59 protein-coding genes, 1 riboswitch and 1 other annotated feature (2 of these 61 running past the window's edge) are annotated in these 57,671 nt (G+C 36.1%); of the genes, 7 read left to right on the top strand and 52 right to left on the bottom strand.

The genetic code is table 11. The annotated features are described in order from the left end of the window. The 3 genes from raiA to UMR38_01590 all read right to left on the bottom strand — a co-directional run. Positions 1 to 531 carry the 5' portion of a ribosome-associated translation inhibitor RaiA gene (gene raiA, locus UMR38_01580; GenBank protein ID MEC9484550.1) on the bottom strand. 9 nt of this gene lie to the left of the window's left edge, so 531 of the gene's 540 nt are visible here — the first part of the coding sequence; the start codon lies at positions 529 to 531; its stop codon lies off the left edge, out of view. A gap of 82 nt (positions 532 to 613) precedes the next feature. After that, positions 614 to 988, bottom strand: coding sequence for a hypothetical protein (locus UMR38_01585; GenBank protein MEC9484551.1), 375 nt, complete (start codon positions 986 to 988; stop codon positions 614 to 616). 37 nt (positions 989 to 1,025) lie between these two features. Beyond that, positions 1,026 to 1,535: a 3'-5' exonuclease gene (locus UMR38_01590; GenBank protein MEC9484552.1), complete on the bottom strand. Its 510-nt coding sequence runs from the start codon at positions 1,533 to 1,535 to the stop codon at positions 1,026 to 1,028. Positions 1,536 to 1,606: 71 nt separating this feature from the next. On the opposite strand from UMR38_01590, the gene UMR38_01595 reads away from it, so the two are divergent. Beyond that, positions 1,607 to 2,500, top strand: a complete 894-nt coding sequence (locus tag UMR38_01595; GenBank protein ID MEC9484553.1) for a tocopherol cyclase family protein — start codon at positions 1,607 to 1,609, stop codon at positions 2,498 to 2,500. A 23-nt stretch (positions 2,501 to 2,523) separates the two neighbouring features. Here the strand turns inward: UMR38_01595 and buk are convergent, their stop codons facing one another. From buk to UMR38_01645, 10 genes are all read right to left on the bottom strand, one after another. Next, on the bottom strand, positions 2,524 to 3,591 hold the full coding sequence (buk, locus tag UMR38_01600) for a butyrate kinase (protein ID MEC9484554.1): 1,068 nt from the start codon (positions 3,589 to 3,591) through the stop codon (positions 2,524 to 2,526). 25 nt (positions 3,592 to 3,616) lie between these two features. Next, complete coding sequence (locus UMR38_01605; protein ID MEC9484555.1) at positions 3,617 to 4,156, bottom strand: 2-oxoacid:acceptor oxidoreductase family protein; 540 nt, start codon at positions 4,154 to 4,156, stop codon at positions 3,617 to 3,619. Then, positions 4,153 to 4,914 (bottom strand): thiamine pyrophosphate-dependent enzyme, encoded by a 762-nt coding sequence (locus UMR38_01610; protein MEC9484556.1) that lies wholly within the window; start codon positions 4,912 to 4,914, stop codon positions 4,153 to 4,155. Before UMR38_01610 ends, UMR38_01605 begins: the two co-directional genes overlap by 4 nt. Then, the gene (vorB, locus tag UMR38_01615; protein MEC9484557.1) at positions 4,914 to 5,975 is read right to left on the bottom strand and encodes a 3-methyl-2-oxobutanoate dehydrogenase subunit VorB; all 1,062 of its coding nucleotides are present in this window, start codon (positions 5,973 to 5,975) and stop codon (positions 4,914 to 4,916) included. The genes UMR38_01610 and vorB overlap by 1 nt, the downstream gene beginning before the upstream one ends. Beyond that, a complete protein-coding gene (locus UMR38_01620; protein ID MEC9484558.1) occupies positions 5,968 to 6,204 on the bottom strand; it encodes a 4Fe-4S dicluster domain-containing protein in 237 nt (78 codons plus the stop codon). The genes vorB and UMR38_01620 overlap by 8 nt, the downstream gene beginning before the upstream one ends. Before the next feature lie 11 nt (positions 6,205 to 6,215). Next, the gene (locus UMR38_01625) at positions 6,216 to 6,866 is read right to left on the bottom strand and encodes a hypothetical protein (GenBank protein ID MEC9484559.1); all 651 of its coding nucleotides are present in this window, start codon (positions 6,864 to 6,866) and stop codon (positions 6,216 to 6,218) included. Positions 6,867 to 7,061: 195 nt separating this feature from the next. After that, a complete protein-coding gene (locus UMR38_01630) occupies positions 7,062 to 7,637 on the bottom strand; it encodes a Pr6Pr family membrane protein (GenBank protein MEC9484560.1) in 576 nt (191 codons plus the stop codon). A gap of 59 nt (positions 7,638 to 7,696) precedes the next feature. Beyond that, positions 7,697 to 10,096 (bottom strand): leucine--tRNA ligase, encoded by a 2,400-nt coding sequence (gene leuS / locus UMR38_01635; GenBank protein ID MEC9484561.1) that lies wholly within the window; start codon positions 10,094 to 10,096, stop codon positions 7,697 to 7,699. A 38-nt stretch (positions 10,097 to 10,134) separates the two neighbouring features. Further along, positions 10,135 to 10,338 (bottom strand) — a binding site (T-box leader). Between the two features lie 62 nt (positions 10,339 to 10,400). Beyond that, positions 10,401 to 10,715, bottom strand: coding sequence for a hypothetical protein (locus tag UMR38_01640; protein ID MEC9484562.1), 315 nt, complete (start codon positions 10,713 to 10,715; stop codon positions 10,401 to 10,403). 169 nt (positions 10,716 to 10,884) lie between these two features. Further along, complete coding sequence (locus tag UMR38_01645) at positions 10,885 to 11,730, bottom strand: DUF1189 family protein (protein ID MEC9484563.1); 846 nt, start codon at positions 11,728 to 11,730, stop codon at positions 10,885 to 10,887. A 71-nt stretch (positions 11,731 to 11,801) separates the two neighbouring features. Between UMR38_01645 and UMR38_01650 the strand changes: the two genes are divergently transcribed. Next, on the top strand, positions 11,802 to 12,767 hold the full coding sequence (locus UMR38_01650; protein MEC9484564.1) for a TIGR01212 family radical SAM protein: 966 nt from the start codon (positions 11,802 to 11,804) through the stop codon (positions 12,765 to 12,767). Here UMR38_01650 and citX read toward each other — a convergent pair. The 17 genes from citX to UMR38_01735 form a co-directional block, all read right to left on the bottom strand. Next, complete coding sequence (citX, locus tag UMR38_01655; protein MEC9484565.1) at positions 12,764 to 14,002, bottom strand: citrate lyase holo-[acyl-carrier protein] synthase; 1,239 nt, start codon at positions 14,000 to 14,002, stop codon at positions 12,764 to 12,766. The two genes, UMR38_01650 and citX, sit on opposite strands and share 4 nt — an antisense overlap. Continuing rightward, entirely contained in the window at positions 14,002 to 15,021 is a 1,020-nt protein-coding gene (locus UMR38_01660; GenBank protein ID MEC9484566.1) for a GNAT family N-acetyltransferase, read from the bottom strand. Before UMR38_01660 ends, citX begins: the two co-directional genes overlap by 1 nt. Position 15,022: 1 nt before the next feature. Continuing rightward, positions 15,023 to 16,435 carry a citrate lyase subunit alpha gene (locus UMR38_01665; GenBank protein MEC9484567.1) on the bottom strand — a complete coding sequence of 471 codons (1,413 nt, stop codon included), beginning with the start codon at positions 16,433 to 16,435 and terminating at the stop codon, positions 15,023 to 15,025. Continuing rightward, positions 16,428 to 17,258 carry a CoA ester lyase gene (locus UMR38_01670; GenBank protein ID MEC9484568.1) on the bottom strand — a complete coding sequence of 277 codons (831 nt, stop codon included), beginning with the start codon at positions 17,256 to 17,258 and terminating at the stop codon, positions 16,428 to 16,430. Before UMR38_01670 ends, UMR38_01665 begins: the two co-directional genes overlap by 8 nt. Beyond that, the gene (gene citD / locus UMR38_01675; GenBank protein ID MEC9484569.1) at positions 17,251 to 17,505 is read right to left on the bottom strand and encodes a citrate lyase acyl carrier protein; all 255 of its coding nucleotides are present in this window, start codon (positions 17,503 to 17,505) and stop codon (positions 17,251 to 17,253) included. The genes UMR38_01670 and citD overlap by 8 nt, the downstream gene beginning before the upstream one ends. Continuing rightward, positions 17,502 to 18,755: a methylaspartate ammonia-lyase gene (locus UMR38_01680; GenBank protein ID MEC9484570.1), complete on the bottom strand. Its 1,254-nt coding sequence runs from the start codon at positions 18,753 to 18,755 to the stop codon at positions 17,502 to 17,504. The genes citD and UMR38_01680 overlap by 4 nt, the downstream gene beginning before the upstream one ends. Before the next feature lie 2 nt (positions 18,756 to 18,757). Next, positions 18,758 to 20,215, bottom strand: coding sequence for a methylaspartate mutase subunit E (locus UMR38_01685; protein MEC9484571.1), 1,458 nt, complete (start codon positions 20,213 to 20,215; stop codon positions 18,758 to 18,760). Positions 20,216 to 20,225: 10 nt separating this feature from the next. After that, positions 20,226 to 21,614 carry a methylaspartate mutase accessory protein GlmL gene (gene glmL, locus UMR38_01690; protein ID MEC9484572.1) on the bottom strand — a complete coding sequence of 463 codons (1,389 nt, stop codon included), beginning with the start codon at positions 21,612 to 21,614 and terminating at the stop codon, positions 20,226 to 20,228. Continuing rightward, a complete protein-coding gene (glmS, locus tag UMR38_01695) occupies positions 21,614 to 22,018 on the bottom strand; it encodes a methylaspartate mutase subunit S (GenBank protein ID MEC9484573.1) in 405 nt (134 codons plus the stop codon). The genes glmL and glmS overlap by 1 nt, the downstream gene beginning before the upstream one ends. A 313-nt stretch (positions 22,019 to 22,331) precedes the next feature. Beyond that, positions 22,332 to 22,808 carry a hypothetical protein gene (locus UMR38_01700; protein MEC9484574.1) on the bottom strand — a complete coding sequence of 159 codons (477 nt, stop codon included), beginning with the start codon at positions 22,806 to 22,808 and terminating at the stop codon, positions 22,332 to 22,334. Positions 22,809 to 22,827: 19 nt separating this feature from the next. Then, a complete protein-coding gene (metK, locus tag UMR38_01705) occupies positions 22,828 to 23,985 on the bottom strand; it encodes a methionine adenosyltransferase (protein MEC9484575.1) in 1,158 nt (385 codons plus the stop codon). A 5-nt stretch (positions 23,986 to 23,990) separates the two neighbouring features. Then, complete coding sequence (locus UMR38_01710; protein MEC9484576.1) at positions 23,991 to 25,610, bottom strand: hypothetical protein; 1,620 nt, start codon at positions 25,608 to 25,610, stop codon at positions 23,991 to 23,993. 19 nt (positions 25,611 to 25,629) lie between these two features. Beyond that, entirely contained in the window at positions 25,630 to 26,187 is a 558-nt protein-coding gene (locus UMR38_01715) for a phosphatidylglycerophosphatase A (protein ID MEC9484577.1), read from the bottom strand. 47 nt (positions 26,188 to 26,234) lie between these two features. Further along, complete coding sequence (gene fmt, locus UMR38_01720; GenBank protein ID MEC9484578.1) at positions 26,235 to 27,179, bottom strand: methionyl-tRNA formyltransferase; 945 nt, start codon at positions 27,177 to 27,179, stop codon at positions 26,235 to 26,237. 12 nt (positions 27,180 to 27,191) lie between these two features. After that, the gene (gene priA / locus UMR38_01725) at positions 27,192 to 29,531 is read right to left on the bottom strand and encodes a primosomal protein N' (protein ID MEC9484579.1); all 2,340 of its coding nucleotides are present in this window, start codon (positions 29,529 to 29,531) and stop codon (positions 27,192 to 27,194) included. A gap of 8 nt (positions 29,532 to 29,539) precedes the next feature. Continuing rightward, positions 29,540 to 30,319 carry an AAA family ATPase gene (locus UMR38_01730; protein ID MEC9484580.1) on the bottom strand — a complete coding sequence of 260 codons (780 nt, stop codon included), beginning with the start codon at positions 30,317 to 30,319 and terminating at the stop codon, positions 29,540 to 29,542. Further along, the gene (locus UMR38_01735; protein MEC9484581.1) at positions 30,312 to 31,097 is read right to left on the bottom strand and encodes a Cof-type HAD-IIB family hydrolase; all 786 of its coding nucleotides are present in this window, start codon (positions 31,095 to 31,097) and stop codon (positions 30,312 to 30,314) included. The genes UMR38_01730 and UMR38_01735 overlap by 8 nt, the downstream gene beginning before the upstream one ends. A 190-nt stretch (positions 31,098 to 31,287) precedes the next feature. On the opposite strand from UMR38_01735, the gene UMR38_01740 reads away from it, so the two are divergent. After that, positions 31,288 to 32,979 carry a ribonuclease J gene (locus tag UMR38_01740; protein ID MEC9484582.1) on the top strand — a complete coding sequence of 564 codons (1,692 nt, stop codon included), beginning with the start codon at positions 31,288 to 31,290 and terminating at the stop codon, positions 32,977 to 32,979. Positions 32,980 to 32,995: 16 nt separating this feature from the next. On the opposite strand, the gene UMR38_01745 is transcribed toward UMR38_01740, so the two are convergent. From UMR38_01745 to UMR38_01805, 13 genes are all read right to left on the bottom strand, one after another. Beyond that, positions 32,996 to 33,769 carry an OAM dimerization domain-containing protein gene (locus tag UMR38_01745; protein ID MEC9484583.1) on the bottom strand — a complete coding sequence of 258 codons (774 nt, stop codon included), beginning with the start codon at positions 33,767 to 33,769 and terminating at the stop codon, positions 32,996 to 32,998. Continuing rightward, positions 33,759 to 35,330: a lysine 5,6-aminomutase subunit alpha gene (locus UMR38_01750; protein ID MEC9484584.1), complete on the bottom strand. Its 1,572-nt coding sequence runs from the start codon at positions 35,328 to 35,330 to the stop codon at positions 33,759 to 33,761. The genes UMR38_01745 and UMR38_01750 overlap by 11 nt, the downstream gene beginning before the upstream one ends. Continuing rightward, positions 35,323 to 36,333 (bottom strand): hypothetical protein, encoded by a 1,011-nt coding sequence (locus tag UMR38_01755; protein ID MEC9484585.1) that lies wholly within the window; start codon positions 36,331 to 36,333, stop codon positions 35,323 to 35,325. The genes UMR38_01750 and UMR38_01755 overlap by 8 nt, the downstream gene beginning before the upstream one ends. Beyond that, complete coding sequence (gene ablA, locus UMR38_01760; protein ID MEC9484586.1) at positions 36,330 to 37,538, bottom strand: lysine 2,3-aminomutase; 1,209 nt, start codon at positions 37,536 to 37,538, stop codon at positions 36,330 to 36,332. The genes UMR38_01755 and ablA overlap by 4 nt, the downstream gene beginning before the upstream one ends. 11 nt (positions 37,539 to 37,549) lie before the next feature. Further along, the gene (locus tag UMR38_01765; GenBank protein ID MEC9484587.1) at positions 37,550 to 38,575 is read right to left on the bottom strand and encodes an L-erythro-3,5-diaminohexanoate dehydrogenase; all 1,026 of its coding nucleotides are present in this window, start codon (positions 38,573 to 38,575) and stop codon (positions 37,550 to 37,552) included. Beyond that, positions 38,572 to 39,402: a 3-keto-5-aminohexanoate cleavage protein gene (locus tag UMR38_01770; protein MEC9484588.1), complete on the bottom strand. Its 831-nt coding sequence runs from the start codon at positions 39,400 to 39,402 to the stop codon at positions 38,572 to 38,574. Before UMR38_01770 ends, UMR38_01765 begins: the two co-directional genes overlap by 4 nt. 4 nt (positions 39,403 to 39,406) lie before the next feature. Beyond that, positions 39,407 to 39,784 carry a hotdog fold domain-containing protein gene (locus tag UMR38_01775; GenBank protein MEC9484589.1) on the bottom strand — a complete coding sequence of 126 codons (378 nt, stop codon included), beginning with the start codon at positions 39,782 to 39,784 and terminating at the stop codon, positions 39,407 to 39,409. Next, on the bottom strand, positions 39,785 to 40,444 hold the full coding sequence (locus UMR38_01780; protein MEC9484590.1) for a 3-oxoacid CoA-transferase subunit B: 660 nt from the start codon (positions 40,442 to 40,444) through the stop codon (positions 39,785 to 39,787). It lies immediately after the preceding gene. Beyond that, positions 40,437 to 41,090: a 3-oxoacid CoA-transferase subunit A gene (locus tag UMR38_01785; GenBank protein MEC9484591.1), complete on the bottom strand. Its 654-nt coding sequence runs from the start codon at positions 41,088 to 41,090 to the stop codon at positions 40,437 to 40,439. Before UMR38_01785 ends, UMR38_01780 begins: the two co-directional genes overlap by 8 nt. Further along, positions 41,083 to 41,523 carry a MaoC family dehydratase gene (locus UMR38_01790; protein MEC9484592.1) on the bottom strand — a complete coding sequence of 147 codons (441 nt, stop codon included), beginning with the start codon at positions 41,521 to 41,523 and terminating at the stop codon, positions 41,083 to 41,085. The genes UMR38_01785 and UMR38_01790 overlap by 8 nt, the downstream gene beginning before the upstream one ends. Positions 41,524 to 41,564: 41 nt before the next feature. Continuing rightward, positions 41,565 to 41,734: riboswitch (Lysine riboswitch) on the bottom strand. Between the two features lie 301 nt (positions 41,735 to 42,035). Next, entirely contained in the window at positions 42,036 to 42,908 is an 873-nt protein-coding gene (locus tag UMR38_01795; protein ID MEC9484593.1) for an exonuclease domain-containing protein, read from the bottom strand. A 3-nt stretch (positions 42,909 to 42,911) separates the two neighbouring features. Continuing rightward, entirely contained in the window at positions 42,912 to 44,669 is a 1,758-nt protein-coding gene (gene uvrC, locus UMR38_01800) for an excinuclease ABC subunit UvrC (GenBank protein ID MEC9484594.1), read from the bottom strand. A gap of 5 nt (positions 44,670 to 44,674) precedes the next feature. Beyond that, a complete protein-coding gene (locus UMR38_01805) occupies positions 44,675 to 45,268 on the bottom strand; it encodes a TetR/AcrR family transcriptional regulator (GenBank protein ID MEC9484595.1) in 594 nt (197 codons plus the stop codon). 119 nt (positions 45,269 to 45,387) lie between these two features. Here UMR38_01805 and UMR38_01810 point away from each other — a divergent pair, with 119 nt between their 5' ends. Both UMR38_01810 and UMR38_01815 read left to right on the top strand, forming a co-directional pair. Beyond that, positions 45,388 to 48,231 (top strand): efflux RND transporter permease subunit, encoded by a 2,844-nt coding sequence (locus UMR38_01810; protein ID MEC9484596.1) that lies wholly within the window; start codon positions 45,388 to 45,390, stop codon positions 48,229 to 48,231. Positions 48,232 to 48,311: 80 nt separating this feature from the next. Further along, complete coding sequence (locus UMR38_01815; GenBank protein MEC9484597.1) at positions 48,312 to 49,760, top strand: MATE family efflux transporter; 1,449 nt, start codon at positions 48,312 to 48,314, stop codon at positions 49,758 to 49,760. Between the two features lie 58 nt (positions 49,761 to 49,818). Here UMR38_01815 and rbfA read toward each other — a convergent pair whose 3' ends face one another. The 9 genes from rbfA to thiI all read right to left on the bottom strand — a co-directional run bounded on the left by rbfA (position 49,819) and on the right by thiI (position 56,586). Continuing rightward, positions 49,819 to 50,166, bottom strand: a complete 348-nt coding sequence (rbfA, locus tag UMR38_01820; GenBank protein ID MEC9484598.1) for a 30S ribosome-binding factor RbfA — start codon at positions 50,164 to 50,166, stop codon at positions 49,819 to 49,821. Further along, a complete protein-coding gene (infB, locus tag UMR38_01825; GenBank protein MEC9484599.1) occupies positions 50,166 to 51,992 on the bottom strand; it encodes a translation initiation factor IF-2 in 1,827 nt (608 codons plus the stop codon). The genes rbfA and infB overlap by 1 nt, the downstream gene beginning before the upstream one ends. A gap of 22 nt (positions 51,993 to 52,014) precedes the next feature. Further along, positions 52,015 to 52,308, bottom strand: coding sequence for a ribosomal L7Ae/L30e/S12e/Gadd45 family protein (locus UMR38_01830; protein MEC9484600.1), 294 nt, complete (start codon positions 52,306 to 52,308; stop codon positions 52,015 to 52,017). Between the two features lies 1 nt (position 52,309). Further along, positions 52,310 to 52,573 carry a YlxR family protein gene (locus tag UMR38_01835; protein ID MEC9484601.1) on the bottom strand — a complete coding sequence of 88 codons (264 nt, stop codon included), beginning with the start codon at positions 52,571 to 52,573 and terminating at the stop codon, positions 52,310 to 52,312. Then, positions 52,560 to 53,645, bottom strand: a complete 1,086-nt coding sequence (gene nusA / locus UMR38_01840) for a transcription termination factor NusA (GenBank protein ID MEC9484602.1) — start codon at positions 53,643 to 53,645, stop codon at positions 52,560 to 52,562. The genes UMR38_01835 and nusA overlap by 14 nt, the downstream gene beginning before the upstream one ends. A 17-nt stretch (positions 53,646 to 53,662) precedes the next feature. Next, positions 53,663 to 54,088, bottom strand: coding sequence for a hypothetical protein (locus UMR38_01845; protein MEC9484603.1), 426 nt, complete (start codon positions 54,086 to 54,088; stop codon positions 53,663 to 53,665). 89 nt (positions 54,089 to 54,177) lie between these two features. Next, complete coding sequence (locus UMR38_01850) at positions 54,178 to 54,888, bottom strand: RNA methyltransferase (GenBank protein ID MEC9484604.1); 711 nt, start codon at positions 54,886 to 54,888, stop codon at positions 54,178 to 54,180. A 47-nt stretch (positions 54,889 to 54,935) separates the two neighbouring features. Next, positions 54,936 to 55,316, bottom strand: a complete 381-nt coding sequence (locus UMR38_01855) for a rhodanese-like domain-containing protein (protein MEC9484605.1) — start codon at positions 55,314 to 55,316, stop codon at positions 54,936 to 54,938. Positions 55,317 to 55,362: 46 nt separating this feature from the next. Then, positions 55,363 to 56,586, bottom strand: coding sequence for a tRNA uracil 4-sulfurtransferase ThiI (gene thiI / locus UMR38_01860; GenBank protein ID MEC9484606.1), 1,224 nt, complete (start codon positions 56,584 to 56,586; stop codon positions 55,363 to 55,365). Positions 56,587 to 56,672: 86 nt separating this feature from the next. On the opposite strand from thiI, the gene UMR38_01865 reads away from it, so the two are divergent. Then, positions 56,673 to 57,155, top strand: a complete 483-nt coding sequence (locus UMR38_01865; GenBank protein ID MEC9484607.1) for a GAF domain-containing protein — start codon at positions 56,673 to 56,675, stop codon at positions 57,153 to 57,155. A 181-nt stretch (positions 57,156 to 57,336) separates the two neighbouring features. Continuing rightward, positions 57,337 to 57,671: the 5' portion of a 30S ribosomal protein S4 gene (rpsD, locus tag UMR38_01870; protein ID MEC9484608.1), read on the top strand. Its footprint extends 265 nt past the window's final position; only the first 335 of its 600 coding nucleotides appear in the window; it begins with the start codon at positions 57,337 to 57,339; the stop codon falls past the right edge of the window.

The raw sequence follows: 57,671 nt of genomic DNA on the forward strand, positions 1-57,671 counted from the left end.
TTCAATAACTCCAAATGTTCCATCATTTCGTGTATAGGCCACACTGACTTGTTTTGTTTTATCATCACGGAAAATGAAAAAGTCATGATCCAATACTTTTAGTGCAGTAATGGCTTCATCAACTGTCATTTCTTCAAGCATAATTTCTTTCTTGCGGACAGGTTGCTGTACCAATTCCTTTTCAAGTGCTTCAATATCTAAATCATCATGGAAGATATCTTTAACACCATCACGTTGTTGTAAACTGCGTGTAATTTTTGTTTTATGTTTACGAATTTGTGATTCTAATTTATCAATTGATAAATCAATCGCTGCGTACATGTCTTCATCTGCGACCTCAGCACGCATGGTATAATACTTGGTAGGGATGGTCACCTCAACTTTATGATGATCGCTATAAACTTTACAAACCACAAAGGCATCTAACGCCTGTTTGAAATACCGTTCTACTTTTTGTAATTTGTCTTCTGCGTAATCTCTAATGGCATCGGTTACTTCAAACCCATTTTTCCCTCTAACTTCAACTCTCATCTTTTTCAGCTCCCTTTCAATTTAATATAGTTTATTATAACATATAATCAGACTATTGTTTAAGAAATGTGATTTTTTTCTCTTACAACAGTGTATCGCGATATAGAAATGCTAAGTATAAAAAACGGCGTGTTAACCCTAAAACAAGTTTAAACATTGGGCTGTTAAGGAATGTTATTAATGTATCATCATAGTAAAGCATTAGATCACTATCAGAGGTTTTAAAGCCGGTAAACAGGTGATGCCCTAGTTCTGTAAATAAGGCGTGATCATCACCATCTTTGTTTTGATCAAATAAATAATGCAAGATTATTTCTTTATCCAACACGGGAATCATGTCTTCTGTTTTTACATTAACTTTTTTCACACAGTCATCATGGATGACATACGGTGTTTTAAAAAGTGTTTTAAGTGTCATCTGTTTATATAAGTGTTTCTGACAATAAATACAATTCATAAAAAAGACCTCCATCCATATAGTATGGATAAAGGTCTTATTTATCTTTTGCGAGTAATTGTTCATAGACTTCATATGTCGCATAGACATCGCTTAAAGCCCGATGTGCCTGCTTGTTTTCTATTTGGAAAATACGGCACAATGCTTTTAAAGAATAACTTCTAAGTCCTTTTAATCGTTTTCTTGCTGAGAAAATCGTGTCTTTCACTCTAAATTTAGGATATTTAACCATATATCGCGTACATTCATTTTCAATGAACGGATAATCAAATCGTACTGCGTTATGTCCAATTAAAAAATCTACCCCTTCACAAAAGGATATAAATTCTTGTAAAGCAATACCTGGGAAAAGCGCATCTTTAACCATTTCGTTGGTAATGCCATGAATCGCAATCACATTGTCTGGAATGGTTATCCCGGGATTAATTAATTGTTCAAAAGAATCAACGACTTCACCATTCTTAATACGAAGTGCCCCAATTTCGATAATTCGATCTGTTCTTGGATTTAATCCTGTTGTTTCAATATCAAATACAACATAGTCCATAATTATCACCAAAATTAGTATATCACAAAAACAACTTATGGTATACTAAAAACAATCAAGGAGGTTGTCTTATGAGCTTATTTTCATATCAATCGTTAAAAGATTCAAACTATTTTGAAGGATGGTATGTTCGAATAATTGATCCTGTTATCGAACTTAATATGGCTGTTATATTCGGGATTACGAAAGAATCAACCAATCCTCATGCATTTATTCAAATCGCAAAAGCTGGTCAGAAAAAAGGGATTTATAGAGCATTTGATCTGTCATTATTCTATTATCATGAGACCTTAGAAACAGTCACTATCGGCAATAATGAGTTGTCGCTTAAACATCTACTACTTGATATTGATGATATTAAGTGTAATTTATCGTTTGAAGATGTGTCACTTCAAACAAAGTCATCTATGGGTTTCTTTAAAAAAATGCCCCTTGAGTGTTATCAAGAGTTACTTTATCCTAATGGTAAAGGGATTGGTAAAATCGAGATGGCGGATGAGAAACACAGCATTAACGCAAATATTTATCTAGAAAAGACATATGGTCACAAATTTCCTCAAAAGTGGATTTGGTGTCAAAGTTCTCACGCTGAATCATCAAACGCAACTATCTCCTTATCAGTGGGTAAAGTTCCTTTCAAAGGCTTAACTATTAACGGCTTTTTCTTACATCTAGATTTACCGGATAAAGGCTATCATTTTTCATCATACAATCTTTCAAAATTCCTTTATGAAAGTCATAAGGGACAGATTACTCTAACCGTTTTAAAGCCGTTTTATAAAGTTATTATTAAAACATCGTTAGATGCTCCAATTAAACTGGTTGGACCAACGGATGGTGGCAACATGAACCTAGAGGTCTTTGAGAGTTTAACCTCGCATGCAAAAGTTACGCTATATAAACGTAAGAAGATTATCTTTGAAGATACGTTTACGTATGTTGGATTAGAAAATACAATGGATTAAAAAAAGCCAACTAAGTTGGCTTTTTACATATCATATTTTTGTGCGCGTTGTTTGCCTTCAATGACTAACTTCATATTGTAAGCAAGTGCACTGAGTTCGTTTTCACCAGGATAGATAGTGATTTCTCCTAAGTGATCTATGTATTCTAGCAGTGGTTGTAATACATCTTGATTATATGCTAGGCCACCGGTAATAATGATCGCATCAAGTTTCCCTTTTGTAATGGCATATAAACTACCAATTTCTTTAGCAATTTGATACACCATAGCATGAAGGATATCTTTTGCGACGGTACTGCCACTAGCAATCATTTCACTGACTTCTTCAGCATCATTGGTATTTAAATAAGATACAAGTCCACCAAATCCATGATTTAGTTTTTGAACTTGTTCTAACGTGTATTGTCCATTAAATGCAAGTTCATACACAGACGCTACCGGTAATCCCCCAGTACGCTCTGGGCTAAATGGTCCATCTCCGTCTAAAGCGTTGTTAACATCAACGACTTTGCCTTCTTTGTGAAATCCAACACTAATGCCACCACCTAAGTGAGCAACAATTAGATTGAGATCTTCATAATTTAAATTATTTTTCTCTGCGTACTGTTTGGCGACCGCTTTTTGATTTAATGCGTGCCATATCGGCTTACGGGTAATACCGTTCAATCCCGATATTTTAGCGACATCTTCCATTTCATCAACAATGACAGGGTCAGCGATGTACGCTTTTTTACTAACTTTTTTGGCAAGTGTATCCGCTAATATTCCACCCAAGTTACTGGCATGTTCCCCATACTTTCCACTTGCTAAATCTTTTTTCATGGCATCATCAACTTCATAAACGCCACTTGCGAGTGATTTCATTAATCCCCCTCGACCGATAAATCCATCGATTTGGTTTAACCGAATCGCATTCTCTTTTAAGAAGGTTTCAATATCACTGCGTCGTAAAGGGATTTGATCAATTAAATCATCATATTTATTGAGTATATCAGAGGAATAGCGGATCGTTTTTTTGTGCACACAGTCATCGCCTTCAAATAAGGCTACTTTAGTTGATGTGCTTCCTGGGTTGATAGTAAGAATCTTCATGAGATCCATCCTCTCTTTAAAAATATTACTTAACGATATCGCGTCCGCGATCAAGTGCTTCTTTATTAATGTCAATCAGTTTTGCTTTCGCACCTGTAAATTTCTGTTTCATTATATCAATAATATCATCGTTCGTAAAGAGATTTGCCGCCTTTAAATAGGCTCCTAACATGACCATGTTTGCAACTTTTAGGTTACCAATCTCTAGTGCTAAATCATTCGCTTTGACAAGAATAACATTCACATCATCACGAATGTCAACATCTTTTACAAGACTTGCGTTAATTAATAAGTTTCCACCTGTTTTTAATTTTGGTTGGAATTTAGCAAGCGAAGGTTTGTTCATAATAATTAAAGAATCTGGTGTTGAAATAACAGGACTCCTTACCGGATCTTCACTGATTGTAACTGAACAATTTGCTGTACCCCCACGGGTCTCTGGTCCATATGATGGAAACCATAATGTGTTAATGTCTTTTTTTGTTGCAACGTAACTAAGGAGTTGCCCCATTAACATTACACCTTGTCCACCAAATCCGGCAATGATTACTTTTTCATCAATCATGCGTTATCCTCCTTCGTTCTATCTTTGTAGACACCTAAAGGATAGTAAGGAATCATATTGTCAACAGCCCAATCTACAGCGTCTTTTGGTGTCATACCCCAGTTAACTGGACAGGTAGAAATAAATTCTATTAAACTGAATCCTTGATTATTTTTTTGAATTTCAAACGCTTTTTTCAAGGCTTTTTTTGCTTTGTTTACGTGTTTAGGATTATGGACACTTACCCGTTCAACATAGGTTGCCCCTGGGATTGTGGCCATCATTTCGGCGATACGTAATGGGAACCCTGAATGTTTTGGATCACGACCATCTGGTGATGTGGTCGTTTTTTGGCCAACGAGGGTTGTTGGTGCCATTTGACCACCTGTCATACCATAAATCGCATTATTCACGAATACAATGGTGATATTTTCACCACGATGCGCTGCGTGGATTGCTTCTGCAATCCCAATACTTGCGAGGTCTCCATCTCCTTGATATGTAAATACCATAGTATCAGGACGAACCCGTTTTAATCCTGTCGCAACAGCTGGTGCACGTCCATGTGCCGCTTGGAACATATCGAAACTAAAGAAGTCATAGTTTAAGGCACTACAACCAACACTACCGATTCCAACTGAGCGCTCAAGGACGTCTAATTCAGTTAAACATTCAGCAACCAGTTTATGAATAATACCATGGGTACACCCTGGGCAATAACTTAATGGAAAATCTGATAATCCTGGTGATTTTTTATATACCGTTTTCGTTTTTGCCATTATTTCTCACCTACGATTTCTTTCACTTTGTTGACAATTTCCTCTGCCTCAGGAACAATCCCGCCAACACGTCCGTAGAAGTGTATCGGATATCTTCCTTCATTGACAATTTTAACGTCGTCTATCATTTGACCAGTTGACATTTCAACGACTAATAAATCTTGAACACTTGCTGGAATTTCATCAAATGCTTTACTAGGGAATGGATAAATTGTAATTGGTCTAATAATACCACAGTTGATGCCTTCATCTTCTAACATTTCAATCGCACTTCTTGCGATACGAGCTGTCGAACCAAATGCTACAATAGCAATTTCAGCATTCTCCATATTAATGAGTTCGTACCGTTGATGATTGGCTTTCATTTCATTATATTTATCTAATAATTTATAATTGTGATCTTCTAAATCTTGAGGATCGAGGTATAAACTATTAATAACATTTTTATCACGTTTGCCGCGCATACCATCTGCGGCCCATGTTTTTTCTTTCAAATCCCACTTAGGGATTTCTTGATCAAAATCGACCGGTTCCATCATTTGACCAATTAATCCATCAACCGCAATCATAACAGGGTTTCTAAAATAATCAGCAATATCAAATGATTCTTTAATTAAGTTAACCGCCTCTTGTAAACTTTCAGGTGCAAGAGAATAGAGATAGTAATCCCCATTTCCGCCACCACGTGTGATTTGTTTATAATCTGCCTGGCTTGGTTGGATACCTCCAAGACCTGGTCCACCACGCATAACATTAATTATTACCGCAGGTAATTCTGCGCCTGTTAAATAACTAATACCTTCTTGTTTCAAGGCAATCCCTGGTGAACTTGAGGAGGTTAATACACGCGCACCACCACCAGCTGCACCATAAACCATATTAATAGCAGCAACTTCACTTTCACTCTGGACGAATACTCGTCCATTTTCTTTCATATGTTTACTTAAATATTCTGGCAACTCATTTTGGGGTGTGATGGGATAACCATAAAAGGCATCACATCCACCTTTAATTGCTGCGAGTGCCATTGCTTCATTTCCTTTCATCAATACTTTAGCCATTGTTAGCCTCCTTCAGAAATCGCTCGACAGTAATGACAGAGTCTGGACACATGGTCGCACAGAATCCACAACCAATGCATTTTTCCATATCTGTGACCATCAATGGAGTGTACCCTTTTTTATTGGTCCGAGATTCATCTAATTTTAAGATATGAACAGGACAATAAAAGGTACATAAGTTACACCCTTTACAGGTGTCTTCTTCGATAAAAATTCTTCCTTTTGCCACGATCGTTCCTCCTATAATCTTTGTTTTGCTATATATCTATGTAGAATAAGCTTTTCACCTTTGAATGATCTAGATGTGTCAATGGATTCATCAATTGCTGTGTAAACAATCGGGACATGCAACTCTCTTGCGACAGATGCAATAACTTGTTCACCATTTAAAATATCATCTTCCGTTGTTTCTTGCATCAAGTTCGTATTATTGATTAAACCTGTAACTTTAAGCTGACTTTCCGCTTCATACATAGCAATCGTTTTTAATATATCCTCTTTAGTTTGCGTTTCAGGACGAAATGTATTTACCGTTACTAAGAAATCAATCTCATCCGGATCTTTTATCTTATGTAAAAACTGATGCAAGACACGAACCCCATTTTCAGTACCACCAAGATCATATATGGCAGTCACATTTGGATGGGTAAAAGGAATCGCCCCTTCACCACTTACAAAGGGTAAATCTGAATTACGCATGCCTTTAATCGTTGATTCAACTAAGTGGATATCATTCTCTTTTAATAATGTGTCTAATTCTCGAGATCGGAAGTAGACATTGATGATATCTAAATCGACTAAATAATTAATTTTATGTGTCAATGCAAGTTCTACAGATATTTCACTTTTACCACTTCCATAGTGGCCAGCAATAATTGTAATCCGTTTCATTATTTTTTGCTCACTTTCTTAGGTGCTTTTATCATTTTAAATGAAAGCGTTTTTACACCATTATTATTATATCATTTTAAAAATCTACTTTCAACAAATCACGCATTTGAAATGAAAAAAATAATCATTTTACACTCATAGATAAAATGGCTATCTTTAGCCATTTTATTTTTACTGATTAGCATTGATAGTGAATTATTTTTGTGAAAATATTTTCACAATCCCCATTGACAAAATTAAATAGATGATAAATATAGCTATTACAAATAAACTAACTCTGAGTAGTCCAGCATTAATAAAATCAAAAAACGGGTAAATAGGATTATTTGTTAGCGCGCTGTAATTGAGTGCAAACCCCAAATAATAAATAGGAAAAATCATCCATAACGCAATATGCTCAATCATAAAGTTTTTATTCTCATATTGAATAAAATACCCAATCGCAAGTAATGGTGTCACATAATGATTCATAATGTTCGATAAGATGTATAATCCTTCTGGTGTATACGTCCAACTCAAGAGCGTAATATAGACAACCATTGTGATTGTGATGTTGATATAAATACCACCTTTTAATCGATCAATCCAGTGCCAATTTAAAGCCTTACCAAGAAATAATAGTAATACAAAAACATTACTCCAAATTGTGAAGTATTTAAATAAGCTTAAAAAGGATATTATTGGACTCTCACTAAGTAAACTAACAATCATATTTGTAAGGAGTCCAATACTACTGGTCAGCACGATTAAATAAGCCATTTTTGTTTTCATTCATCCACCTCCACTACCTATTATATCACAAAAAAAAGTGCAAGGATAAATTCCTTGCACTAAACGACAAAATTAACGAGCTTATTGGGTACATATATTGTTTTTTTAATCGCTTTATCTTCTAAATACGGTATTATTTTTTCTTGCGTTTTGGCAAGCTCAATTACCGAAGATTTATCTTGATTAAGCTCTATAGCGACATTATCTCGGACTTTACCATTAACCATGATGGCAATCTCAATAGTGGATTCAACCAACTTATTTTCGTCATACTCTGGCCACTCAACAAATGTCATATCGTCTTTGTGTCCTAAGTTAGACCATAATTCTTCACATAAGTGTGGTGCGAATGGATAAATCAGTTTTAAGAATGCTTCATAATCTGCTTGTTGAATATGTGATACTTTGTTTAACTCATTAGCTAATGTCATTAGTTTTGCTATCGCTGTATTAAACTTCACAGCTTCAATATCTTCTGATACCCCTTTGATGGTCTGATTCAGTAAGATTTCATAATCTTTATGTGGCTTATTAGAAACTTTATCTTCTAAGCGAGCTACTTTATCTAAAAAGCGTCGAGCCCCTTTAACCCCACTATCGCTCCATGGCGTTGCTTGTTCATAATCACCAATAAAGAGAATATATAGACGTAATGTATCTGCGCCATACTCTTCAATAATTTCTAACGGATTGACTATATTGCCTTTTGATTTACTCATCTTATCTCCGTCAGTACCCAATATAAGTCCTTGAGCGGTACGTTTTTTATAAGGTTCTTCGGTTGGGACTACACCAATATCATATAAGAATTGATGCCAGAATCGTGAATAAATAACATGGCGTGTAACATGTTCCATACCACCGTTATACCAATCAACTTCTAGCCAATACTTTAGTTTATCAAAATCAGCAAGTTCTTGGTCATTATGTGGGTCAGTATAGCGTAAGAAATACCAACTACTACCAGCCCATTGTGGCATAGTGTCCGTTTCACGTTTCGCGTCATGACCACATTTCGGACAAGTGGTATTGACAAATGATGGAATATTCGCAAGTGGGCTTTCCCCATCTTCACCAGGTTTAAAATCATCTATATCAGGTAATTCAAGTGGTAAGTCTTCTTCTGGGACTGGCACCATACCACAATGTTCACAGTGAACAATTGGAATGGGTTCTCCCCAATAACGTTGACGATTAAATGCCCAGTCCTTCATTTTATAGTTGACAGCACGCTTCCCAATGTCTTGTTCTTCTAAATAGTGAATGATCTTTTGTTTTGCTTCTTTGACATCTAGACCATTCAAGATATCACTGTTTATCAGTATCCCTTCAGCGGTATCCGTGTAGGCTTCTTTCGTAATATCGCCACCCTGGATAACTTCAACAATGTCACAGTCAAATTTTTGTGCAAATTCATAATCTCTAGTATCATGAGCCGGAACGGCCATTATAGCGCCAGTACCATACCCAATCATAACATAGTCGGCAACAAAAATAGGCATCTCTTTTTGGGTTAACGGATTCAGCGCAACAAGTCCATCAAGTTTAACCCCTGTTTTATCTTTCGCCAACTCTACACGTTCAAATTCCGTTTTCAATTTTGCTTGTTCCTGGTATGCTTTAACATCATCCATATTATTAATACGGTTGGCTTGATGTTTTAAAATCGGATGCTCTGGGGCAACAACCATAAACGTAGCGCCATATAATGTATCTGGCCGTGTCGTATACACCTCTAACGACTCACCAACATCTTTTATAGGAAAGGTTACATGAGCCCCTGTCGACTTACCAATCCAGTTCTCTTGTTCAATTCGTATGCGCGGTAAGGTATCTAGGTCTTTTAATCCTTGTAATAATCTTTCAGCATAGTCTGTTATTTTTAAGAACCATACGTCTTTTTCTTTTTGGACAACAGGTGTATCACATCGATCACATTTACCACCTTGTGAATCCTCATTTGATAACACGACTTTACAACTCGGACAATAATTAACATATGTTGTATCACGGAAGGCCAAACCTTTTTTAAATAGCTGAATAAAAATCCATTGGGTCCATTTATAATACGAAGGATCTGTTGTATCAACTTGCCGATCAAAATCAAAGCTGAATCCAGCTTTTTTAAGTTGATTTAAAAAGGTTTTAATATTTTTATCTGTTACCTCGCGAGGGTGCGTATTGGTTTTAATCGCATAGTTTTCTGTCGGTAAGCCAAAAGCATCAAAGCCGATTGGGAATAAGACATTATATCCTTCCATTCGACGTTTACGAGCAACAATCTCTAAACTTGAGTAAGCTCTAATATGACCAACGTGCATTCCAATCCCTGATGGGTATGGAAATTCCACTAACGCATAATATTTTTCTTTATCAGAAAAATCTTCTGCCTTAAACCGTTTGTTGTCATACCAGTGTTTTTGCCATTTGGCTTCTATTTCTTTGTGATTATACTGCATATGATCATCTCCTTAATATATAAAAAAATCGTCCTTTAAAAAAGGACGAAATAATTTCCGCGGTACCACCTTTGTTCTAGTTGCCTAGCACTTAACTCTTTAACGCAGAGATACGGTATTAACTCACGGGTTGCGCTAATACTGCTCCTTAGACTAATTCGACACACTGTCATCCTAATTCTCAGCACCATTAGGTCTCTTAAATGCAGCTATGTTTACTCTTTCTAGTTCTTCACATCTAATACAAGCATATCATACAAGAAATCGTTAATCAAGTATTATTGCTTGGTGATAAATGGTTATATTAAAACGCTGTTAATAAACTCATTGCCCAACCTAAAGCGGCAAGTATAATGTTTAACCCAACCAATCCAAGGACACCATAAATAACGCCTAGCCAGTATTCAGATTTATCCTTCTGATAACGGAAAATCCCCATAATAAGCAAGCCTAATAATAAAGCACCACCAACAAATACGGTAATCATCGCTCCCGTCATACCCATCCATGGATTGTTTATTGACATAACAGCTACGATTGCGCCAATTAATATACTGAAAATAACCGTTAAAATAGCTACTGCGACAACCGTTAATATCCCTTTAATCATCTGATTCATATATGTGCCTCCTTAGGAATCTCATATCTTTATTATAAGGCCAAGTCTCAAAAAAAGCAAAATCTAAATTAAAACAGATAAAAACCTCTTTAATCAGATACTATTCTGAATAAAGAGGCAGTCTTTTAAAATGTTTTTTAATTGTATAATATGTTACAATAAGAAGGTCTTATTCATCGTTTTCATCATTATTTTGTGTCTTTTGATTCGTGTGTAGACGACGAAATAGCTCTCGACTCAACGCATTATTCTGTCTAAACGCAATCAAAATTAAAATTACAATTAAGAAGAAACTTAGACTAAAGAGACTATCGAAGATTAAGATTAAATATAAAGCTGTTCCTGCGTAAGCAGTCATAACAAATAGATCACGGTATTTAATCGGCTTAAAGCGCATATTCATAAACCAACTACTGATCAGCACAAAAATCATAAATAATATAAAATTAGAGATAATTTCCATTATAATCATAATTGGTGCGAAAATCGGCTTTTGTGACAATAAAAAAGTATTAATACCATTCACTAATTCAGTATAAAATTGATCAGGATCTGTCTCTTGTAAAGCAAAATCAAGATTATGCAAACTCTCTGGTAAATCACTTATTTTTAAAGTCACAGCATTTACTAAGGTCCCATTAAACACAAGGGCTACATTATCTTTATGAAAAATAATATTGTACCCTTCTGCGTACATATCTGGATTAATACTGCCGTAAGAATCAATGTGATAACGAATAAACCCATCAACATACACTTCTTCTCTTAACGCAGAATCACAAGTTACTGTCGCATCTACCACAGCGCACTTGTCGCCTATCACAGTCATTTCATTCTTAATATATTCTTGTGTATTAGGTCGAATTCCATTAAATGTGACCATTTCGATGGTTGTTCTGGTACTGAGTAAGGCCGCAAAAAATAAGACATATAAAATAACAAGGATTACTTTATCTTTTCGAAATTCAACAATTCTTGTTGGATTGACTAAACTGTCACGAAAACGTTCATACATAGTATCACCTTTTGCTATTATAACATAAATTTTTAAAAAGATGTGGTAAAATAAAGAATAGGTGAAAAAAAATGATAAAAAATTTAATGACAAAAGAAAAACGATATAATACCTTAAGTGCCTATTTAAAAGCTAAATACGGTAAAAAGGTTTTTAAGGTTGCCTTAGATGGCGGATTTACTTGCCCAAATAAAGATGGGTCTAAAGGTACTAAAGGCTGTATTTATTGCACACCACTTGGCAGTGGTGACTTCGCTGGTAATAAAGATAATACCATCACAAAACAATTTTCAAACATAAAAGCTAGAATGTCTCAAAAATGGTCTGATGCCTACACGATTGCGTATTTTCAAGCAAATACAAACACCTATAAACCCGTACAAGAATTGGATGCCTTATATAACGAAGCCCTTATGGCGGACGATTCAATTGTAGGGTTAAATATTGGAACGCGTTGTGATGCATTAACAGACGAGGTATATACGTTACTTGAATCATATAATCAAAAAACTGATTTAACTGTTGAACTCGGTCTTCAATCGATTCATGATAAAACCAGTAAATTTATCAACAGATTGCATTCACTTGAATGCTTTGAAACCGCGGTCAAAGAACTTAGAAAGCGCAATATTGAGGTAGTCGTTCATATTATTAATGGCTTTCATATTGAATCAAAAGCGGATATGATTGAGACTGTTAAATACTTGAACCAATTTGATATACAAGGTGTTAAAATTCATCTCTTACATGTGATGAAACACACACAATTAGGTCACTTATATGAGAAAGACCCGTTTTCAATCTTATCCCTTAATGAATATGTAGATATCGTATGTGATCAACTAGAATGGCTTAGAGATGATATCATTATCCATAGACTCACTGGGGATGCACCTAAAGCGTTATTAATTGAACCGAAATGGAGTCTTAAAAAATTTGTTGTAATGAATGAAATCGATAAAGAAATGCGACGGCGTGACACGTATCAAGGTGCAAAATATCATAAAAATACCAAAAGAGAACCCATTCTAAATTAAATGTGTTCTCTTTTTAAATAGGGTTTGAACGTTTCAAATAAGCGAGATATAACCCATAAATCAGCACTACCACCCGGTGAGATACCTGCTTTTTTGTAGGTGTTACTCAACGCATTATACCGTGCATGGTTATGGGGATATCCTCCCTGTTCAATCAATGCCTTGATCTCTTTTTTGACACGCTTTAATGTTTCATAAGAGGTTTTATGAATGATTGTCGTATCATCTATGTTAGCCATAAAATATAATAATCTATCATAGTCAGTATTAAACGGTGGTTGATTTAAAACAACATCAAATCCATCTAACGCAATGCCTCTTACGCCTTTGGTCTGATAATCAATATAACTTCTATCCCCAGCTGTTTGGGGAAGTTTTAAATTGTTATAATAATCCCCCACAATACTGTTTGCTAAAGTTGTTAAGTTGTTATGAAAATGCGCGATGGAATGTCCTGAAACAATTGCTTGTTTTAGCACCGGCAAGAAGATACCTAAGAGAAATATTAACCCTTTATGGGTATTGATGCCTTCGGTAGCCTCAAACATTGCTTTTTCAGCGTTCAATCCAATCGCTTTCAGTTTTTTTGAATCGTCTTCTTCTAAATACGCTTTTATAAAAGGTTTTAACGCACGAATACTTGCAAGAAATGTGTCAGAATTCATATCCTTATGACACCCTGCATCCTTGTTACTTACCAGTCCAAAACAAGGGTAAAGGTTAACTTCTTCAATCATTGATTCAATGGTGATATGTGTCATGTACGCAGTTAAGGCGTTATGCATGATCGATGTCATTATGGAACGAACGTCTTCAACCGAATGAGCTTGGGATCTTACACAATGATGCGCTAAATCATCACAGATGATACATTGTCGCGGGCGCTTTCGTGTGAGCGGATGTTGATGGTAGACATCAATGTCTATAAGCCGGCCTAAAGCACTATCGTCTTCTAACGCAACCATATGGTCTTTTACCAGTTTAGGATCTCTTTTTACTATATATAAGAAGTAATTCCCATCGACACTTTCATGATAACTATGACGTATTATGTGCGAGTTAAACTGAGTCTGTAATTGAATGTGATAGTACGTTATAATCCATTGAAACGCTTTAGGGTTTTTATCGGGACCTACCATGTTTAATTTTAGTACAACACATGTCTTATTAGGAAACGCAGTCATCACTCTTTGAATGTGATGACTGCGTGCTTCTCGTGCGGATAAAATATCCATTAATGACGACTCCATTCACTATTTTGAATGGCATTGATGACTTTTTGTCCTTGATCACTCTTTAAGTATTCAAAAGTAACATCAGGTACATAAGGTTTCACTTTATCCAATTTGTTTGCGCGAATCAATTTACGTACAAAAGATGCACTAATTGGGTGATTAAACAGTTCTTTCCGCTTTATAATTTTTATATGATTTCCTAGGTGATCTTTGAGAACAGTATTATATTTTTTCGTGTTATAACTATAGGGTTCTTCACCTAAATATCGGCATGTAATATTAAAAATCGGGACAAAGTATTCTTTATAGACTAAGACATCAATTAGCGTTTGTTCATCTTTAATTAATTGGTCTTCTTTTAAAAAGTATTTAGGGAATGTGATTTTTGAAACCAAGTAGTCTAATGTGGGTAATACCGTCACATTATCCATGTGTTTTGTTGCTTTTTTAATGAGTGAAAATCGATCTTCAAATGGAAATTTACTCACATCTTCACTCACGACAAAGACCAAAACATGGTCGTGCTCATCTGCGGCTGTTTCGACAAGATGTAAATGACCTAATGTCATCGGATTAGCGTTCATAATAATAGCAGCATGTTCTTCATCTGATACATTATAATCATGCTTTAAGTTAGTTAATACGTGATCAATAGTATCCCCACCTTCAAGCAGGGTTGTATTCATCGTTTTTACGAGTGTTTTCATATGCAGTGTTTCAAAAATCTTTTGATTATCATTTGGGGTATAGACAAAATAATGATGCACGTTTTTTGCATCAAGGACTTTCACCAAATGATGAAATAATTTGGTCATAATTTGGTTGTCTTGATAGTTTGGATCAACTAAGAAGCATTTCATCACATTGTTCGCTAAAGACGCTGTCCCAATGATTGTTTCTTGATCGTAAGCCAAAACTGAGTATGTGACGTCATTATCACATGTCATATTAAATTGTTTTAAAAATGCGTTACGATCTGTTCTTTCAGAATCAAGTAATACTTCTTTAATTTCAATCATGCTATCCCTTCTTTTTATAGAGTGTGTCAATCCGGTTATAATCACGATCTAATATATAGCCTATTGGCTCGTGTGACTGCCCTATCTCTTTTGGTTTACCGGTATAGTTTTCTGCAATGTTTTTTAATGTGTCAATTGGTAAGAGATTAATATTGGTTTGTGATAATTCATTAATTAAATCCTCACGGTTAGGATTAATTGCAACACCACGCTCTGTCACAAAAATATCAATGTGTTGTCCTGGTGTAGTAATTGTTGTAACCCGGTCTTTTACAATGGGTATCCGTCCCTTGATTAAAGGTGAGACAACAATGGTTACATTTGCTTCTTCAGCAACGTCATGATGGCCACCACTACCTCCAATAATGGTATTGAAAGAATCGGTAGTGACATTACAATTGAAGTTAACATCTATTTCGGTTGCGCCTAATATGACAAAGTCTAACGCTTTAATCACACGGGTATCATCCTGTGGGTTCGCATATTTTGATGCACTAATGGCATGATGATGTTCATACTGACTGATTGACTCAACGGCACGTAAATCAAAACATTGTACATCATATAACTCTTCTACGAGTCCTTCTGTTAACATATTAACATGATAAGCTGTAATTCCGCCACTAAAAAACTGAGCTTTTATATTAGATGTTTCCATATATTGACGTAAATAATCGGTAACTTTAAGGCTTATACCTCCGGCTCCACTTTGGTAAGAAAAGCCTGATTTCATAGATGATAAAGACGTTAATATTGTTGCTGCCGTATGTGCAATTTTAACGCCAATGGGATTGGTTGTGAGTTGTGTTATCCCTGAGACAATCCCTTTTGGATCACCAATACTTTCTACGGTAATCACATAATCAACATGACGTCCATCTATTTGTGGATTAATGAGCGTTTCATCAACAATATTATCAGTTATTAATACGACAATATCAGCATGTTCACTATCAGCAACAGCATAGCCTAAACTACCACATCGGCTAGGTCCAATCGTTCCTGTTCCATTTCCATTTTGATCAACCGTAGGAACCGCTAAATAGGCAATATTAATCGACTCTTTTCCCTCGATAATGCCTCTTGCTCTAGTCCCATGACTGGTCATAAGTAGGTTCCCTTTTAAGCCATACTCAGAGATATATTCGCCAACATCACCATTAATATAACTTGTTGTAATATCGGTAATTTGTCCGCGTTTAATGAGTGATAATATACGATGGTATGAGGGAAAAATAGCACTTGGATGAAGATGGATATCTTTCACATTATACGCTTCATAGATACTTAAAACACGATTAATCACATCATCACCATTACGAAGATGATGATGAAACGAGATATGTTTATGTTCATGAATATTAATATGTTCAAATAGGTCGGGGATGCTGTTTAAAAATACCGGTTTACTCATCATCATCACCAGCTAGTATGCCGGCATGTTTAGCGTCCGTTAAGACTTGCTTGGCCCGGTTTATAATTGGCTTATCAATCATTTTACCATCTAAGCTAAATGCGCCTTTACCGTTCTGCTTGGCTTTGGCAATAATCCGCTTGGCGTGATGAATTGCTTGTTCATTTGGGATAAACTGTTGGTTTATATCTGCGACTTGGTTAGGATGAATAGCTGTTTTTCCTGTAAAACCAATTGATTTGGCAATGCGTGTATCCTTAATTAACCCAACAGTGTCATTTGGCTTTGTAAATGGCGTATCGATGGCTTCAATGCCAGCGGCATGTGCAGCATAACAAATCTGATGTCTAGCAAATTGAATTTCATCACCGTCACTTGTCCGTTCTATCCGTAATGTTTGGGTTAAATCTTCTGCGCCTAATATCAGACCAATCACTTGCGTTGAATCTGCGATTTTTAATGCATTCATTACACTTCTAGGTGTTTCGATCAATGCGATAAGGGGCTTATCGGTGAGTGACGCTACTTGCGATATTAGTGATTTACTAGCTTTTGGTATCACATACCCTTTAATCGCGGTTTGATTTAATGTATCAATTTCTTGTGGCATAGCATATTGATAATCATTGACGCGAACATAGATATCAGTATCTTGGATATCAAATGTCTCTAAAAATGTCTGAACAAGATCTAATGCCGCATCTTTATCACTTACATCAACACTATCTTCTAAATCTATAATAATCGCATCGGCATTAAAAACATCGAGAGTTTGAATCATCGATGGGGTATTGCCTGGAATAAATAAATAACTCCTATTCAAGATAACCACCTCGTCTAAGTGCGGTTAATGTACGTGCTTTAATTGTATAATCAAGCGCACCTTTATCATGACAGGTTATGTTAATATGTTGTATATCATGTTCGTTTAAAACTTGCTTTATCACGGCGTGTATTTGATCACCAAATTGCGCTTTGACAACACTTTCGATATGAATATCTAACTGCTCACTCTCAGCGACTTTAATTAAACAATCACCCGATTCAAACGTTCCGGCTTGAGCCATCATTGTTTTGCCTTTCTGTGGTGAATTCGTGCTAAGGTACGATTCATTTCATTGTTTACAATCATGATCCCTTCATCTGTGCCCATACCCGGTTTTGCTAAACACTGTGTGGCATCACATGCGATGGCAATATTCGTTGTAATTTCAGCACTAATATTGGTTTCATTACACGTTCCCCCACTATAGGCACCGATGCCTCTTTCATGACAATAGTTAAGCGCTTCAATAATATTATTAACGCCGCCTAAGTCTGGGGTTTTTACTTGTACCATATGACAGGCATCATGATCCGCAAAATACTTTACATCTTCTAAGGTGTTACACCATTCATCCGCAACGATTTCAATTGATGAGCGGTAACTTTCAAGTCCTTCTTTGATAGCTTTTAATGCTTCCATGGTGTCTTTTCTATTGTCTGCATCAATCGGTCCTTCTATTCGAAGTTTAAATGGTGCAGCGGCGTCTTCTAAGGAAAGTAAGTACTTTACAATTTTATCGATATTATCATCAAAAATAATCGCAATTGTGCCATACACATCAATATGAAAAACGGGGTTATAGTCTTTTCTAACGCGTAAATCTAACACGCGTTTACGTAACCATTCTACATAGTGATAAAGAATTTCACCCTTGTACCCCAGTTTTTGATTAATATTATTAATTAATGCGTGTGGCATAACTTCAACTTCTTTAATGATCATTTTATCAACGTTAGTATATCTATCGTCTCCACTTTGAGCAAAAATCGGGATTCGTTCATACGTCTTTTTTGCGATGTCATACTCTTTACGAATCACTTCTGCAATGGTTAATCCGGTAGCTTTCGCCGTTGCATCGAGTAATGCCTGACTAATCCCATAGCGAAGTGCTGAATGAAGTCGATGGCCATCGACTTCTAAATGGTCAATCAATTTTACATTCGCTTTAAAGGTCGATACATCCATCCCAATTAACTGAGGAATAATGTGTTCTTTTAATACGGTTATCGCATCTTCCGCTAGAAACAATGGATCTCGACCACCAGCTCCACTATATTGAACAGCGGCGGCGTCACCGACTGCGATCATACCATTTTCTAACAATAACTGGATACTGACCGCTTCTCCTTTTTGTCTGACTTGGGTAAATTTATCTGTTTTTACTTCACCAAGGTAGGTAAACCCATCATTTTCAGCCCCTGCTTTGATTGCTAACTGGTCATCAAAAAAGAAACCAGTCAAACTTTTACTTACAATCACATCTTGTATTTTCATCGTTATTCTCCTTTGTCGCCAACAAGATTTCCATTAGCTACAGCATAAATGTCATCAATCACAAGATTGACATCTAATGGACGATTTTGTTGGTTTGCACGTTCTTGTAGTTTTTTGTCATGATAGGCTTTTATCGTATCTGAAAAAGCAAGATTACCAAACTCAAGAATACGAATTTTTCCATCTAAGTCTCTTGCGGGTAAAATTTTTCCATTGTTTAATTCACTAGGCGCAAAAGGGATATCAATTAGACCATTTTTAAAGGCTTTGATGACACCTCGTGCTAAATCCCCTTTACCGACGCGAACAATTTCGTGAATAAGTTCATCTACTTCAGCCTTAATTTGTGTCATTTCTTCTTCTAATTCAGGGGAATCAGAAAGTTCTTGATCTTTTAATAATTGTGTTACATAACGACTTGTTTTTAAGCCCATAGCATTGGCTTCTTTGGTAGGAATACCGAATGATTCATGGACGGTTTTTGTAATCATTTTGGTCGCTTTACCAAGTGCTGCTACGGTACTTGCATACCCAATCAACGCACTGGCTTGACTCTCATCTGATGGGAAACCACCCATCCATTGATGAAACACAGTGGTAACAAAAACATCGTTGTATCCAAAGCGTTTTAAATATGCATTGGTTTGTGCTTCTAATGTTCTTAGTGCGGCAACATCTTGAATCATATTTCCACCTTGTCCATAGCCAACCGTAATATTCTTAACGCCTTGTTCTGCCGCAAGTAGTGATTCAATAATGGCCACAGTATTACTAATTGATGGGGGGACAAGCGTTCCTGTTAGTGGACCGAATGGTTCACGGTTAAGTTCAACACCATGTTCCTGATAATATCCGACTAAACGATCACAATATTGCCAATACTTAATTGTATCTTCTAATGAAATATTTTTAGCATAAGGGATGTTGTAACTAATTCCACCACCTTCGTTACTGGTCCAACCTGAGGCATGAATGATTTCTGATAATAATCTTGCATCAGGGGTACCGTGTCGCGCTTGTAATGGCGAAGATACTTCGTTAACAACACGCGTACATCCTTCAACACCATAGTTGACACAGGGAAATCCGTTGAGTAGTGATCGTCCTTGTTTTTCTGATTCTTTAATCCCATCTTCGGCATTATTATAACGGTTATGGCGTGTATATGAATCTATTGTTGATGGCAAAAAATCTGCGCCACCTTCGGTTTCTAAATACTGTAACAGTTTAATATGTTCCTCTAACAAAGCAACCCCTGCACGTGGTTGAACTAAGGTGATGCCAGCTTTTTTTGCTTGACGTAATTTATACGCAAAATGTTTTTCTTTTGGCAATGCTTTTAACTTAGCTACTGCTTTGTCTAAATCTAAATCAGGATGTTCTCCTGTTTTCCACTGACTTAAGACTTCCTTACGGATTGCCAAGAATTCGTCTAGAGGTATTTTTTTATTTGATATCATGATTAGCTCCTTACATTAAGTATTGTTTCATTAGTTTAAGTGCGAGTTTTGGGTATTTCTGACTTAATAAGCCCATTGCGGCTAATATATATGATTGATCGATCAAAATCGAAGGATTAGTCGGTCTGAGTTCTAATGCTTTATTTGATTTTTTATTGACTTGATTTAAGATTCGTTTGGCATCCTTGTGATTGATAAGTACGCCACCTGTCCCAATAACATATTGGATACCCGTTAAATCTTTACCTGTTTGATAATACATATCACCAAGTGGTGTATGGACTACTTCAACGTGTCCAACGTGGCGGCTAACTGACACATCACAACAGATTTTTGCGATCGCTTTATCAAATTCTTCTTCGTCTTTTGTTTTAGGAATAAAATCTATTTCTTGGCTTCGACGATTTAATGATTTTTCAATATCATGATTACAAGTATCATCTTCTTCAAAATATTTCTTAAACTCATAATTGCTGACAAGGCTGAGTAACGCACGCGCACTATAACGCATACCTAAATCACCTTCAACAGTCCGTTTTGCAAAAGGTTCTTCGAGCCCTTTTAAGATAACTTCTGTCCGTTTCGGGAAACCTTCACCAATCGTATGAACATCCGTCGTTGCCCCACCAATATCAATAACGATTAATTCACCATAGCCTTCTTGGTCTTCATAGCCCTTGCTGAGTAATTCTGCGGCTTTGAGAACAGCTTCAGGTGTTGGCATGATAATGTCACCAATTTTTTCTGCGGCTTTAGAAATCCCTTTTGCATCGATAATTTGATCAATGAAAATTTTACGAATTTGATTCTTTGCTTCCGTAACGTTAAGTTTCTTAAGTTTAGGCATCACATTCGCGACAAAATAATATTCAAGATTTGTATTTGCAAAGATATCTTCTATCTCATCATAAGCATCTTTATTCCCTGCCACAATAATCGGCACATCTATGTCAATTTCTTTTAAGCGTTTCGCGTTATGAATAATACATTCTTGGTTACCACCATCGGTCCCACCAGCAAGTAATATAATATCAATGTTTTTTTCTTTTAACGATCTTGCTTCACGTTTTGTCATATGATGGGTATACACAGCATCTACAATCGCTCCCGCCCCCAAACATGCGCGCTTAGCAGCTTCTACAGTCAGTTCTTCGACAAGGCCAATTGCCGCCATCTTTAAACCGCCTGCAGCACTACTGCATGCAGAAACACCAGCAATCTCACTGATTCCTGGGTGATCATCCATTAAATGTTTAAATGCACGGTCATATCCTTCTAATACATTTGTTTCAACAGTTGTAGGTGCTTTTGCAGTCCCTATAATATACTCATTTTCTAAGTCAACAGCAGTGAGTTTTGTGTAAGTAGATCCAAAATCAACCAATAAATAAGGTTTCACTAGTTACCAATATCCTCCCTCAAATCCTCGAGTGCATCTTCTATTTTTTGTCCGGGTCCATAAACACGATCAAATCCCATATCCATAAAACGTTTTTTAACTTCGGTAAAGTCTTGTTTACCAACAACAATATTTCCTCCGACATAAAGTTTTACATGCCCGATACCGGCTTCTTCACATTTCTCTTTCATAAATTTACAATCCATTTCGCCATGTCCATAGAGACTAGATACTAAAATCGCTTCTGCGCCAGTTTCAATGGCAGCGTTAATAAAGTCTTCTTGTGTAGACAAGACACCAATATTCACAACCTCATATCCATTGTTCGATAAGACATAATCCATGATCTTATTCCCGACTGCATGTACATCTGCTCCTATGACTCCAATTACGACTGTTTTCATCTAGTATTCTCCTTTAATTATGTAAAAAGGATGATTGCTTCAAGAGCTATCATCCTTTATTTTTAGTTAATTGAAATAAAGGTCGTTTTTTATTACAAAAACGGCGACAGATTTTACAACTTTGAGTTTGTTGTAAAGGTTTTTTTCCATCATTTTCCGACCTCTATAAAAATATAATTGTCCAATTCACATTACTTATTATACATCCTTTATGTCAGAAATCAAGGGTTTTTCAAGTTTTTTTGTAAGCGCTTTACTATATTTGTTTTTTTCACTATTTTTTTCATTAAAAAAGAGCCTTTTATTAAGGCTCTTATCCGAAATATTCTTTAACTTCTAACTCCAACTTTATAGCTAAATACCGCGTAGGAAAAATGTTAATTGTTTGGTTATATAATAAAACTTTGGAATTATATGTACGCCGTGTTTTTTGTAGTGAACGAAATGCCTTTTTCAACGGTTTTAAATCCGGGTCCTCTTGCCATTCGATAATACTGTATAAATTTCTTAACGCACTGAAAATATCTTGTCGTTGGTGTAAGAAAAGTTTTCGAATTTTATCTTTACGATATTTTTGTAAAATCTTTAAAGGGACGTTGGCTTCAGGCACATCAAAAAACGTTTTGTGTGTCAAATAGACAGTTAGTGTATGTTCAATTTGTCGATAAAACTGTACTTCTAATTCAGTAACCTGACGCCATAGATTTAATAAGCGTAATCGTATTGTATATATTACGATAATGACAATTACGATTAATGATACTAAGAAGATCCAATCCCAAACAGTCATAACATTGCCTCCTCAACAATTATAAATAATGTTTTAAATCATCTACTTTATCAAGTTGTTCCCAAGGAAGAGATAGATCGTCGCGACCAAAATGTCCATAAGTAGCGGTTTGTTTATAAATCGGGCGTTTTAAATCTAGCCCATCAATTATCCCTTTAGGAGATAAATCAAAATTTTCTTCAATCGCTTTTACGATTGTTTCTTCAGCGACATGCGCTGTATTAAATGTCTCTACGAATATGCTCATAGGCTTGGCAACGCCGATGGCATAGGATAATTGAATTTCACATTTATCAGCCAGTCCAGCCGCAACGATATTTTTAGCGACATATCTTGCTGCGTACGCTGCACTTCTGTCAACTTTTGATGGATCTTTCCCACTGAAGGCACCCCCACCATGTCGGCCAACGCCACCATAGGTATCAATGATGATTTTTCGACCAGTTACTCCTGCGTCTCCTTGAGGACCACCAATCACGAATTTACCTGTTGGGTTAATAAAGAATTTGGTCTTATCATCAATTAATGCATCATCTATCACTTGTGCAATAACATGCGCTTTTAAATCGTTTTTTAATGTCTCTTGTGAGACTGTTCGACTATGTTGCGTTGACAACACAATCGCATCAACACGTAATGGGTTTCCATTCTCATCGAATTCCATTGTTACTTGGGTTTTTCCATCAGGACGCAAATATTTTAATGTGCCATCTTTTCTGACTTCACTTAAGCGTCGTGCGAGTTTATGGGCTAAGTCGATGGTGATTGGCATGTAGGTTTTCGTTTCATTAGTGGCATAGCCAAACATAATCCCTTGATCACCAGCCCCTTGTTCCTTATGGTTACTTTCATCTTCATTAACCCCCTGTGCAATATCAGATGATTGTTCATCTATAGCTACTAAAACGGCTAAATTTTCGGCATCAAATCCATATTTGCCACGATCATATCCGATATCTTTGACGGTTTTACGAACCAGTTTTTGTATATCAATATACGATGTGGTTGTGATTTCACCTGCGATTAATACTAAGCCTGTTGTCACAGTGGTTTCAACAGCGACTCTAGCATCTTTATCTTTCTCTAAAATAGCGTCTAATATCGCATCACTTATCTGATCACATATCTTATCTGGATGACCCTCTGTAACACTTTCTGATGTAAAAAATCGATTCATTGCTTTCACTCCTCTTGAAACTTATAATTATCATAAACTTTTTCAAAATCCATTTGATATCGTAAGAACCGATCTAAGATATATGGTTCAACATACTCCTTAAACTCAAGTTGTAACAAATCAATGGCACGTTTATGTTTCAGTTCATTTTTATAATTACGGTCTTGCCGTAAAATGTCATAGACTTCTGATAATAAAATAATTTGCCCCTCTTGCGATCGTTGTACGCGTTTCATTTTTTCAGTAAACGCAGGATCGGCAGTTTTTTCAAAGTGTGCCCTCACAATATCTTCACTTTTTTGATTGAGCTGTAGACGTTTGATAATGACACTTCCAAGAATGGTTTTCTCACGAATATTGGTATAATCTTTCTCCGTTAAACTATCTTTATCCTCATACTCTAAAATATTCAAATCTTTTAATTTATCAATGTGGATGACTGAATAATCATAGATTTCACTGCACACATTATTACTCAAGCCAAGGACTCTACCAAGGCGCAAGGCAAGTTCAGCTACGCGGTGAACATCTTCTCGGTCTTGATTGATGGTATGCGAATTGAACACGTTAATGACATCAAATACATCACCAACAACTGCTTTAAAATCACGTTCCATACCACGTCTTTTAACAAGTTCTTCTTTCCGTTTATTATTCATCATTTGTCCAATAGATACACTAGAATAAAGGGCTAAATAAAATACAACCAAAACCAGCGTTCGAAGTAATATATCAATTGTCACATTGGTATGTGTGACAAATAAGTAGTTATACAATGTCATGATATCGCTTGAATAGCGATATAATGGATACATAATAAAGATATGAATTATAAACATCAAGACAAATACCCATTTAAACAATATCCGGAGTAATGTCGCATCTTGATACAGCGCGATAACAACCAAACTAAAATAGATTAAGATATATCCAGCTTGGGCAATCGACATATCGGTCATATAACTAAGAATTTGGTTTTGTGCAACTACGCCACTAATGGTGGTATCATTTATGATATCGAGTAAATTTATATTACCTGCACTCACACGTAACTTAATATAAACAGCAAAACTGGCTAAAAGTATATAAATACTTCCTATATACATTGCCATTTGTTGCTTGATTAACGTTCGTGGTTCTTCATTAATAATCCGTTTCAAGGTTGTATTAATCGCAAGCATAACGACTCCAAAACCAGCAATAATGATATAGTTAGAGTTACTTTGATTACCAATAAATGTAAAAATAATGAACACAATGTTGATAACCCATAATATATTCTTGTTAACCCGGTTACGGCGATATAACACACTGGTGTCATCCAAAATATCAACACCCGCTTCAAAGTTGAATCGCTCGGTGAATTTACGAATAAACCACCGATAATATACGCGAACTTTACGTCGGAATGTTGATGTTTCATGTACTTCTTTTTTCTTGTCTTCTTTATAATAAGCTCCAGCTTTTTGAGCAATATTTTTAAAGAAGCTGGCGAGTTTATCAATAAACGTCTGTTTATTAGGATCTACGCCTTTATTAAGCTTTTCATAATATTTTTTCAATTCTTCTGGTTCTTCTTTATCAGAACTAAAAAAATCATCTAGGCGTTTATTATTTTTCGCCATAAGGGTCACCCCTCTCTATCTAGATGTCAAGTTGTATCTCTTCAATATTAGGATCTTTTCGTGCTTCTTCTTCATTTGTCATTTGTGCAACACGTGTACTAGCAGCAGCTGCAATCGCACCTACGATATCATCTAAAAACGTATGACAAATCCCATTTTCTTTTTTACCATCACTGTTTAATCGATCGACAACCAATGGTTTATTAACATCGATATCACCAAAGTTAGTCTTTCCAATTGTACCATAAAGTCCTGCGAGTTCAAGTCCAAATAACTCATCAATTCCAAACATTCCTAAATCTGTCTTTAGAATATTTAGTATAGGCCCTTTAAATGCCCCTTCATCGGTTAAGCGATCAATCTCGGCACCTAATTGTAAAATATGGAATGTATCCCGTAAACTTAGAATTTTGCGCACCGAATCGACACAATCTGCCATCGAAATCTTATTTGACCATTTTGATTGTTGACGGTAAGCAATCTCAGCAATTTCTTTGACCGTTACTGTTCGTTCATTCAGTGTTGCAATATTCATATTTAACATTTCATCTCGCGAATAAAGCGACCGTTCTTTCATAATGACCTCCTAGTAATAATGTAATTATATTATATCATAGAAATTGCTTAATGAAACACTTTTCTTAAGGTTATTAGTTTACGACCTGCCCCGTTAAGAAACTGAATTGATGGCATTTTTATCTTCCCTGCTAATTGTACTTCATAAATATCAAGATACCCATCTTTCACTTTAATGGTAAAGAAACGTTTTTCAATACCGACTACTGTCCCATTTTCAAGCGCTTCATCTTCTTTTTTTAGTGGCTTATCTGAAACACGAGCATCATAGATTTTAAGCCGTTGATCATCAATCTTTAAATAACATCCTGGCTCAGGTAAAAAGGCACGTAATTGACAGTCAAGTTCATCCTTTGACCGGCTAAGATCCAATCGCTCTTCATACTTTTTAATATTATAGGCGTATGTAACCTGTGTCTCATCTTGTTTAATCCGAGGCGCTGTTCCGTCAATAATACTTGGTAGCGTGTCCAATAGCAGGTCACGTCCAAGTAAACTCAGTTTATCAAACAACGTTCCTGTTGTATCCTCGTTAGTAATAGGAATCGAACGTTGAGCGATGATATCTCCACTATCCATTGCCATTGCCATATACATGATGGTTATTCCTGTTTCCTTATGACCGCGCATAATAGCTCGCTGAATAGGTGCGCCACCACGTAACTTCGGCAATAAACTACCATGTACATTTATTGCGCCAAGTGGGGGCGCAAATAGTACTTCTTTGGGTATGATTTGGCCATACGCTGCTGTGATGATGATATCTGGTTGCGTTTCAATAATGTGATCATAATCGGTTTTAATTCGGTCTGGTTGAAACACAGGAATGTCTAACGATTTCGCAGTAATTTTAACTGGGGGTTCTTGCAAGCGTTGTTTTCTCCCCACTTTTTTATCTGGTTGCGTGACAACTAAATCAACGCCATATTGTTCATGAACAGCTTGTAAAATTGGAACAGCAAATTCAGGTGTTCCCATAAATACTACTTTCATTTCAAATCACTCCTATAATAAGTTTGGATGACGGTCTATTGCAATAATACATTCATCATGGTAAGTATCATATACATTTTGTAACACATCATGAATGTTATGTTCTTCTTCATATTTGATTATAATTTGTGCTCTATAGCGATTATTTATACGGGCAACTTTTGGTAAAACTGGTCCTAAAACTTGTGGATTATTCAACGCATCCTTACGTATTTTTAATACAATTTTAGTCCCTATTTTAAGGACTTTTTTAACGTCTTGATCACTGACTATTATTTGGACCAATTGTTTTATTGGGCGATAACCACTTAACTCTCTAATCGCAATCTCTTCTTTATAAAAGCCGATGTAGTCATGCCGTTTGGCATACTGTATTGCATAGTGATCTTCGTTATAGGTTTGAATCACCACTTCACCTTGAATCTGATGTCTCCCTGCCCGACCGCTGACTTGCGTTAATAATTGAAATGTTTTTTCAATGGCTTTGTAATCTGGTAAATGGAGTGACATGTCCGCTGCTAATACACCAACCAGTGTGACATTCGGGTAATCTAATCCCTTCGCAATCATTTGCGTTCCGATGAGTATGTCCCCTTTATGTTCAAACTCATGCAAGAGTTTTTCGTGACTATTTTTTCGTGTCGTTGTGTCTCTATCCATACGGATGACACGGGCACTTGGAAACATCTTTTCAATGAGTTCTTGTACTTTCTCAGTGCCAATCCCCATATACCTGATATGGGTACTTTGACAACTTGGACACACGCTAGGATTTGATGTTTCATGGCCACAATAATGACATTTTAAATGATTATCACGTTCGTGATAAGTCAACGAAATATCACAATTAGGGCACATAATTACTTCACCACAACTACGGCACATCACAAAAGTCGAGTGCCCACGTCGATTTAATAATAACATCATTTGTTCGTTTTTATCTAACCTATCTTGAATAAGTGTATGTAATCGTCGCGATAAAATACTTCGATTACCGGATTTAAATTCTTCTGTCATGTCTTCAATGTAGACATCAGGCAACGTTGTTTGGTTAGCGCGTTCAGGTAACTCTAATAAATGATACCGCCCATTTAAGGCATGATAATAACTTTCAATTTGTGGTGTAGCACTCCCGAGTACAAGCGGTATATCATAGGTTTTAGCACGCATTTTAGCAACATCAATCGCATGATAGGTTGGCGCAGAATCTTGTTTATAGGTATCAGAATGTTCTTCATCGATAATAATCATACCTAAGTTAGTAAATGGTGCAAATACGGCACTTCTTGCGCCAACAACAACGTGGACTTCTTGGCGTTTAATTTTTCGCCATTCATCATACTTTTCACCAATGCTTAGATGGCTATGCAAAACCGCCACATCATCTTTAAATCGTCCACGGAAACGAGACATCATCATTGGTGTTAAACTAATTTCTGGGACAAGTACAATAGCTTCTTGACCTTTATTAACAACCTCTTCAATTAGGTTTAAATAGATTTCTGTTTTGCCACTACCTGTGACACCATGAAGTAAAAATACATCATATTGATTGATGGCTTCTTTTATTTGATGATAAGCAGCTTCTTGCTTGGTATTAAGTGTGATATCTTTATCTAATGGTTTTGTTAGCATGTCGACTGTGCGATACGTTTCTTCTTCGAGGGTATCAATAATGCCTTTTGATTGAAGCGAGGTAAGTGTCGAGTAAGGCGCATCTGTCACATCAACCAAGGTCTTTTTAAGCACCTTTTTGTGGTTCTTTAAATAGTCAATAACAGCTTGTTGTTTCTTTCCTCTAACCGAAATGGATGAATCCATTAGGACAATATAATCTTGATAACGCTTTTGGTATTTTTGTGTAATTTCGGTCACGACACTTAATGCACCATCTTTTTCTAAGCGTTTGATATCTTTATGATGTGTGTTGTCTATTTCAGATAATTTTATCCGTTTTTTTTGTCTAAAAATACTTTTGATATGACTAGGGACTAATGCCTTATTGTCAATCGTAACATATTTGGTATAACTTGACTTTAATGCACTCGGCAACATCGCCTGTAAATTACTGACAAGGGGACTAATATTACGGTAAGACATGTCTTTTGCTAAGCGTATAAGTTCAGGTGTTAAGGTCGGTGATAAGTCGATTAGACGCGTGATATTTTTAAGTCGATCATATTCTGAATGTGCTTTAATATCAAGCACATACCCCATCACTTTACGACGTCCAAAAGGTACGATAACACGCATACCAATGTCTATGAGTTCTTCATAAACTAACGGAATACGGTAATCATACGTTTGATCTACTTGATGGACTTTAATATCAACTAATACAGATGCGATCATTTAATCACCTACAAATTGTGCGTAAAACGCTCGGGGTCATTTAGAAAATGTCTTAAGAATGTCACATGTTCTATATCGTCATAGTTTATCTTTTGTATGATCTCACTAAATTGATAAATTTTCGCGTTGGGCAATGCCATTAAAATCGGACTATGGGTTGCGATAATAACTTGTGCTCCTGATTGTGTTAAATCATATAATAAAACCAATAACTGATACTGATTAATGGGGGATAAGGGGGTTTCTGGTTCATCTAAAAAATAGATCGCTTTATCATGAAATCGTGCTTTAAAAAAAAATAAAAACCCTTCCCCATGACTTTGTGTTTCTAATGCTTTTTTAAAAGCGCTATTCAGAGCATACAATTCTTTTTTAAAGGGCCCTAAAAGTAAACTCTTCGCATAGTCATTTTTATCCTTGTAGGTCTCACTAAGGGTGTCAATATCACTTTGTAAAGAAACTTTCATTTTCTTCACATAATTGATATATGTAATGAAATCTTCTCCACTAAAAAATAATGATTGATGATCTCTAGCTGTGGTTGCGATGTGGAGTTGATCAGATAAGGGTATGACTGATGTAAAAAAAGTTTGATTTGGATGACTGACATTAATAGCTTTCATATGATGTGCCAAAGCTTTTAACAATGTACTTTTCCCACTACCATTATCGCCAACAAAAATAATGCTTTGATGATTCAAATCAAGCGATTCTACCTTGTTAAACGCTTTAATATCAAAGGGATATCCTAACGGTTTATTCTTTGGAAATATGACATCTTTAATCATCGATAAACCCTAACATTTTAAGGCCTTCATATATCCCATTCTCATCAATTGATGTGGTAATATACTTTGCGGCTGCTTTTGCGTTCTTAGATGCATTCCCCATCGCAACACTGTGTGGAATGAACTCTAACATTTCAATATCATTTTCACCATCACCAAATGCATACGCCTGTTCAAGGGGGATTTCTAAAATCTCTAAGATGGTTTTAATGCCTTCTTTTTTATTCATTCCTTTTGATAAAACATCAAATCCATCACCTAGCCAGGGGACAACATTCAAATCATCTAATGCCTCCATATATTTAGGATGATCAGTTTGTTCACAAAACGCCCACATTTGATAGATCCGATTTGTTTTATAAAAATCAGGATTTACTTCTGGCACAGTCATGCTGGCGAGTTCAAACGCACGCTTACCTTTTTCATCAACAATATTGAGTGTTTCAGAGTGTTCCCCTAAAAAGCCGTATTTTAACGCGTTATCTTCAAATATCGTCACGATTCGTTCTACGTCATCATCACTTAAAGGATTGCGGAAAATAGTCTCATTATCTTTAATAATAATTTGACCATTAATGAGGATAAAAATATCAACATATTCTTTTATCTCTTCAATAATGTGTAACATATAAAATGCCCGACCAGTCGCAATCGCGATTTCTACATTAGGCGCTTCATGTAGTTTTTTTAATGCGTTTATTGTACTGGTTGGGATTGATTTTGTATTCGGATCATACAGTGTACGATCAATGTCAAAAAAGATGATTTTATCTGTCATTTACAGCACCTCTTATTCATTATAACACGAGTCATGGAAATGTCACAATCTATCTAGTTGAAAACCTTTACGATTCTAAAAATGATTAAATGAGATGTTTGAGTTTCTTTTTTAGTGGTTATATGGTAATATATGTATGACATATAAAAATGAAAATATATATGAAAATAAATAATGAAAGGAGGCAATTATGACAAAAAGTGAAACAGGACTTAAAAATCATGAAGTCGGTGTTTTTGCCCTAGGTGGTCTTGGAGAAGTCGGGAAAAACATGTATTGTGTCGAATTCCAAGATGAGCTCATTGTTATTGATTCAGGTGTTAAATTTCCAGATGATTATCTACTTGGAATTGATTATGTTATCAATGATTATACTTATCTTTTTGAGAATCAAGATAAAATCAAAGCGCTCATTATCACCCATGGTCATGAAGATCATATTGGTGGGATTACATTTTTATTACGGCAAGTTAAAATCCCTAAGATATATGCTAGTGGTATGGCCGTCGGATTGATTAAAAACAAACTCAAAAAACATCGTGGGTTTAGATCTTCGTTAATTGAATATCAAGAACATGAACAAATTGTATTTGGTAAACTAAGCGTAAGTTTCTTTAGAACGAACCATAGTATTCCCGATTCATTTGGAATTGTTGTCCACACCCCACAAGGGATTGTTGTACATTCAGGTGATTTTAAATTTGATTTTACGCCAACTGGACCTGATGCCAATTATCAACGTATGGCAGAACTCGGTAAAGAAGGTGTTCTCTGTTTATTAAGTGATTCAACCAATTCAGAACTCCCTGCTTTTACCAAAAGTGAAACAACTGTCTCAGAAAATATTAAAGATATTTTCACTAAAATTGATGGTCGGGTCATCGTTGCGACCTTCGCTTCTAATGTACACCGTGTTCAACAAATTGTTGAAGCCAGCATTGCGACCAATCGTAAGATTGCAGTCTATGGTAGAAGCATGTTGAGAACCGTTGAGGTTGGTAAGGAAATGGGGTACATTAAAGCTCCACAAGGTACCTTTGTCGATATGTATCGCATCAGCAAAAAAGATAAACGTCGTTTAACGATTATTTGTACTGGAAGTCAAGGTGAACCTTTTGCAGCACTCAGCCGTATCGCTGCAGGGACACATCGTCAAATTAAAATTAAAGAAGGCGATACTGTCATCTTTAGTAGTTCACCGATCCCCGGGAATCAAATTGGTGTTAACAAAACAATTAACGGGTTATTCAAACGTGGTGCGAACGTCATTACAAACTCACCATTAACCGACACTCATGCGAGTGGACATGCAGGACGTGAAGAGCAAAAACTTTTACTAAAGTTATTGCGACCTAAGTTTTTCATGCCAATCCATGGTGAATATCGCATGCTTAAAATACATGCCCAAACTGGCTTAATGACAGGCATTAAAAAAGGCAATGAATTCGTCCTCGATAACGGACAAGTTCTCGCGCTTACCAGCAATTCAGCACGTGTCAGTGGTCAAGTACAATCAGGCAATGTGTATATTGATGGTGGTGGCATTGGTAATATAGGAAATATCGTCATTAAAGACCGTAACATGTTGAGTAAAGATGGTCTATTAAGCGCAATTGTAACAATAGATGAAGAGAAAAACACCTTAATTGGTAAACCTGTTATTATTTCAAGAGGTTTTATCTATATGCGAGAAAATAGTGACATGACAGAAGAAATGAGTAATTTAGTTAAGACAGAGATTGAGAAAAAATTAAAGCGATCAAAAAGTCTTAATATTAGTCAAATTAAACGTCACATAACGAAAATATTAAACAATTATATTTACAATACAACCGAACGTAGCCCAATGGTTATGCCCGTTGTCATGGTGACAAATAAATAACGATGATGCAAATGCATCATCGTTTTTTTATGAGTTCATTGACAAAGAAACTTGCTACATCGTTCGCATACTTCTTCGGACCAAAGCCCGCATCAAAGCCTAGTTCTTTGGCAAGTTTATGAGAAATACGTGGACCTCCGACAATGACGATAAACCGTTCTCTTAACTTTTCTGCCTCTAGCAATTCTATAAAAGAAACAAGGTTTTTAATATGGACATCTTTTTGTGTCACTGTCTGACTAATTAAGATGACATCTGCTTCTTTTTTTAATGCTTCTTCGATAAGGACTTCATTGTCTACTTGACTGCCTAGATTATACGCATCAATGTGCTTATAGCGTTCAAGACCGTAATGTCCTGCGTACCCTTTCATATTCATAATGGCATCAATCCCTACCGTATGCGCATCGGTGCCTGTAGAAGCTCCGACAACAACTAATGAACGATCAAAATGGGTTGCGATTAAATCGTCAATCTCTGCCATAGATAAGGTTTCATGGTCTGCTTTTTCAACTGTTATCTTAGTCACATCAATACTATGGGATAATTCGCCATACAGCACATAATATGTAAACGTTGATGACACTGTTTCACTTGCGACAACTAAAGGATCAATTAATCCCATTGTCTTTGCTAGTTCTTTTGCGGCTTCTTCTCCTACTTCATCGTTGGCGATTGGTAAGGTGAAACTTAACTGAACACGTCCATCATTCATGGTATCCCCATATGGTTTGAGACGTGTTAAGTCCAATGTTTTATCATACGTTTTATCACTTATATCATAACCCATTGTTTGCCTCCTTTATCGCCCGTTTCATTTCATCTAAAACTGGATTGACATAACGTTCATCCTTTTTAATAACACCTTCTAATCCTTTTCCACCATCACGAGATCGTTTAATCCCCGCAAATGTACCTTCTTCAATCGCTTGGAATAATCCTTTTTGATCAATGTCTTTCAAAAGATGTGTTGCATCCTTTAAGACATCTTTTGCGCGCGATTGAATAATACCATCCTTCTTAAATTCAATATCTTGATAAAAATCTTTCATCGTATTTTCGATATACCGTGCATTATCAATAGCTAAATAGCGATCACTCATAAATGGTGTATGCACAGCTTCAGTTAGCATACCGAGTAAATGAATCCGTTGTTTTGTCGTTGTGGTGACGATATTAAATAATGTATTTTGTGCATAGCCTTTAAAAATATTGCCTGTCATATGTTTCGTTGGTGGCATATATTTTAGTGGGGCATCAGGAAAGATTTCTCGCGCCATTTCGGCTTGCGCTAACTCATATAAAAACCCATTTGGTAAGTTAGGATCTATTTCAAACGCATGGCCAAGTCCTTGTAAGTGCGATGGCATTAAGGCTTTAAACGCAAATTGCTCATTTATAAACTGACTTGCTAAAACGGTATGGGCTTCCTCATAAGCATCACTGGTGGTTAAATAATTATCTTCACCTGTATTAATAATAATGCCCGCGTACGCATTAATGACACGACTGAAATATTGATCAATGAGTGTGCGTTTCATATTAATGTCACGGAAAAGCACACCATATAAAGAATCATTTAACATCATATCTAGACGTTCTAATGCGCCCATTGCGGCAATCTCTGGCATACATAACCCACTGGCGTAGTTAACCAGCATGATGTATTTATGTAACTCATCTCCAATGTCATCGAGTGCGTTTCGCATAATGTTAAAGTTCTCTTGTGTGGCGTACGTGCCCCCAAATCCTTCTGTGGTGGGACCATATGGTACATAATCTAATAATGATTGGCCCGTGGTTCTGATTACAGCAATCACATCTGCGCCATTACGTGCAGCTGCTTTAGCTTGCGTGACGTCTTCATAAATATTTCCCGTTGCGACAATCACGTATAGTAACGGTTTATCTGGATCTTGCAAGGCCTCTATTTTCTTACTTCGGTATGTTTTCGCTGTTTTAATTTGATCTAACGACGCATTGATATGAGGGTGTAATAACGGCATGATTTCATCATCGTTTACCATTTCCACACGGTCTAATTGAATCAGTTCTTGATCTAATTCCTTGGCAATTTTTTGTGGTGAGTATCCGGTTAACTTCACTAAACTTGCCATATATCGACTAACACCTAAGGACAAATCACCATGTTTTTGGATATAAGACACAACGATATTCGGATAGGGTACATCAATGTCATTAACACCATCAATCCCTAATAGACGACACACAGTCCGCTCAACAGATACTGTGGTATATTGATCGATAAAGGTTTGCGTATCTTCTGCGATTTTCTTAGCATGTTGTCTGGCTTCTTCTATCGTTTCAATCGAAAGATTTAGTTTACTCATATGTTTCCTCCTTGTCAGTAACGACATTGATAATCGGATAATCAAATGCCTGTTCGAATGCTTTTTTCATGTTTGTTGGATCAAAGGCATACCCTAACGTATCAAAGGGATTAATCGCAATAAATGGGATGTTGACTGTATTCCGAGTGACTAGATGGACACCAATAGTGTCCAAATAGGTAATATATTTGGGTGAACACAAAATATTGACAGGATCATTTACAATCAATGTTTTACCTTTAAATAAGGTTCTATGTTCTAAGCAAAAAGCGCATAATGCATCATTGATTGCGCCGTTTACCTGGAGATACTTAAATGTCTGGTTTATCACTTTAAGTAGTGATTGTGGATGTAAACTGAGTGACTCTTTACTCTCATATATTATTTTATAATCATGACTTAATAAGGCCCACTTGGCATCTTCTAGTTTCAGGGATGGATGATGCGGAATCGTTAAGCTATTGACAACAGAGCTAGTATCGTTTATCAATCTATTGAGATCTTGGCTATAAGCCGCACCACTAACAACTATTACGGCATCAACTAACTGAGATGTGACAAAAGATTTTCGAAATAATGCACCATCTATCAGTATTTTATAGGCATCTAATTCTAAAAATATATCTTTAATACGGGCAAGTGCATAATTTGATGAAGGTCCCGCAACTAAGACAGTCCCCGTTCTTTTTACACGGCCGATAATAATCACACCAAGGGGTGTTCTGATATCTGTTTCGACGAGTATTTTAATGTCCGCAGTGGATTCTTTTAAAGCGTCTTTTGCGGTTGCAACAAGCATATCTTCATAGAGTATGATACGCGGTTTCACGCGTTGAGTTAATGTATCATATGCCTCACCATCTAAGCCAATCGATGTGATTGCGATTGACTGTGTTTTATATTCTTCTAGCAAACTGTTTAATACGGTTGTTTTACCAGCATTTTTACTCATTCCAATGATGCCGATGGCATCATAAGAGCTTAAGCGGTTGGACAGTTTCATGAACTGCGTTTAATATGTGTTAATTCTTTTGCGGCAACACAATCTTCGCAATCGCAAGCATTATCGTATGATGTTGGGCCATAGTATGTTGCGATTTTACCTTCATAATTACGTAAAATTGTTTTGCCTGGTGCTTGGCTTAAGACATAGTTTGGCATCACTGGAATTTTACCGCCACCACCTGGCGCATCAACAACAAATGTTGGTACAGCAATCCCACTAATATGCCCGCGTAATCCTTCAATAATTTCAATCCCTTTACTCACTGGTGTACGGAAGTGTTCAATTCCTTTTGTTAGGTCGCATTGATAAATATAATACGGTCTTACCCGGAGTTTGATTAACCGTTTTACCAGTTTTTTCATGACATGTACACAATCATTGACACCTTTTAATAATACACTTTGATTACCAAGAGGAATTCCTGCGTCCGCAAGTAAATCAAGGGCATGTTTTGTTTCTTCGGTTAACTCTTTATAATGATTGAAATGCGTATTAACCCAAATAGGATGATACTTTTTCAACATATTCACGAGTTTAGGGGTTATGCGTTGTGGCATCACAACTGGCGTTCTTGATCCAAGACGGATAACGCCGATATGATCAATCTTTCGTAGTTCTGAAATGATATATTCTAACCGTTCATCACTGACAAGTAATGCATCCCCACCACTTAAGATTACATCATTCACTTCTGGATGTTCTCGAATATAGGCAAGGGCTTGTTCAACATGATCCAGTTTACTACCAGAATCTTGTTGTCCTGCAAAACGGCGTCTGGTACAGTGCCGACAATACATACTACACATATCGGTAATCAGAAATAAGACACGATCAGGATATCTGTGTGTTAATCCAGGGGCAACACTATCCGCATCTTCATGTAACGGATCATCAGAATCATGGATCCCATAATGAAGTTCTTCCATTTGCGGGATAGCCTGTAAGTAAATTGGATCCCGTTTGCCTTTTTCTGGGTTAATTAACGTTAAATAATATGGGGTGATTGCCATTCTAAATGTTTTTAACACATTCATGATCGCATGTTCTTGTGAGTCTGACAAGTCCATAAAACGTTTTAAATCTTCTGTCGTCTGTATTCTATTTTTAACTTGCCAATGCCAATCATGCCACTGTTCATCAGTCACATTAGGAAAATATTGCATCCGTCTTTTTGTGTAATTATCGTATAATTTTACTGTCATTATGATGCCTCCTAAATATAAATTTGTTCAAACAATTGTTTGATTTTAGGTTCTGTTTTCACTAAGTTCAATGTAAAGTCAGCATGATCTTTTGTGTACCCATTACCGATTAACATCTGAACATCTTTTATTACCCCTTCTGCGCCTAAAGCTGCTTTTGTGAAGGAGGTTGCCATACTAAAGAAATAGACGATTCCATCATCTTTTGTACTGAGAATAGAGCCCATTTCAGTGTTATTCACGTTAACAACATTGATGGTAACATCAGCTAAATCTGGCGCGACGTCTTTAATTGCGTTATAGACATTCATCGCATCAGTCGCATCGGCTAAAATAATCTCATCACATACATGATGTTCTTCTAAGAATGCGATTTGTTTGGTTTCATTAACAACGGCGATGACTTTTCCATCTTTTCCAACACTTTTTTTCGCTTGATATGAACAAAGTAATCCACTTTTTCCTGCGGCGCCGATAATAACAACTGTATCACCTGGTTTAACGAGTTTATCTACTTGCGCAGGTGCGCCCGCAACATCTAATGCAGCAAGGGCAACGAGTTCATTTAAGTCGTTAGGGATTTCAGCATAAATACCACTTTCAAACAGAATCGCCTCGCCTTTGATTTTGACTTGGTCTGTCTTTAAATTAATATCAATAATCTCATCAATCTTTAATGGGGTTAATGATAAAGACACAAGGGTTGCTATTTTGGTGCCGACTTTTGGTGATGTTGGGAAGTCTTTTCCGACTGATTTGACATACCCTAGCAACATACCACCACTGCCTGTCACGGGGTTTTGCATTTTACCGCGATTTGAGACAATCTCTAAAATCATCTCTTTCATTTTATCTTTATCACTTTTACAGGCCTCTTTTATTTGAGTAAATGATGCACTATCAATATTTAATGTATCTACTGTGATCAGTAATTCATTGGGATACGGTGTCATTGTGTTATCTAATTTCGTCGCCGCTTGAGGTAAGACTCCTTTCGGCTTGATAACACGGTTGGTTCCATACCGACATGTTGTCATTGTGTTGCCTCCTTTAGTCGTAAAATATGTCTAGCTTCTTCTACTGTAGCGATGGGTCTATTGTGTTTATGGGCTAATTTAACAACTGCTTCAACAAGTTCTTGATTCCCTTTAGCAAGTTCGCCTTTTTTAAGATAAATATTATCTTCTAAACCAACACGTACATGGCCACCATCTTGAATGGCTAGTTCCGCAAGTGATAACTCATACTTGCCGATTCCTGTGATTGTGTAAGTCGCTTCAGCGGGTAAACTTTGGGTTAAAAAGGTAAAATCACGTTCTGTGCCTTGTTGGCCAGCACGGGTGCCTAAAACAAAACTAAAATGAAGAGGGGACTTTATTATGCCCTCTTTATGTAGTTTTAAGATGTGATCAAGATGCATTTTACCAAAGCATTCTAGTTCTGGCATGATGTTGTTAGCATATATTTTTTCTGCGAAATAAATGATGTCTGACTCCGTATTCTTAAAAAATTCATTACCCCCAAAATTAACGGTCCCGCAATCAAGCGTACACATTTCAGGATGTAATGCAATTGGGGCTAATCGTTCATCATTGGTCATCCCAACCGCCCCACCAGTAGAAGGTTGAATAATGATATCACCACAGCGTTTTTTAATAGCGATAATCGCTTCTTCAAAACGCTCTTTAGATTGCGTTGGTGTGCCATCATCCTCTCTTACATGCAGGTGAATTATACTCGCACCTGCTTGTTTTGCAAGATAAGCTTCTTCGGCGAGTTCTCTGGTTGTGTAAGGAACATATGGATTATCATCTTTAGTTACTTCTGCGCCACAAATAGCCGCAGTGATTACGAGTTTCTCCATATTATCATTGATTTTCCTTAGGCACAATACACGTTCCTTCTGCGTCGGCAACTAAGATTTTATCATCTAAGACACTGGCCGCAGATGGGCCAATCTCTGGATTAGCAGTAATCACTTTGTACGCTTTAAAGCGCATTTTACGCGAGGTGTTGCCAACATGGGTAATTTCACCAGTGACTTCAATGTAATCCCCAGCATAAAGTGGTGCGTAAAAATTTACACTTTCATATGCTCGAAATAAGCCTTCATCTCCATCATGACGAATCAATAACTCTGTCGCAACATCACCAAATAATTTTAATGTGTGTGCTCCATCGACTAAGCCACCACCATAGTGTGCTTCTTGGGTTGATAGACGCATTCTAATCATTGCTTTTTCCATTTAATTCACCACCATTTGTTTTGGATTATCGATTATTAAGTTTGCTTCTGTATGTGCTTGTATGTCTTCTAAAGTAAACATTGGATTGTATTCTATCAGATGAATCCCATCATCTTCAATGGTCATAACGCCCATTTCTGTAATAATCATGTCAACTTCATGTTCAGCGGTTAATGGTAGAGTACAGCGTTTCAAGATTTTAGGATTACCTTTATTGGTGTGTGTCATGGCGATAATCACCTTTCTTGCCCCAGTGACTAAATCCATCGCACCACCCATACCAGGTACAAGTTTTCCCGGTATAATCCAATTAGCTAATGACCCTGTCTCATCCACTTGTAAACTACCTAAGACGGTCATATCGACATGGCCACCACGAATAATACCAAATGAGGTTGCGCTATCAAAATACATACCCCCAGGTTGCAATGTAACCGGTTGGCCACCTGCATTAGAAATATCTGGGTCAATATGGTCTTCATCAGGTTTAGGTCCTAAGCCTAATAACCCATTTTCACTTTGAAGATAAATTGTCATATGCTTTGGAATATAATTCGCTACAAGGGTGGGAAGTCCAATCCCAAGATTGACAACATCCCCATCATGTAACTCTTGAGCAACGCGCTTTGCGATAAATATTTTTGTTTCTTGTTTATTCATGGCTTTCCTCCTGACAAACATAATCAACAAATATATGTGGTGTCATCACATTGTCAGGATCAATGTGATCAACAACCTTGCGGCTATAAGCGATTGTTTTATCCGCAGCCATAGCCATTAAAGGATTAAAGTTGCGTGTTGTTTTTGCGTAAACAACATTCCCATATTGATCCGTTTTATCTGCTAAAATTAAGGCAAGATCTGCGCTTAGAGGGGTTTCTAATAAATAGGCTTTATGATCAATTTTAATAATATCTTTCCCCTCTTCAACAATGGTTCCAACACCTGTTGGTGTCAAGAATCCACCGAGTCCGTGGCCTTTAGCGCGAATTTGTTCAGCTAGTGTTCCTTGTGGTACAAGCGTTACTTGCATTTTTTCTTGGCTCATTAGTTTTCCCGCATAAGGGTTTAAGCCTATATGTGAAGCAATTAAGTGCGATACTTGATTATGCTTAATTAATTTGCCAACACCTTGTGATTCAAAGCCGGCATCATTACAAATAATCGTTAAGTTTTTAACCCCTGATTTGACGACTTCATCAATTAATGCTTCAGGGGTGCCAACACACATAAAGCCACCAACCATAAGGGTCATCCCATCAAAGAGATGCGTTGATACATTATCTAATGCTAAGTGTTTATTCATCGTTATGTTCCTGTTTTTTGGGTGGCATGACTTCAGCTTCACCAACAATCACAACCTCACCATCTTGATTCACAGCTTTACAATCTAATGTCACACGATTTTTATCAGTATTAATATGCGTGACTGTAATGGTTGCGGTAATGACATCGTTAAAATACACCGGGTTAGTAAATTTAAGTGATTGCTTAGTATAAATTGTGCCATTCCCTGGCAATTTTGTTCCAATTAGTCCTGAAAATAGTGATCCTACTAACATACCATGACTAATACGTGTTTTAAACATGGTTTGTTTCGCGTAGTCTTCATCAAAATGTGCCGGGTTATGATCTTGAATAATGTCTCCGAATTGTTCTACATCTTCTTGTGTAATTGTTTTTGATTGACGTGCTTCATCACCAATCTGAATGTCTTGAATCGATTGTCCAATCTTCATTTTTGTAACCTCCTTTAAAATATAAAAAAGCTGTTTATGTCTCCATAAACAGCTCATCATTTAAATGACAATGGGTAAAGCGTCCCTTTATCCATCAAAATATAATCTGTGGTTGACTATATTTTTCGGCGTTCAATGCCTTCACAAATTCCTACAGGTCCACACCATACACACAAATATGTTACCCATTGAACGCTCCTCTGTATCATCCCTTAACAACCGTTATTATATAGAATAATGTAAGCGTTGTCAATACTTATTTATAGGCTTTTATAAAATATTGTTCCTGCCTAAAAAAAAGAACACATAACTGTGTTCATCCTTTAGGCATCAATGAGTGAAAAGTGATCGTGAAAATGATGGTGAAATCGATCATTTAGGTGAAGTATCGTTTTGTCTCATCAATGGATATTAGCTTCATTCGAAGGCTGTGTTATATCTTAATGATTGATTAGTATGTTAGACATTGTCATCATTACCCTATCCTGTTACATGAGTATTTTCAAACAATATTACCTTTTAAGATTCATCCGCAATTTGCCATTCAAGACGCGTTTAAAGCCTTTGTAAATATCGAATGTGGCTTTGGCATCTTCTAATGCATCATGAACTTGTTGCCGTTTAATATTTTGATACAGTTTAAGACAGTTAAATAAACCAATATCGTTTTGTAAATGGAAGTAGTTTTTATGAAGCTGTAATAGGTTAATATACCGTGTCACTGGTTTAAGGGATGGTAAATCATTAACACGGTATCCATCTCTTAATGCTAAATAATCGTTTTTACCCCAAATGAAAATCGCTGGGTTGTATTCATTTAACATTGCTTCAAAGTGTTCATAAAATTCGTGAAAACTAATCCCTTTATTGACATCTTCTTGGGTGATATTCAAAAACTTTTTGGTACGTTTTGTAATCGATTTATGTCGCGTAGGTTTCACCATTGTTTCATAACGTTGAATAACATTATCATTCTTATCAACTAACAGGTATCCTACTTGAATCACTTCTTGAACAAATGTTTTATCGACATAATATGGATGCATACTCATCTCTAAGTCTAAAAAGCATTTGTAGTCTAAATTATTCAGCAAATCACGCGTTTCATGTTTATGTTTACGGGTATCATAATAGACAATATTTTCCCGCTTACGAATCGACATAATCCGAATAAAATGATCAATTGTTTCAACTTTTACACCTGAACGAACACGTGTTTGATCATCGTATATTTTAAACTGAACAAAGCGATTAGGTGTTAAGTATTTTGCCATATCACTAAAGAGTGATCGTTGAATGTAATAATATCTTATGGCGCGTTTGTGTTTGATTGCGATAATACGATCATCGGGATTAATCGCATATATTCTTCCTGTGATAACCATAATTTACTCCTTTTTTAATGCGTAGATTAAGTTTTGGGCTTGGGGCTCAGTTAATCCTAAAGCTTTTAACTCTTCTAAACTGACTAACTTCATTTTATGTATTGTTTTGTATTTTTTCAATAGTTTTTCCTTAGTTTTTTTACCAATCCCTGGAATATCGTCTAAAACAGAGTTGAAGATGCCTTTTGATCGGACATTCTTATGATAATTAACCGCAAATCGATGAGCTTCATCTTGAATCCGCGTGAGTAGATGAAAGGCATCTGAGGTTGTTTTAAGCGGCACACTTTCAAAGTTCTCTGTCAATAAATGATTGGTTGAGTGACTCTTATCTTTCACAAGTCCAGCTAAAGGAATATCAAGATTAAAATCGCTTAATATTGATTTTGCCGCTGTGAGTTGTGGCTTTCCCCCATCAACTAAAATTAAATCAGGTTTCGGGAGGTCATTCATTAACACCCGGTAATATCTACGATAAAGTATTTCTTTCATCATCGCAAAGTCTGAATCTGTTTGGGCTTTTTTAATTTTGAATTTTCGGTAATCATTTTTACTTGGTTTGCCGTCTTTAAAAACAACCAATGAACTGACTGCATTACTACCAAAAAGATTTGAGTTATCAAAGGCTTCGATGTGATGTGGGGTTGGAATATGAAGTTTTTCACCGATTCTTTCAATTGCGCCAATCGTTCGTTCATATTCACGTTTAATGACGGTACGTTTTTCTAGTAACGCTTGTTTGGCATTATCAATAGCTAGTTGAAGCAACTTCGCTTTGGGTCCTCGTTTCGGGATATGGATTTTTGTATTTAAAAATTCTTGTAAGGAAGCATCATCTAATGATTCTGGAATAAAGACCTCTTTAGGGATTGCTTCACGATCATAAAACTGCGATAAGTAATCGATTAATGAGGTAATCGGATCGGTATAGATTTCAACCAGTTTTTGATGTCTTGCGGTGATTTTACCATTTCGAATGAAAAAGATTTCAATTGATAATAAGTGATCATCATCATAGTATCCAATCACATCCCGGTCTTTCATATCATTTAGATTGATTCGTTGTTTTTCTGTCGTTGTTTTAATATCTTCAATCGTTTTTTTATATTCATTAGCGCGTTCAAATTCTAATGCTTCACTCGCTTGATACATCTGCGTTTCGAGCGTTTTTATTACAGCTTTTGTATCCCCTTTTAAAAAGCGTCTAATATCGTCAATGATTGGTTTATAATCGGCTTTTTTGATTGGGTTGATACATGGTGCTAGACATTGTCCTATATGGTAATATAAACATTCTTGTTTAGGGAGTGTGTCACACTTTCTAAGGGGATATATTTTATTGAGTATACGGACAGTTTCTCTAGCTGCTTTAACGTTAGGATAGGGACCAAAGAGTCGGCCACTTTGTTTTTTAACATTCCGTGTAATAATCAGTTTGGGATGCATCTCATTCGTGATTTCAATATATGGATAGGTTTTATCATCCGTTAACATAATATTATATCGGGGATTATATTTTTTGATTAAGTTCAGTTCTAATAATAACGCATCTAACTCACTTTTTGTCATAATATAAGAGATATCAGCGATATTCATCACAAGTCGAGCTGTTTTAGCATCATGGCTTCCTGTGAAATAAGAGGCTACCCGTTTTTTTAAATCTTTGGCTTTCCCAACATAAATAATTTTCCCATCGGCATTTTTAAACTGATAAGACCCTGGTTTATTTGGTATTAAGGCAATTTTCTCTTTTAATGTCATTCGTGTCACCTCGAAATATGTCGATTTTCAAATAGCGCCATCGATACTTGGCGAAATGTTTGTGAATAAATTGTAGCCAGTTCATTAGGTGCTTCTTGTTTCCCCCGTTTATGCCAACGTGATAAGAGTGTCCATGCACTTGAGGCAACAATTTCTAATGTGTACGTTTCGGCTGTTGTGTTATTAATCATAATCGGGTAGAACTGATCTTTAAAATACGTAATTAACTTTAGTATACCATTTACCATCATATAATCACACTTTGTCTTTAAAACAACGTCTACCATTTCTTTTTCTTGGTTGATTTTTTCAAAGAAATAACGAATTAAATATTGTTCATCTTCAGGCATGTCACTTGAGTACAAAGAAACTAAATCATCATATAACTGACTAAAAAAAGACAGTATTTTAGCTTCAACCACATCTGTCATTGAATGAAAATGACGGTAAAATGTTGCGCGTGAAATTCCCGCTTTATCGATCAGTTGAGAAATTGTTATTGATGATACTTTTTTTGACTTCAATAACTGATGTAATGCTTCAAATGTCCACTCTCTCGTATATCGAACACGGACATCTTCTTTCTCATTTTGAAACATATTTGGCCTCCTTGTTTCACAAGTTTCATAACGCTTTATCTTCTCTATAATATAGTTTATCATAATAGTAGGTTTGAGACAATTGTTTCATAACGATATGTGTGTATAGGAGGGTTATTATGTCGATTATTATTAGATTACGATGGGTTTTCATCTTACTAGCGATTGGGCTATTGGCGGTTGGTATGTATTTAACCACTGATATTCCCAAACAAGAAATGCCCACAATGAAAACACCCTATTTGCTCGTGTCAACTACTGTTGATCCAAATCATCAGTCACTTGATCAAACCATTCAATCGATCCATGACTATTTAGAAGACTTTGAAGAGGTTAATTATATCAAAACACGGCATATCCAAAACACCGTGCTTTTTGAGATTGTTTTGTCATATGATACCAGTAATGTTAACCGCCTTAAAGAGACACTAACAAACGGGATGAAAACATATGAAAACGGAGCTATTACCTCTGTTGATAAAATCCATTATGTGGCGAGAAATAGCATGATTTTTATGATAACTGGCGAGTTAGATACGTTAAATATAACCGCTAACACATTAATTGATGAACTCAGTGACTATGATGATATCATTGATATCTCACAACATAATATGTATTCTGAACAACTCGAGATTGTCTTGCATCCTGAGTTATTATCTCAATATAATATTAGTCCACTTACGGTTTACAACATCTTAGATAGTCAAGAGGCTATGACAGATCATATTATTGATGACACCACACTCACGACTATCAAGCAAACACCACTACAAGCAAATCCATTAGTAACACTAGAGGATGTGGCATCATTCAATATTACACCCGGAACACAAACGACATATAATGATGATGTTTCTGTGATTGTTGCGGCTAACTTTAAAGATGGAATCGACTATACCGTCTATGAAACTGAAATACAAAATCTAATTACTGAAATTGAAAACACGTCCAATCATACAATAACGCCAATCGTTTTCTTACCTGAAGATGTCAATGATCAATTCAATAATTTATTGATGAGTGTCTTATATGCAATCGTTATTGTCTTTTTTGTTATTATGTTAGGCCTCGGAATAAGACAGAGTCTGATTGTTGTTGCAATTGTGCCTACAATTGTTTTCACAACCATCATTTGGCTATATGTATTAGGCTATGAACTTCATAAGTTATCGATCATTGGCCTCATATTGTCGATTGGGATGATGGTTGATAATGCGATTGTCCTAACAGAAGGTACAAAAACATTTTTAGAACAAGGTTACTCAAAAGAACGTGCTAGTATGGCTGCGATTAAGAAAAACTTCTGGCCAATATTTACCGCAACACTCACCACACTGATCGCGTTTGGTAGTATTATTTTTATTCCTGGTTTCGTTGGCGAACTTATCCGTAGTTTACCTGTCACAGTCCTTATTACAATCGCACTTAGTCTTTTGATAAGCGTTATTTTAACGCCTATTTTAGCGATGTTTTTCGTTAAAACAAAAACCCATAAAAAACGTTCTTATGGCTGGTTTGATGATGCGATTAAACGCAGTATACATCACCCTTATTTAATCCTCTCAGTCATACTTATACTAGGGACTGTGATAGGATATTTCACAGTCACAACACGGGATATTAATCTTTACCCAAGTGAAGAAAAAACAGACTTTTATGTCAATATTATCAGTGAAGATGAAAGGTCTTTAAGTGAGACAGTCAATCAATTAGAGATAATTTTCGATCAAAATGAATATATTACCGGTGTCTCAACAGCATTTAACACCGACTTGCCACGTTTTCATTTTAGTCAAACTGCCTTACCTATGCTTACTCCAAGCGCTCGATTATATGTCAATACTACCTATCAAAAAGCGGATATGTTAGCGTTTATTGAAACATTTGATTTAACTCCGTTTGATGATAGTGTCACAGTTGAGATCAAAACACTAAAACTGAGTCCGCCAGATGCCCCACTAGAAGTAATCCTCACTGGTGAAAACGCAACTAGTGATGTCAATCATATTTATACCCTTTTACAAGATGATGCGCGAATCGATACGATTTATAAAACAACATCTATGACAAAGGAGAGTTTGCGTCTCAGTCCTCTTCAATCTATGGATGAACACACATCACAAGAACAGCTTCAGTTAATGAATCGACTATTAATACAGGAAACAATCTTGCAAACAACCACAAATAATAACACGATTCAAACAAAATTAATGATTGACCATTCTCAAAACATAGGTATTATTCCATTAACAAGTTTAAGTGATGGGTCTTCATATCCGCTCACGCAACTTGTCACATTTAATCAAGAACCGACTGATATTATTACATATTATTATAATAATCATCCAGCTGGATATTTATCAATTACACCGCATCATAATCGCGACATTGTTGATATAGAAGCAACTATTTTAGAAGAAATTTCTAATAATACAGAAGTTGAATTTACTGGTGAAAATGAACTCTTCATTACGTTATCAAATGCCCTTTTAATTGCTGGAGGAATTGCCATCGTCATTATGTATTTATTGTTAGTTTTACAGTTTCGTCATTTCATTTATCCATTAGTCATCTTTACCACTATACCACTTGCGTTTATTGGAAGTTTAAGTGGACTATTAATTTTTGATTATGATATCACTGTATCCGCATTAATTGGTATGGTGAGTTTAATTGGCGTAACGGTTAATATTGGTATCTTACTGATCGAAGAAATTATTAAGCAAACACAATTATTGCCCCTAGAAGCTGCTTGTATTATTGGAACGAAGCATCGTATCAGACCCATTTTATTAACCAGTATGACCACCATTTTAGGTCTTATCCCATTATATATAACAGGAGGAGATTTCTTTAGACCACTGGCAATCACATTCATATTTGGCATGATTTTTGCGACACTTTTAAGCCTATTTGTCATTCCAATGATGGTTTATCTAAGCCGTAAAGCAAAAATGTGACAATATATCACTTTTTTACAGTATTGATGTTTACAAACCTTGTCAAAATGGTATACTAGATTAGTGAGAAGGTGACAATAATGAGTGTCGATGATAAAAAACGTTACTTAATTTTAAAAGATCCCAATATTTACAAAGGACTCATTTTACTAGCATTTCCACTAATGCTAAACAATTTAATTAGAACTTTACATGATTTAATTGACATGTATTTCGTATCCAAAATTGATGGGTACGCATCTGAAGCTATTACCTCTATTGGCGTAACATTTCCAATTACATTTACCTATATATCATTAGGGATGGGGCTCAGTGTTGCAGGGACTGCATTAATTAGTCAGTTATATGGCTCTAGCCAATTTGAAAGAAGTCGTGAATACGCAACGCATCTGGTTATGATTGCGTTAATAATTGGACTCGTAATGAATGTCCTTGGTTTCTTTCTAGCAAGTCCAATTATGCATTTAATGGGTGCGGAAGGATTCACATTAGAAAACAGTATAGGGTATTTACGCATACGTGCATTTGAACTCCCATTTCTATTTCTATTTTTTGCCTTTACTGCCATTAGACAAAGTAGTGGTGATACGATAACACCCGTTATCTTGGGGGTTGTCGCAATGGTTTTAAACACCATACTATCTCCGATTATGATTGTTGACCAGCTTGACATTTTTCAAAATGTCACGGTGTTCAATAGATCACTTGCTTTTACAATAAACGGATTTGATTTAGGTGTTCGCGGAGCCTCGTTAGCCACTGTCATTGCCAATGTTGTGATTATGCCATTTGCGTTTGTGTTGTTGCTAAAATCTAAGACAGGTATTCATATTTACAGTCGCTATTTAAAACCGAATATTGATATTGTGAAAGAGATTATTTCAACCGCAATCCCCGCATCCTTTGGCCAAGCTATTACAGCGATTGGATTTGGTGTTTTAAATGGTTTCATTTTATCATATGGTGAAGAAACCGCCGCAGCTTTTAACATTGGGAACCGTATAGCTAGTATGTTCTTACATCCTGTTATGGCTATAGGTGGCGTACTTAGTGCTTATATTGGACAAAATATTGGTAATTTAAATCCTAAAAGAGCAAAAGAAACCTTTTATAAAGGTTTACGCTTAAGTCTTGTATTAATGACATCAATGGCTGTAATTGGATTCTTTGTAAGAGAACCCATGGCAAAAATTTTCCTTGCCGATAACCCGTTTGCACTAGACTTGGCTGTCACTTATATGTATTACTTGTTTATAGGGTTACCATTAATGGCGATTTTCCAAACCTATATTGGTGTTTATAACGGAAATGGTAAAACACATTTGACATTCTGGCTCGGAATCATTCGCTTATGGGGTATCCGGATTCCTTTAATCTTAGCCTTCAAAAATCTTACCGATCTCGGAAGTAGTGGTATCTGGTATGCAATGTTAAGTAGTAATATCATTATCGCAGTCATTGGATTCTTCTTATATAAACTCTATATTACATTCGAACCGAAAGTCCAAATCAAACCTACAATCGCGTAAATTAACTATAAAATAAAGACTAATTTCAACTATGAAATTAGTCTTTTTCGTTATTCATTTATTCGTCATCATCCGGTAACACTTTTTTCAGTCCACGTTCAATGCGGTTACCATACTCAAGTGATTCATCGTATTTGAAATGAATCTGAGGGCTTTTGCGCATATGAACCCGTTGCGCTAACAAGGTTCTAACATATTTTTTAGAATGTTCTAATGCACGGCGTGCTTCTTTCTTTTTCTCATCATCACCTAAAATGGTATAGTAGACAGTTAAATGACTATAATCATTTGTTAATTTTACGGCTGTAATGGTAATAAATCCAATCCGATCATCTTTAACATCGGTTTGATAAATTTTTGAAAGTTGACGTTGAATGTCGGTTTGTAGATGTTCTACTTTACTCATTATGTACGTTTCACTTCACGTTCGACTGATGCTTCGATGACATCGCCAACTTTAATATCGTTGAATCGTTCAATCATAATACCACATTCAAATCCACTTCTGACTTCTTTCACGTCATCTTTAAACCGTTTTAATGATGCCATTTTACCTTCAAATACAACGATTCCATCTCGAATGACACGCACTAAACTATTCCGTTCAATAGTTCCGCTTGTCACATAACATCCTGCGATTGTACCGACTTTAGAGATTTTGAATGTATCTCTAACTTCTGCTTCTCCGGTTACCACTTCTTCATATACTGGATCTAACATACCTGTTAAAGCTTGTTCTATCTCATCTAAGGCTTTATAGATGATGTTATAAAGTCGGATGTCAATACCTTTTTCTTTCGCATTTTCACGTACTTTTGCTGGTGGACGGACATTGAAACCAACAATAATTGCCCCACTTGCAACAGCAAGCGTTACATCGGTATCGGTAATGGTTCCAACACTTGAACGAATCACATCAATTTTAGTTCCTTCAACATTGATTTGTTCAATGGATGCTTTTAAAGCTTCAATACTCCCGTGTGTGTCTCCTTTGATGATAATGCGAAGTTCTTTTGTTTTCCCATCATCATAGTCTTTAAACATTTCTTCTAATGTCATTGCACGACCAACACCACGTTCTTCTTGCCATGCTCTATGTGCGCGTTCTTCTGCCACAGTACGCACTTGTTTTTCATCTTCTAAGACCATAAACGAGTCACCAGCTTGGGGGACATCATCGAGGCCAATAACCTCAACAGCTTTTGATGGTGCTGCTGCTTCTAATGGTTGATTCATTTCATCAACCATTGCGCGAACACGTCCATACGTATTTCCAACAACAAAATTATCTCCGACTTTTAAAGTTCCGTTTTTTACCAATAATGTTGCGACTGGTCCACGTCCTTTAGTCAGTTGTGATTCAATCACTGTCCCTGAGGCAAAGCGGTTAGGGTTTGCTTTAAATTGTTCCATTTCGGCGGTAAGTTGAATCATCTCTAATAGATTATCAACACCTTCACCGGTTAGGGCAGAGAGTTCACAAAAAATGGTTTCTCCTCCCCATTCTTCTGGGATTAAATTATATTCAGATAATTCTTGTTTTACACGATCAGGATTTGCCCCAACCATATCAATTTTGTTAATAGCGACAATGATTGGTACTTCAGCAGCCTTCGCATGATCGATTGCTTCTTTAGTTTGTGGCATGACCCCATCATCTGCGGCAACCACTAAAATGGTAATATCCGTTACTTGTGCACCACGGGCACGCATCTCTGTAAATGCCGCATGTCCTGGTGTATCAATAAACGTAATTAAACGATTATTCTTTTTTACTTGGTATGCCCCAATATGTTGGGTAATTCCGCCTGCTTCACCTTCCGTTACACGTGTATTTCTAATCGTATCTAATAATGTTGTTTTACCATGATCTACGTGCCCCATAATTGTAACAACCGCTGGGCGTTCTTCGAGATCTTTTTCATCATCAACGATTTTCATTTCATCAAAACGAGAAACGTCTGTAATTTGTGCATCTTTTAACTCTTTACCGAATTCGAGTGCCACAAGTTCAATCGTTTCACGATCAACTGTTTGGTTTTGATTTGCCATTATACCTAAGTTCATTAATGTTTTAATAACATCACCAACAGCTACATCTAATCCTTCAGCAACTTCAGCAACCGTCATACCATCTTCATAATATAATATATTTGAATCTGTTTCTTTATCTGTAGGAAGATTCGATAATCTTGTATCCTCTTTCTTTTGCTTTTTGATGGATTTACTCATCAAATTCACCTCTTTCTTAAAATCATAATTCCTTTTTTATAGCATCGTTAAACCCCTTATCAAGCACCATCATCATTGCATGATTTTGTGTACCAACTGCCTGTGATAACTCTTTTTTAGAATATTTAGTACACAGAACCAACTTGTAATGATGCGCTTTTTTGTTGACCTTATCCTTGATATTACTACCCGCATCTTGTCCTAAAAAGATTACGGGTTGTTGTAACTCTTTTAACGCATCTAATACATTTTTTTCACCAATCACAAGTTTCCCTGCGCGTTTGGCTAATCCTAATAACGATAAGACTTTATCCATCTCAATCTACCATGTTTAGCAATGTCTCGTAGATCTCATCTGGTACCTCTGTGTTGAGATGTTTATTTAAACGCTTATTCTTTTGTGCTTTTTTAATCACTGAAACATCACGTTTGACATATGCGCCACGTCCATTGGCTTTTTGTGTTTCATCAACAAAAATGTTGCCATCTTTTGTTTTTACAACACGCAATAAATGCTGTTTTGGAAGACGTTCTTGTGTGATAACACACGTTCTAAGTGGAACTTTTCTATTCTTCTTCATCATCTATATCAATGCGACGGTAACGAATACCATCTTCTTTCGCCTGAGATATTGACTTAATTTCAATCTTCCATCCACTCGATTGCGCAGCAAGTTTGGCATTTTGTCCACCACTCCCAATAGCAGACGTTAAATCTTTGTCTTTAACAATGACGTGAGCAAATTTCTTTTTCTTATTTGGGTTAACGGCAACAATTTTAGCCGGCTCCAAAGCATTTAATATCAATTCAATTGGATCAGGTGACCATTCATAAACATCAATTTTTTCACCTTGTAACGCATCTAAAACTTCTTTAATACGTGCTCCTTTGTATCCAACAACTGACCCTACAGGATCAACGTTTTCATCATGAGAATAGACTGCAATTTTAGCACGGTCTCCAGGATCACGAGCTAAGCCCATAATTTCAACAGTACCATCTTGCACTTCTGGACAGACTTGTTCAACCAATCGTTTCACTAAGTTTTTATCGGTCCGTGAAACAAATACTTTTGGTCCTTTGGTTGTCATGTCAACTTTTGTGATATACACTCTTAAACGTGCTCCTTCGGAAACATCATCTGTTTTAAGCAGTTCTTTTCTTGGTAAGCTTGTCTCCATGTTTTGCCCTAAATCTAAGGTGACAAAATCACGATTATAACTAACAACTTTTGTATTAATCATTTCGTTTTCTTTAGCTTTAAAGATTTCGTATTGACGTTCTCGTTCTAGTTGCTTTAATCCTTGTGTTAAAATTTGCTTTACACTCGAAACCGCAATACGACCAAATTCATTGGGTTTTTCTTTAACTTTTAACGTGTCACCAATTTTAATTGTTTTACGTTTTTTGCGGGCGTCTTTCAAACTAATTTCGCCAGGATTTTCTACTTCATCAACAACAGTATATTCTGCGACGAGTAAAATTTCATTTTTGTCTTCATTAAATTCAATACGTGCATTATCACTGGTTTGATGTTCTTTCTTATACGCGTTTAATAACCCTCTTGCAAAGATGTCTAATATTTTTTCTTTTTCAATCCCACGTTCTTGGGCAAGTATCTCAAGTGCTTTGAAAAAATCTTTACGAATCATGGTTATCAACCTCCTTCTTATATACTAAGACGTAATTCTTGTGCATCAATCGCACTAACGTCCACTGTGTTTTTATTGTCTATTTGAATGGTTAGTAACCCATCCTTATATTTAAGTAATGTCCCTGTGAAAACTTGTTCATAGGTTTTTACAAATATTTTTTTTCCTAACGATAATTTGATTTCTTCATCATTACGTAACTCATGTTCAATCCCAGCACTCATTACTTCTAAATAATAAGGATCTTTAAATGGATCTAATTCATCGAGTTTTGTACTGACTTCTTGGCTAATCGTTTGGCAATCATCAATGGTGATACCTGTTTCTTTGTCAAGTAAGACCCGAACGAAGAATCGCTCTTTTTCACGTTCATATAACACATCATAACAATACATGTTATTGTCTGCGACTATGGTTTTAATGGCTTTTGTTATGTCTTTCATAATGGCCTCCTTTTTCAAACAAAAGAGTGGGTGTGGACCCACTCTCTAACTCATATGCGTAAGTATTTTACCATACTAAGGGGATGAAATCAAGTAAAATCGCTGATAAAGTGCATCACAATACTGCCTGCGACCCCGACATTTAAACTATCAATTTTTTGAATTGGAATTGTGACATTAATGTTCGTTTTTTCAAGAATCTCTTTTGAAATACCCGACCCTTCATTACCAACGATAATACCAACCTTTTCTGAGTGGGTTATATCCGTTAATTGTTGGTTAGATAACGCGGTTCCTATGTAGTAATAGTCCGAATGGCTATTGATGAATTCCAAGATATTTTGTGTGATGATATTCATTTGAAAGAACGCCCCTTGTGTACTTCTCAATACTTTATCATTATAGATATCTACAGATTCTTCTAAGACAATCGTTTCAAACCCAAAAGCTAGTGCACTTCGAATTAACGTTCCTAAGTTACCAGGATCTTGAACATGGTCACATAACAAAACTTTATCAGATAGATTAGTGTTCTCTAACATCTTACAGACCGTAACCACTCCTTGCGGACGTTTGGTATTCGCAAGTTTTTCAAGCACATGTTTACTAACATAGGTCACATTTTGTCCTTTAATCGTTTCATCAGTAGTATAAATGTGCTTTACTATCCCATGCGCTTTCGCTTCTTCGTATAAATGATAGCCTTCACAAATGAACTGTTTTGCTTGATCTCGATACTTTTTTTGATGAAGTTTGGTCACTTCTTTAATTGTTTTATTGTTTACACTTGTTATTTTCATCAAATCACCATATCTATTATATCATGAAACAACAAAAAAGAAACAGATTACTCTGTTTCTCCGTCCCACTCTACAATTCCGTTTTCAAGGTTGTAGACGGTTTCAAATCCTTGGTCAACAAATATCTCTGCGGCATCGGCACTTCGATTACCACTATTACACATAATAACAACTGGAACATCTTTATCTAATCGATCGAGTAAACTGTAGTCTTCAACCAGCATATAATAATCAATATTATAGGTAAACCCTGGAATCCGTTCTGTATAAAACTCTTCACTCGTTCTAACATCAACAAACTGATACTTCTCATTTGCTAACATGGTTTTAAGTTCTTCATTGGAAATATCTGTGTATTCTTGACTGTTGCATGCTGCTAATGTCAATACCATAATCACCACTGATACCATACTAAATAATCGTGTCATTTTCTCACCTCATATTTAGTATATCTATTTTTTGTTTGTAAGCAAACTATAATGCATTTTGAACTGTAAAGCCTCCGACAGTTAAATCCAAATTCAAATTTTCAGTCACATCGATGGTTTTTATTTTCGGTATGATACGTTCAATAATCGATTGATAATCAAACCCTTCTTCTTGCCCTAAACAGTTGTTTTCTCTCGGCTTCGTTATTGGACTTTTAGGAACATACACGGTACAACAATCTTCAAAAGGACGAATACTAATATCATAACAATCAATATCTTTACTCATTGCGATAATATCAAGTTTATCTGTTGTGGCTAAAGGTCTTAAGATTGGCATCTTAATGACATTGTTGACAACAGTCATACTTTCTAATGTTTGTGAAGCTACTTGGCCCACACTATCACCATTAATAATTACTTGATGGTCGTGGTTATTGGCAAATTGTTCTGCAATCCGATACATCATTCTGCGCATAATGGTGATTTGGTACGAATCATGTACATGATTTAATAAAGCCTGATGCATCTCTTCAAACGGAACCATATGAAGTTTTATCGTATTGCCCGGCGCATAAACACTTAATTTTTTTGCCAAATCAATGACTTTTTGAGCACTTTCAATACTGGTTAACGGGGTTGATTCAAAATGAATTAAATCGATATCGATCCCTTGTTTCATAGCTTGAAAAGCGGCAACTGGAGAATCAATACCACCACTCATCATCAATAATCCTTTACCACCCATACCAACAGGGTAGCCTCCCATACCTTTTATTTTATGACAATAAATATATGCCCCTTCTCGTCGGATTTCTACATTTAAAACGAGTTCTGGGTTGTGCACATCAACGATTAAGCCTTGTGTCCGTCTAAGCACATATTTAGCGAGTTCTTTCGTAACCTCAGGGCTAATCATCGGATAGGTTTTATCAGCACGTTTGACGTCGACTTTGAATAGGATGCCTGGTTGTGTGATTTCTTGTTTTAATATGGCTAATGATTCTTTTTTTATTGTCTCTAAATCTGTGTCTACTTTTTTAATTAAGCTATAACTTGATAACCCACTTACATGATTGAGTCCATCAATAACAACTTGTGGATCTTCACCATTCAGTTTAATATATAATCGATCGTGATTACGTTCATAACTTACCTTATCACTTTTCACTTTTTCTTTGACTAATTTATTCGCTTGTTTTACAAAAAAACGCTTATTTTTCCCCTTAAGCGTTAAATCTCCATAACGTACTAAAATACGTTCATACATACTATCACTCCTAAACATCACTTATCTTAACACAATCAGTTGCATTTTGTCACGTTTTACTTTAAAATCTAGGTTAGGTGATACATATGTTTAGTGCTAAAACGATACCAAACGATAAAGAACAACAATATCGTGCCATTTTAGACGATATGCAATACTTACTAAGTAACCAAGATACCACTATATCGACATTATCAAACTTTAGTGCACTACTTAATTATTACATGACTGAGATTAACTGGGTTGGGGTGTATCTATTTGATGGTGAAAAATTGACCCTTGGACCTTTCCAAGGGCTCCCAGCATGTACATTAATTCATTTGGGTAGTGGCGTATGTGGAACAAGCGCTCAAAAACGAGAGACATTGGTTGTAAAAGATGTCCATACGTTTGAAGGACATATTGCTTGTGACAGTCATTCAGAAAGTGAAATTGTCGTTCCAATCGTTATCAATGACTCCTTATATGGTGTCTTAGATATTGACGCTCCCATCAAAGAACGCTTTAATGAAATAGATAAACGTTATTTAGAAAAGATAATCACTAAATTGATTGACTTTTTAAGATAACTTTATTATAATGATTTGTGCGCATGTGTAATAAAGGCAGCTAAATAATCATTTATTAACTGCTGAATGTTCCGTAACAGGGTTGTTAGTAGTCTTTGCTGACAAGGCGAACCCATTAAAACATTCTGATTAATAGATCGTTATTACTCTTTTGTGCAAATAAATAAAAGGAGGAAACACAATGGCTAGATACACTGGTCCGATTTGGAAAAAAGCGCGTCGTTTAAAACATTCTATCTTAGAAAATGGAAAAGAATTAAACAAACGTCCTTATGCTCCAGGTCAACATGGACAACGTCGTTCAAAATTAAGTGAGTATGGACAACAACTTCATGAAAAACAGAAAGTACGTTATACTTATGGTATGAACGAAAAGCAATTTAGAAAAACATTCAACGAAGCGAAAAAAATGGATGGTAAACACGGTGAAAACTTCTTAGTGTTACTTGAAAGTCGCTTAGACAATCTTGTTTATCGTATCGGGTTTGCAAAAACACGTCGTCAAGCAAGACAGTT

This window comes from Candidatus Izemoplasma sp. (assembly GCA_036172455.1).
Lineage (GTDB): Bacteria > Bacillota_I > Bacilli_A > Izemoplasmatales > Izemoplasmataceae > JAIPGF01.

Coding starts and splice junctions, on each gene's coding strand:
- UMR38_01795 (MEC9484593.1), bottom strand. CDS start 42,908: ATGGTTATCACAGGAAGAATATATGCGATTAATCCCGATGATCGTATT.
- UMR38_01640 (MEC9484562.1), bottom strand. CDS start 10,715: ATGAATCAGATGATTAAAGGGATATTAACGGTTGTCGCAGTAGCTATT.
- UMR38_01700 (MEC9484574.1), bottom strand. CDS start 22,808: ATGACTGTTTGGGATTGGATCTTCTTAGTATCATTAATCGTAATTGTC.
- thiI (MEC9484606.1), bottom strand. CDS start 56,586: ATGTATGAACGTATTTTAGTACGTTATGGAGATTTAACGCTTAAGGGG.
- buk (MEC9484554.1), bottom strand. CDS start 3,591: ATGAAGATTCTTACTATCAACCCAGGAAGCACATCAACTAAAGTAGCC.
- UMR38_01780 (MEC9484590.1), bottom strand. CDS start 40,444: ATGAATAAACAAGAAACAAAAATATTTATCGCAAAGCGCGTTGCTCAA.
- glmS (MEC9484573.1), bottom strand. CDS start 22,018: ATGAAAACAGTCGTAATTGGAGTCATAGGAGCAGATGTACATGCAGTC.
- UMR38_01805 (MEC9484595.1), bottom strand. CDS start 45,268: ATGTTTCAAAATGAGAAAGAAGATGTCCGTGTTCGATATACGAGAGAG.
- citX (MEC9484565.1), bottom strand. CDS start 14,002: ATGGATATTTTATCCGCACGAGAAGCACGCAGTCATCACATTCAAAGA.
- UMR38_01665 (MEC9484567.1), bottom strand. CDS start 16,435: ATGAGTAAACCGGTATTTTTAAACAGCATCCCCGACCTATTTGAACAT.
- UMR38_01810 (MEC9484596.1), top strand. CDS start 45,388: ATGTCGATTATTATTAGATTACGATGGGTTTTCATCTTACTAGCGATT.
- UMR38_01610 (MEC9484556.1), bottom strand. CDS start 4,914: ATGGCAAAAACGAAAACGGTATATAAAAAATCACCAGGATTATCAGAT.
- UMR38_01785 (MEC9484591.1), bottom strand. CDS start 41,090: ATGAATAAACACTTAGCATTAGATAATGTATCAACGCATCTCTTTGAT.
- metK (MEC9484575.1), bottom strand. CDS start 23,985: ATGAATCGATTTTTTACATCAGAAAGTGTTACAGAGGGTCATCCAGAT.
- UMR38_01865 (MEC9484607.1), top strand. CDS start 56,673: ATGTTTAGTGCTAAAACGATACCAAACGATAAAGAACAACAATATCGT.
- UMR38_01680 (MEC9484570.1), bottom strand. CDS start 18,755: ATGAAAATACAAGATGTGATTGTAAGTAAAAGTTTGACTGGTTTCTTT.
- UMR38_01715 (MEC9484577.1), bottom strand. CDS start 26,187: ATGAAAGAACGGTCGCTTTATTCGCGAGATGAAATGTTAAATATGAAT.
- infB (MEC9484599.1), bottom strand. CDS start 51,992: ATGAGTAAATCCATCAAAAAGCAAAAGAAAGAGGATACAAGATTATCG.
- uvrC (MEC9484594.1), bottom strand. CDS start 44,669: ATGACATTAAAAGAGAAAATTGCCTTAATACCAAATAAACCAGGGTCT.
- UMR38_01850 (MEC9484604.1), bottom strand. CDS start 54,888: ATGAAAATAACAAGTGTAAACAATAAAACAATTAAAGAAGTGACCAAA.
- UMR38_01755 (MEC9484585.1), bottom strand. CDS start 36,333: ATGAAACTGTCCAACCGCTTAAGCTCTTATGATGCCATCGGCATCATT.
- UMR38_01630 (MEC9484560.1), bottom strand. CDS start 7,637: ATGAAAACAAAAATGGCTTATTTAATCGTGCTGACCAGTAGTATTGGA.
- UMR38_01855 (MEC9484605.1), bottom strand. CDS start 55,316: ATGACACGATTATTTAGTATGGTATCAGTGGTGATTATGGTATTGACA.
- nusA (MEC9484602.1), bottom strand. CDS start 53,645: ATGATTCGTAAAGATTTTTTCAAAGCACTTGAGATACTTGCCCAAGAA.
- UMR38_01740 (MEC9484582.1), top strand. CDS start 31,288: ATGACAAAAAGTGAAACAGGACTTAAAAATCATGAAGTCGGTGTTTTT.
- UMR38_01790 (MEC9484592.1), bottom strand. CDS start 41,523: ATGAAGATTGGACAATCGATTCAAGACATTCAGATTGGTGATGAAGCA.
- UMR38_01845 (MEC9484603.1), bottom strand. CDS start 54,088: ATGAAAGACATAACAAAAGCCATTAAAACCATAGTCGCAGACAATAAC.
- citD (MEC9484569.1), bottom strand. CDS start 17,505: ATGATGGCTCAAGCCGGAACGTTTGAATCGGGTGATTGTTTAATTAAA.
- UMR38_01750 (MEC9484584.1), bottom strand. CDS start 35,330: ATGAGTAAACTAAATCTTTCGATTGAAACGATAGAAGAAGCCAGACAA.
- priA (MEC9484579.1), bottom strand. CDS start 29,531: ATGATCGCATCTGTATTAGTTGATATTAAAGTCCATCAAGTAGATCAA.
- UMR38_01830 (MEC9484600.1), bottom strand. CDS start 52,308: ATGGATAAAGTCTTATCGTTATTAGGATTAGCCAAACGCGCAGGGAAA.
- UMR38_01815 (MEC9484597.1), top strand. CDS start 48,312: ATGAGTGTCGATGATAAAAAACGTTACTTAATTTTAAAAGATCCCAAT.
- ablA (MEC9484586.1), bottom strand. CDS start 37,538: ATGACAGTAAAATTATACGATAATTACACAAAAAGACGGATGCAATAT.
- vorB (MEC9484557.1), bottom strand. CDS start 5,975: ATGGCTAAAGTATTGATGAAAGGAAATGAAGCAATGGCACTCGCAGCA.
- UMR38_01765 (MEC9484587.1), bottom strand. CDS start 38,575: ATGACAACATGTCGGTATGGAACCAACCGTGTTATCAAGCCGAAAGGA.
- UMR38_01745 (MEC9484583.1), bottom strand. CDS start 33,769: ATGGGTTATGATATAAGTGATAAAACGTATGATAAAACATTGGACTTA.
- UMR38_01645 (MEC9484563.1), bottom strand. CDS start 11,730: ATGTATGAACGTTTTCGTGACAGTTTAGTCAATCCAACAAGAATTGTT.
- UMR38_01625 (MEC9484559.1), bottom strand. CDS start 6,866: ATGAAACGGATTACAATTATTGCTGGCCACTATGGAAGTGGTAAAAGT.
- UMR38_01835 (MEC9484601.1), bottom strand. CDS start 52,573: ATGAAGAAGAATAGAAAAGTTCCACTTAGAACGTGTGTTATCACACAA.
- rbfA (MEC9484598.1), bottom strand. CDS start 50,166: ATGAGTAAAGTAGAACATCTACAAACCGACATTCAACGTCAACTTTCA.
- UMR38_01710 (MEC9484576.1), bottom strand. CDS start 25,610: ATGGCGAAAAATAATAAACGCCTAGATGATTTTTTTAGTTCTGATAAA.
- UMR38_01770 (MEC9484588.1), bottom strand. CDS start 39,402: ATGGAGAAACTCGTAATCACTGCGGCTATTTGTGGCGCAGAAGTAACT.
- UMR38_01730 (MEC9484580.1), bottom strand. CDS start 30,319: ATGATTAAAGATGTCATATTTCCAAAGAATAAACCGTTAGGATATCCC.
- UMR38_01685 (MEC9484571.1), bottom strand. CDS start 20,215: ATGATATCAAATAAAAAAATACCTCTAGACGAATTCTTGGCAATCCGT.
- UMR38_01775 (MEC9484589.1), bottom strand. CDS start 39,784: ATGGAAAAAGCAATGATTAGAATGCGTCTATCAACCCAAGAAGCACAC.
- leuS (MEC9484561.1), bottom strand. CDS start 10,096: ATGCAGTATAATCACAAAGAAATAGAAGCCAAATGGCAAAAACACTGG.
- UMR38_01735 (MEC9484581.1), bottom strand. CDS start 31,097: ATGACAGATAAAATCATCTTTTTTGACATTGATCGTACACTGTATGAT.
- fmt (MEC9484578.1), bottom strand. CDS start 27,179: ATGAAAGTAGTATTTATGGGAACACCTGAATTTGCTGTTCCAATTTTA.
- UMR38_01650 (MEC9484564.1), top strand. CDS start 11,802: ATGATAAAAAATTTAATGACAAAAGAAAAACGATATAATACCTTAAGT.
- UMR38_01660 (MEC9484566.1), bottom strand. CDS start 15,021: ATGATTGAAATTAAAGAAGTATTACTTGATTCTGAAAGAACAGATCGT.
- UMR38_01595 (MEC9484553.1), top strand. CDS start 1,607: ATGAGCTTATTTTCATATCAATCGTTAAAAGATTCAAACTATTTTGAA.
- UMR38_01585 (MEC9484551.1), bottom strand. CDS start 988: ATGAATTGTATTTATTGTCAGAAACACTTATATAAACAGATGACACTT.
- UMR38_01605 (MEC9484555.1), bottom strand. CDS start 4,156: ATGATTGATGAAAAAGTAATCATTGCCGGATTTGGTGGACAAGGTGTA.
- UMR38_01590 (MEC9484552.1), bottom strand. CDS start 1,535: ATGGACTATGTTGTATTTGATATTGAAACAACAGGATTAAATCCAAGA.